This window comes from Adlercreutzia sp. ZJ176, from assembly GCF_011038975.1.
GTDB lineage: Bacteria > Actinomycetota > Coriobacteriia > Coriobacteriales > Eggerthellaceae > CAAEEV01.
The window spans coordinates 1-56,444 of the sequence record NZ_JAAKEC010000004.1; the positions used below are offsets into that span (position 1 = coordinate 1).

At 66.0% G+C, this 56,444-nt stretch carries 52 protein-coding genes (1 of these 52 running past the window's edge); 11 read left to right on the forward strand and 41 right to left on the reverse strand.

Translation table 11 applies throughout. From position 1 onward, the window contains the following. Positions 1–5 precede the first annotated feature (5 nt). Positions 6–608 (reverse strand): hypothetical protein, encoded by a 603-nt coding sequence (locus G7Y50_RS02725; protein WP_165053983.1) that lies wholly within the window; start codon positions 606–608, stop codon positions 6–8. Positions 609–950: 342 nt separating this feature from the next. Here G7Y50_RS02725 and G7Y50_RS02730 point away from each other — a divergent pair, with 342 nt between their 5' ends. Beyond that, a complete protein-coding gene (locus G7Y50_RS02730) occupies positions 951–1,226 on the forward strand; it encodes a hypothetical protein (protein ID WP_165053980.1) in 276 nt (91 codons plus the stop codon). Positions 1,227–1,267: 41 nt separating this feature from the next. Here the strand turns inward: G7Y50_RS02730 and G7Y50_RS02735 are convergent, their stop codons facing one another. From G7Y50_RS02735 to G7Y50_RS02765, 7 genes are all read right to left on the reverse strand, one after another. Then, positions 1,268–2,734, reverse strand: a complete 1,467-nt coding sequence (locus G7Y50_RS02735; RefSeq protein ID WP_255464099.1) for an NAD(P)(+) transhydrogenase (Re/Si-specific) subunit beta — start codon at positions 2,732–2,734, stop codon at positions 1,268–1,270. After that, complete coding sequence (locus G7Y50_RS02740; RefSeq protein ID WP_165053977.1) at positions 2,734–4,284, reverse strand: Re/Si-specific NAD(P)(+) transhydrogenase subunit alpha; 1,551 nt, start codon at positions 4,282–4,284, stop codon at positions 2,734–2,736. Before G7Y50_RS02740 ends, G7Y50_RS02735 begins: the two co-directional genes overlap by 1 nt. A 121-nt stretch (positions 4,285–4,405) precedes the next feature. Further along, on the reverse strand, positions 4,406–5,119 hold the full coding sequence (locus tag G7Y50_RS02745; RefSeq protein ID WP_165053974.1) for an ABC-2 transporter permease: 714 nt from the start codon (positions 5,117–5,119) through the stop codon (positions 4,406–4,408). Then, positions 5,116–6,141, reverse strand: a complete 1,026-nt coding sequence (locus G7Y50_RS02750) for an ABC transporter ATP-binding protein (protein ID WP_165053970.1) — start codon at positions 6,139–6,141, stop codon at positions 5,116–5,118. The genes G7Y50_RS02745 and G7Y50_RS02750 overlap by 4 nt, the downstream gene beginning before the upstream one ends. A gap of 86 nt (positions 6,142–6,227) precedes the next feature. Then, on the reverse strand, positions 6,228–6,611 hold the full coding sequence (locus G7Y50_RS02755) for a GntR family transcriptional regulator (RefSeq protein ID WP_165053967.1): 384 nt from the start codon (positions 6,609–6,611) through the stop codon (positions 6,228–6,230). A 239-nt stretch (positions 6,612–6,850) separates the two neighbouring features. Then, positions 6,851–8,038, reverse strand: a complete 1,188-nt coding sequence (locus G7Y50_RS02760) for an FprA family A-type flavoprotein (RefSeq protein WP_165053965.1) — start codon at positions 8,036–8,038, stop codon at positions 6,851–6,853. Between the two features lie 138 nt (positions 8,039–8,176). Then, on the reverse strand, positions 8,177–8,368 hold the full coding sequence (locus G7Y50_RS02765; RefSeq protein WP_165053961.1) for a hypothetical protein: 192 nt from the start codon (positions 8,366–8,368) through the stop codon (positions 8,177–8,179). A 331-nt stretch (positions 8,369–8,699) separates the two neighbouring features. On the opposite strand from G7Y50_RS02765, the gene G7Y50_RS02770 reads away from it, so the two are divergent. Further along, positions 8,700–9,710 carry an RNA methyltransferase gene (locus G7Y50_RS02770; RefSeq protein WP_241156484.1) on the forward strand — a complete coding sequence of 337 codons (1,011 nt, stop codon included), beginning with the start codon at positions 8,700–8,702 and terminating at the stop codon, positions 9,708–9,710. Between the two features lie 92 nt (positions 9,711–9,802). Here the strand turns inward: G7Y50_RS02770 and G7Y50_RS02775 are convergent, their stop codons facing one another. The 5 genes from G7Y50_RS02775 to G7Y50_RS02795 all read right to left on the reverse strand — a co-directional run bounded on the left by G7Y50_RS02775 (position 9,803) and on the right by G7Y50_RS02795 (position 15,122). Next, positions 9,803–11,158 (reverse strand): sodium-dependent transporter, encoded by a 1,356-nt coding sequence (locus tag G7Y50_RS02775; RefSeq protein WP_165053959.1) that lies wholly within the window; start codon positions 11,156–11,158, stop codon positions 9,803–9,805. 155 nt (positions 11,159–11,313) lie between these two features. Next, positions 11,314–12,303 carry a diaminopimelate dehydrogenase gene (locus G7Y50_RS02780; RefSeq protein ID WP_165053956.1) on the reverse strand — a complete coding sequence of 330 codons (990 nt, stop codon included), beginning with the start codon at positions 12,301–12,303 and terminating at the stop codon, positions 11,314–11,316. Between the two features lie 286 nt (positions 12,304–12,589). Beyond that, positions 12,590–12,838 (reverse strand): hypothetical protein, encoded by a 249-nt coding sequence (locus G7Y50_RS02785; RefSeq protein WP_165053796.1) that lies wholly within the window; start codon positions 12,836–12,838, stop codon positions 12,590–12,592. Positions 12,839–13,173: 335 nt separating this feature from the next. Then, positions 13,174–14,391 (reverse strand): sensor histidine kinase KdpD, encoded by a 1,218-nt coding sequence (locus G7Y50_RS02790; protein ID WP_165053953.1) that lies wholly within the window; start codon positions 14,389–14,391, stop codon positions 13,174–13,176. Then, positions 14,391–15,122, reverse strand: a complete 732-nt coding sequence (locus G7Y50_RS02795; protein WP_165053950.1) for a response regulator transcription factor — start codon at positions 15,120–15,122, stop codon at positions 14,391–14,393. The genes G7Y50_RS02790 and G7Y50_RS02795 overlap by 1 nt, the downstream gene beginning before the upstream one ends. Positions 15,123–15,417: 295 nt before the next feature. Between G7Y50_RS02795 and G7Y50_RS02800 the strand changes: the two genes are divergently transcribed. Continuing rightward, complete coding sequence (locus G7Y50_RS02800; RefSeq protein ID WP_241156483.1) at positions 15,418–16,221, forward strand: C39 family peptidase; 804 nt, start codon at positions 15,418–15,420, stop codon at positions 16,219–16,221. 468 nt (positions 16,222–16,689) lie between these two features. Here G7Y50_RS02800 and G7Y50_RS02805 read toward each other — a convergent pair whose 3' ends face one another. From G7Y50_RS02805 to G7Y50_RS02820, 4 genes are all read right to left on the reverse strand, one after another. Continuing rightward, positions 16,690–17,472, reverse strand: a complete 783-nt coding sequence (locus G7Y50_RS02805; RefSeq protein ID WP_165053947.1) for a DUF1016 N-terminal domain-containing protein — start codon at positions 17,470–17,472, stop codon at positions 16,690–16,692. Positions 17,473–17,564: 92 nt separating this feature from the next. Beyond that, positions 17,565–18,839, reverse strand: coding sequence for a HipA domain-containing protein (locus G7Y50_RS02810; protein ID WP_165053944.1), 1,275 nt, complete (start codon positions 18,837–18,839; stop codon positions 17,565–17,567). Positions 18,840–18,841: 2 nt separating this feature from the next. Then, a complete protein-coding gene (locus G7Y50_RS02815; RefSeq protein ID WP_206214744.1) occupies positions 18,842–19,060 on the reverse strand; it encodes a helix-turn-helix domain-containing protein in 219 nt (72 codons plus the stop codon). A 330-nt stretch (positions 19,061–19,390) separates the two neighbouring features. Continuing rightward, positions 19,391–20,311, reverse strand: coding sequence for a hypothetical protein (locus G7Y50_RS02820; RefSeq protein ID WP_165056924.1), 921 nt, complete (start codon positions 20,309–20,311; stop codon positions 19,391–19,393). Between the two features lie 216 nt (positions 20,312–20,527). Here G7Y50_RS02820 and G7Y50_RS02825 point away from each other — a divergent pair, with 216 nt between their 5' ends. Further along, positions 20,528–21,916, forward strand: a complete 1,389-nt coding sequence (locus G7Y50_RS02825; RefSeq protein WP_165053923.1) for a threonine/serine exporter ThrE family protein — start codon at positions 20,528–20,530, stop codon at positions 21,914–21,916. Beyond that, complete coding sequence (locus G7Y50_RS02830) at positions 21,913–22,836, forward strand: DMT family transporter (protein ID WP_165053918.1); 924 nt, start codon at positions 21,913–21,915, stop codon at positions 22,834–22,836. Before G7Y50_RS02825 ends, G7Y50_RS02830 begins: the two co-directional genes overlap by 4 nt. Positions 22,837–23,011: 175 nt before the next feature. Here the strand turns inward: G7Y50_RS02830 and G7Y50_RS02835 are convergent, their stop codons facing one another. Further along, positions 23,012–23,368 (reverse strand): hypothetical protein, encoded by a 357-nt coding sequence (locus tag G7Y50_RS02835; protein WP_165053915.1) that lies wholly within the window; start codon positions 23,366–23,368, stop codon positions 23,012–23,014. Positions 23,369–23,876: 508 nt separating this feature from the next. Here G7Y50_RS02835 and G7Y50_RS02840 point away from each other — a divergent pair. Beyond that, entirely contained in the window at positions 23,877–26,795 is a 2,919-nt protein-coding gene (locus G7Y50_RS02840; protein ID WP_165053912.1) for an ATP-binding domain-containing protein, read from the forward strand. 3 nt (positions 26,796–26,798) lie between these two features. Beyond that, complete coding sequence (locus G7Y50_RS02845; protein WP_165053909.1) at positions 26,799–29,081, forward strand: hypothetical protein; 2,283 nt, start codon at positions 26,799–26,801, stop codon at positions 29,079–29,081. A gap of 45 nt (positions 29,082–29,126) precedes the next feature. Here G7Y50_RS02845 and G7Y50_RS02850 read toward each other — a convergent pair whose 3' ends face one another. From G7Y50_RS02850 to G7Y50_RS02940, 19 genes are all read right to left on the reverse strand, one after another. Next, the gene (locus tag G7Y50_RS02850) at positions 29,127–29,462 is read right to left on the reverse strand and encodes a DUF4143 domain-containing protein (RefSeq protein ID WP_165053906.1); all 336 of its coding nucleotides are present in this window, start codon (positions 29,460–29,462) and stop codon (positions 29,127–29,129) included. A gap of 304 nt (positions 29,463–29,766) precedes the next feature. Further along, complete coding sequence (locus tag G7Y50_RS02855; RefSeq protein ID WP_165053903.1) at positions 29,767–30,099, reverse strand: type II toxin-antitoxin system PemK/MazF family toxin; 333 nt, start codon at positions 30,097–30,099, stop codon at positions 29,767–29,769. Then, positions 30,096–31,415 carry a hypothetical protein gene (locus tag G7Y50_RS02860; RefSeq protein ID WP_165053900.1) on the reverse strand — a complete coding sequence of 440 codons (1,320 nt, stop codon included), beginning with the start codon at positions 31,413–31,415 and terminating at the stop codon, positions 30,096–30,098. The genes G7Y50_RS02855 and G7Y50_RS02860 overlap by 4 nt, the downstream gene beginning before the upstream one ends. Positions 31,416–31,553: 138 nt before the next feature. After that, a complete protein-coding gene (locus G7Y50_RS02865) occupies positions 31,554–32,981 on the reverse strand; it encodes an L-cystine transporter (RefSeq protein WP_165053897.1) in 1,428 nt (475 codons plus the stop codon). A 446-nt stretch (positions 32,982–33,427) separates the two neighbouring features. After that, on the reverse strand, positions 33,428–34,675 hold the full coding sequence (locus tag G7Y50_RS02870) for a chloride channel protein (RefSeq protein WP_165053895.1): 1,248 nt from the start codon (positions 34,673–34,675) through the stop codon (positions 33,428–33,430). Continuing rightward, positions 34,675–35,601 carry a formate dehydrogenase accessory sulfurtransferase FdhD gene (fdhD, locus tag G7Y50_RS02875; RefSeq protein ID WP_165053892.1) on the reverse strand — a complete coding sequence of 309 codons (927 nt, stop codon included), beginning with the start codon at positions 35,599–35,601 and terminating at the stop codon, positions 34,675–34,677. The genes G7Y50_RS02870 and fdhD overlap by 1 nt, the downstream gene beginning before the upstream one ends. 20 nt (positions 35,602–35,621) lie before the next feature. Further along, complete coding sequence (locus G7Y50_RS02880) at positions 35,622–36,461, reverse strand: formate/nitrite transporter family protein (protein ID WP_206214745.1); 840 nt, start codon at positions 36,459–36,461, stop codon at positions 35,622–35,624. A 197-nt stretch (positions 36,462–36,658) separates the two neighbouring features. Next, positions 36,659–37,111 carry a hydrogenase maturation peptidase HycI gene (gene hycI, locus G7Y50_RS02885; RefSeq protein ID WP_165053871.1) on the reverse strand — a complete coding sequence of 151 codons (453 nt, stop codon included), beginning with the start codon at positions 37,109–37,111 and terminating at the stop codon, positions 36,659–36,661. Beyond that, entirely contained in the window at positions 37,108–37,755 is a 648-nt protein-coding gene (locus G7Y50_RS02890) for a formate hydrogenlyase maturation HycH family protein (RefSeq protein WP_165053868.1), read from the reverse strand. The genes hycI and G7Y50_RS02890 overlap by 4 nt, the downstream gene beginning before the upstream one ends. After that, complete coding sequence (locus G7Y50_RS02895; protein ID WP_165053865.1) at positions 37,755–38,534, reverse strand: NADH-quinone oxidoreductase subunit B family protein; 780 nt, start codon at positions 38,532–38,534, stop codon at positions 37,755–37,757. The genes G7Y50_RS02890 and G7Y50_RS02895 overlap by 1 nt, the downstream gene beginning before the upstream one ends. Then, a complete protein-coding gene (locus tag G7Y50_RS02900; RefSeq protein WP_241156482.1) occupies positions 38,528–39,142 on the reverse strand; it encodes a 4Fe-4S dicluster domain-containing protein in 615 nt (204 codons plus the stop codon). The genes G7Y50_RS02895 and G7Y50_RS02900 overlap by 7 nt, the downstream gene beginning before the upstream one ends. Then, complete coding sequence (locus G7Y50_RS02905) at positions 39,139–40,881, reverse strand: NADH-quinone oxidoreductase subunit C (protein ID WP_165053860.1); 1,743 nt, start codon at positions 40,879–40,881, stop codon at positions 39,139–39,141. Before G7Y50_RS02905 ends, G7Y50_RS02900 begins: the two co-directional genes overlap by 4 nt. Next, positions 40,878–42,449, reverse strand: a complete 1,572-nt coding sequence (locus tag G7Y50_RS02910; protein WP_165053855.1) for a hydrogenase 4 subunit F — start codon at positions 42,447–42,449, stop codon at positions 40,878–40,880. Before G7Y50_RS02910 ends, G7Y50_RS02905 begins: the two co-directional genes overlap by 4 nt. A gap of 4 nt (positions 42,450–42,453) precedes the next feature. Next, positions 42,454–43,110 carry a hydrogenase 4 membrane subunit gene (gene hyfE, locus G7Y50_RS02915; RefSeq protein ID WP_165053851.1) on the reverse strand — a complete coding sequence of 219 codons (657 nt, stop codon included), beginning with the start codon at positions 43,108–43,110 and terminating at the stop codon, positions 42,454–42,456. Positions 43,111–43,123: 13 nt separating this feature from the next. Next, on the reverse strand, positions 43,124–44,053 hold the full coding sequence (locus G7Y50_RS02920; RefSeq protein ID WP_206214746.1) for a respiratory chain complex I subunit 1 family protein: 930 nt from the start codon (positions 44,051–44,053) through the stop codon (positions 43,124–43,126). Between the two features lie 10 nt (positions 44,054–44,063). Continuing rightward, the gene (gene hyfB / locus G7Y50_RS02925) at positions 44,064–46,109 is read right to left on the reverse strand and encodes a hydrogenase 4 subunit B (RefSeq protein ID WP_165053849.1); all 2,046 of its coding nucleotides are present in this window, start codon (positions 46,107–46,109) and stop codon (positions 44,064–44,066) included. Further along, complete coding sequence (locus G7Y50_RS02930) at positions 46,102–46,698, reverse strand: 4Fe-4S dicluster domain-containing protein (protein WP_165053846.1); 597 nt, start codon at positions 46,696–46,698, stop codon at positions 46,102–46,104. The genes hyfB and G7Y50_RS02930 overlap by 8 nt, the downstream gene beginning before the upstream one ends. A gap of 44 nt (positions 46,699–46,742) precedes the next feature. Next, positions 46,743–48,917 (reverse strand): formate dehydrogenase subunit alpha, encoded by a 2,175-nt coding sequence (gene fdhF / locus G7Y50_RS02935; RefSeq protein WP_165053843.1) that lies wholly within the window; start codon positions 48,915–48,917, stop codon positions 46,743–46,745. A gap of 16 nt (positions 48,918–48,933) precedes the next feature. Next, positions 48,934–49,482 carry a 4Fe-4S dicluster domain-containing protein gene (locus G7Y50_RS02940; protein WP_165053840.1) on the reverse strand — a complete coding sequence of 183 codons (549 nt, stop codon included), beginning with the start codon at positions 49,480–49,482 and terminating at the stop codon, positions 48,934–48,936. Between the two features lie 455 nt (positions 49,483–49,937). On the opposite strand from G7Y50_RS02940, the gene G7Y50_RS02945 reads away from it, so the two are divergent. The 3 genes from G7Y50_RS02945 to thrH all read left to right on the forward strand — a co-directional run bounded on the left by G7Y50_RS02945 (position 49,938) and on the right by thrH (position 51,384). Continuing rightward, complete coding sequence (locus G7Y50_RS02945; protein ID WP_165053837.1) at positions 49,938–50,219, forward strand: type II toxin-antitoxin system RelB/DinJ family antitoxin; 282 nt, start codon at positions 49,938–49,940, stop codon at positions 50,217–50,219. Further along, positions 50,206–50,586: a PIN domain-containing protein gene (locus G7Y50_RS02950; protein WP_165053834.1), complete on the forward strand. Its 381-nt coding sequence runs from the start codon at positions 50,206–50,208 to the stop codon at positions 50,584–50,586. Before G7Y50_RS02945 ends, G7Y50_RS02950 begins: the two co-directional genes overlap by 14 nt. Positions 50,587–50,784: 198 nt before the next feature. Beyond that, a complete protein-coding gene (thrH, locus tag G7Y50_RS02955) occupies positions 50,785–51,384 on the forward strand; it encodes a bifunctional phosphoserine phosphatase/homoserine phosphotransferase ThrH (protein ID WP_165053831.1) in 600 nt (199 codons plus the stop codon). An 83-nt stretch (positions 51,385–51,467) separates the two neighbouring features. On the opposite strand, the gene G7Y50_RS02960 is transcribed toward thrH, so the two are convergent. Together G7Y50_RS02960 and G7Y50_RS02965 are read right to left on the reverse strand one after the other, a co-directional pair. Further along, positions 51,468–52,148, reverse strand: coding sequence for a dioxygenase (locus tag G7Y50_RS02960; protein WP_241156480.1), 681 nt, complete (start codon positions 52,146–52,148; stop codon positions 51,468–51,470). Between the two features lie 100 nt (positions 52,149–52,248). Next, positions 52,249–54,201: a tRNA uridine(34) 5-carboxymethylaminomethyl modification radical SAM/GNAT enzyme Elp3 gene (locus G7Y50_RS02965; RefSeq protein WP_241156479.1), complete on the reverse strand. Its 1,953-nt coding sequence runs from the start codon at positions 54,199–54,201 to the stop codon at positions 52,249–52,251. 223 nt (positions 54,202–54,424) lie between these two features. Between G7Y50_RS02965 and G7Y50_RS02970 the strand changes: the two genes are divergently transcribed. Continuing rightward, positions 54,425–55,312 (forward strand): class I SAM-dependent methyltransferase, encoded by an 888-nt coding sequence (locus G7Y50_RS02970; protein WP_165053828.1) that lies wholly within the window; start codon positions 54,425–54,427, stop codon positions 55,310–55,312. Here G7Y50_RS02970 and rsmA read toward each other — a convergent pair. Both rsmA and G7Y50_RS11995 read right to left on the reverse strand, forming a co-directional pair. Continuing rightward, a complete protein-coding gene (rsmA, locus tag G7Y50_RS02975; protein ID WP_165053825.1) occupies positions 55,288–56,235 on the reverse strand; it encodes a 16S rRNA (adenine(1518)-N(6)/adenine(1519)-N(6))-dimethyltransferase RsmA in 948 nt (315 codons plus the stop codon). The two genes, G7Y50_RS02970 and rsmA, sit on opposite strands and share 25 nt — an antisense overlap. Beyond that, positions 56,228–56,444, reverse strand: partial view of a flavodoxin family protein gene (locus tag G7Y50_RS11995; RefSeq protein WP_165053822.1) — the final stretch only. It continues 626 nt past the right edge of the window; 217 of the gene's 843 nt are visible here — the last part of the coding sequence; its start codon lies off the right edge, out of view — the gene reads right to left on this strand; it ends in the stop codon at positions 56,228–56,230. Before G7Y50_RS11995 ends, rsmA begins: the two co-directional genes overlap by 8 nt.

Below are 56,444 nucleotides of genomic sequence, written 5' to 3' on the forward strand. Positions count from 1 at the left end.
TCCCGTCAGCCCTTCTCGGGCACGTTGAGCGCGGCCTTCAGCAGGAAGCCGCCGCCCGGCTCGTCGAAGCGCACGTAGGCCATGCGCTTGCGGCGGTTCACGCTCCCGACGGAGCGCTCATGCCCCATGAGCGGGCCGCGCGTCACCGTGAGCCTCCCGCCCTCGATGACGCCCTCGCTCGCTCGCAGGACGCCCTCGGCGTCGAGCGCCGAGGCGAGCCATGCCTGGACGTCCGGGGAAAGGGCCGCGTGCGCGGCCTTTCGGCCGCCCGCCAGCGCCACGGGGAACGACAGCCCCCCGAGCGCCCGCGAGAGCGCCCGCGCGTCGCGCGCGGCGACGAAGAAGTACCCGCGGAAGACGGGGTCGACCACCAGCCGCCACGAGCCCCGCTGGCGCAGGAACTTCTCGTAGCGCGGGGCGACGCAGCCCTCGGCCACCTCCGGCGAAAGCACGCTTGCGCACTTGGCGGCCATGGCCTCCTCATGCCCCTCGCGCACGCGCACCGCGTACCACCTGAGCGCACCCGGCGATGCGGCATGCGGCTCCCCCGGCGTAACCGCCGACGGGAAGCCGATGCACTCCGCAGGCTGGGCGCTCAACTCAGACACGCTCGCATTCTCCTCGCGGCCGAGCGTCACCCCATGCCGCGCGAGGCGGCGCTGAGCCCGCATCCAAGCTGGTGAGATAAAGTAGACTTTTTGTCAGGGGAAGGCTATCCTGAACGAGTTTGAAGAAAGGGCAGGTCAAGCGTTTTCGCATGAGGTCCCTCCAAGCTGGTTCCGGGGGTAGGCAAAAAGTCTACCTTTTGACGACCCTAAATCCGCCCTTGAGCTAAGTGACGCGATTTTCGCACCCAACGCAACGTGCGAAGTGAACGCAAATTTATTCAATTGCTTAGAATGAAACTAGAGTGTTTTTGCAGAAAAGAACAACCGGGCAAGGAGGGCGCCATGGAAGCCGCGTGCGAGGTCATCACCATCGGGAGCGAGGAGAGCTACGAGGATCTCAAAGAGGCCATGCGGGCGCAGACGTACTGGGTGCGCTTCTTCATGCGCCCCTGCTGCCCGGCGCCGGGCGAGAGCACGGCCCGCAGCCTCGCCGAGCGCCTCAAGTCAGAGATAGACGCGCGCGTCGACTTCACCGAGGAGCAGCGCGCCGACCTGAGGGGCGTCGTCGACGAGCGGCTCGCCTGGTACCTCGCCCTCCCTGTGCGCCACACCGCCTAGAGGCGGGAGGCGCGGCGCACCCACGGCGCACCCGCGGCGCGCTACAGCGCGGCGATGATGGCCTCGACGGACGCCTTCGCGTCACCGAGCAGCATGTCGGTGTTGTCGTTGAAGAACAGCGGATTCTGCACGCCAGCGTAGCCCGCGTTGCCCATGGAGCGCTTGGAGACCACCACACGCTCAGCCTCCCACACGCGCAGCACCGGCATGCCCGCGATGGGCGAGTCGGGCTCGGTCTCGGCGGAGGGGTTCACCGTGTCATTGGCGCCGATGACCAGCACCACGTCCACGTCCGGGAACTCGTCGTTGATCTCGTCCATCTCGTACACGCTGTCGTAGGGCACCTTCGCCTCGGCCAGAAGGACGTTCATGTGGCCCGGCATGCGACCCGCCACCGGGTGGATGCCGAAGCGCACGTCCACGCCGCGGTCGATGAGCTTGCGCGTGAGGTCGGCCACGGGGAACTGGGCCTGCGCCACCGCCATGCCGTAGCCCGGCGCCACCACCACGCGCTTGGCCTCCTTGAGCATCTCGGCCACCTCGGCGGGCGTGACCTCGGTGTGCGTGCCCATCTCGCGCGCCTCGCCGCCGGACTTCCGCGGGGCGCCGCCGCCGAAGCCGCCCAGGATGACCGCCGCGAACGAGCGGTTCATGCCCTGGCACATGATGTAGGACAGAAACGCGCCCGAGGAGCCCACCAGAGCACCCGTGATGATGAGCAGGTCGTTGCCCAGCGTGAAGCCGGCCATGGCCGCCGCCCAGCCTGAGAACGAGTTGAGCATGGACACCACCACCGGCATGTCGCCGCCGCCGATGGCCAGCACGAAGTGCGCGCCCAGCACCAGCGACACCACCGTGATGACGGCGATGGGCACCACGCCCTCGTCGACGCCGACCGTGCTCACCAGCCAGCCGATGCAGGCGAGGCACACCACGATCATGGCCAGGTTCAGGGCGTTGCGCCCAGGCAGCGTGAGCGGCTTGCCCGAGATCTTCGCCGACAGCTTCAGGTAGGCCACGATGGAACCCGTGAACGTCACCGCGCCGATGAAGATAGCGAGGCCCACCTCCCCCATGTGGAAGGCGTTCTCGTAGGCTCCCGTGCCCGGGTTGACCAGAAACGAGTTGAACCCGACCAGAACGGCGGCCGCGCCCACGAAGGAGTGCAGCAGCGCCACCAGCTCGGGCATGCCCGTCATCTGGACGCGCACGGCCTTGAACACGCCGACGGCGGCGCCCACGGCCACCGCGGCCACGATGAGCAGCGCCGTCAGGGGCACGCCCGCATCGTCGGTCAGGATGGCGACGGCCACGGTCGCCACCAGGGCCACGGCCATGCCGGCGATGCCGGACAGGTTGCCGCGCGCGGCGGTCTTCTGCTTGGACAGGCCCGCCAGCGCCAGGATGAACAGCAGCGCCGCCAGGATGTAGGAGAGCGTCTGGAAGCGCTCCAAGACGTCAAGCATCTCAGGGGACGCCAGCGCCCCCGCATACGCAAGGTTCTCCATCAGTCGTTGCTCCTCTCGAACATCTTGAGCATGCGACGCGTGACCAGAAAGCCTCCGAACACGTTGATGGACGCTATGGCCACGGCGACGAACGAGAGGGCCGCCACGACGGGGTTGTCCGACCCCACCAGCAGAAGCGCGCCCACCACGATGATGCCCGATATGGCGTTGGTGACCGACATGAGCGGCGTGTGCAGCGAGTGGGACACGCCCGTGATGACGTAGAAGCCCACGACGACCGCCAGCTCGAACACGATGAAGTGGCTCGCCATGTCAGAGGGCGCGGCCACGATCAAAGCGACGCCCAGAAGCCCCAGGAGGACCTTCCACCAGTGCTTGGCGAAGGCCGACTTCTCCGCCTTGGGCGAGGGCGCGGCGTCGCCCGCGGCCTCGACCGCAGGCTCGGCCTTCTGCGCGGGCGCGGCCGACACCTTCACCGGAGGCGGCGGCCACATGATGGCGCCCTCGAGCGTGACCGTCATGCCGCGCACCACCTCGTCGTCCATGTCCCAGACGGGGACGCCGTCCTTCGCCTTGGTGACCAGCTTCATGAGGTTCACGACGTTCTGGCCGAACAGCTGCGAGGACTGGCCGGGCAGGCGGCTCGGCAGGTCGTCGTAGCCCACCACCTTCACGCCGTTCTGCGTGGTGACCACCTCGCCGGGGCGCGACAGCGGGCAGTTGCCGCCGAGCGACGAGGCCCCCATGTCCACGATGACCGAGCCCGGGCGCATGGCGGCCACGGCCTCCTCGGTCAGGAGCAGCGGCGCGGGGCGTCCCGGCACCTGCGCCGTGGTAATGACGATGTCGCACTTGGCGGCCTGCTCGGCGTAGGTCTTGAGCACCGCCGCCTGCTCCTCGTCGGTGAGCGCCCGCGCGTAGCCGTCGGCGCTCTCCTGCTTGACCGGGATCTCCACGAACGTGGCGCCCAGCGACGCCACCTGGTCGGCCACCTCGGCGCGCACGTCGGTCGCGTAGACCTCGGCGCCCATGGACCCCGCGGCGCCGATGGCCGCGAGCCCCGCCACGCCCACGCCGATGACGTAGACCTTCGCAGGCGCCACCTTGCCAGCCGCGGTCACCTGGCCGCAGAACAAGCGGCCGAACTGGGAAGCCGCCTCAATGACGGCGCGGTTGCCCGCCACGTTCATCATCGACGAGCGCACGTCGAGCGCCTGGGCGCGCGAGATGCGCGGCACCATGTCGAGCGCCAGGGCCGTCATGCCCCGGCGCGCCAGCTCGTCCACCAGGTCAGGGCGCTGCCCTGGCGCCATGCGGGCCACCAGCGTCGCCCCGTCGCGCATGAGCGCCAGCTCGTGGGCGGGCGGCGCGTCCAGGCACGTCACCACATCAGCGCCCCACGCCTCCTCGGCAGGCACCACCTGGGCGCCCGCCGCACGGTACTGCGCGTCGTCGTAGCTGGCCCGCGCGCCCGCGCCCTCCTCGACGCAGACGTCATAGCCCAGCTTGACGAGCTTCTTGACCGTGTCAGGCGAGGCGGCGACCAAAGTCTGCCCGTCAAGCGGCTCCTTCGGTATGCCAATGCGCATAAAATCCCCTCTTTTCTTCCCCGAAAGAAAGCAAGCATCTCATGAGAGGCGCTCTCGCGCCATAAAGAGAAAATTTTAGCACCGAATGAGCCCGCCAGCCATTCCAGCTCGCGGAAGGTCGCTACAGCTCGCGGGAGCGGTACACGCGCAGGGACACCACCAAGCTCACCGCGTAGAGCACGAGCGGCACCACCACGAGGGCGGCGAACAGGCCCGCGAATCCGCCGTTGAAGAGCGACTCCAACCCGCCCGCGGGCAGAAGCCCGGCGAGCAGGCCGTTGTCGACGGCGAGGCAGAAGCCGCCCGCACCGCACAGCATCGCGAGCGGCAGCAAGCGCGTAGCAAGCGACATGCCGAAGCGCATGATGAGCGGCAGCGTGACGGCCGACGCCACCAGCACCGCCGCCGTGCCCATCAAGCCAGCGGCTACGATCATCTCGGGCGGGTTGTTCTCCAGAAGCAGGCTCTCGAGCGGCGCGCCCTGCCCCATCGCGCCGGAAAGCAGCGCCGCTGCGCCCGTGACGGCAAACGAGCACGCCACGCTCACCCCGAGCGACAGCGCGGTCACCAGAAGCAGGCTCGCGTAGCGCCCCGCCACCACGCCACGGCGGCTCATGGGCATGGCCAGGCGAAACGACTCCCACTTGTTTATCTCGTCATAAGCTGCGACGTTGAACATGAACATGAAGGGGATCATGACCGCAGCGCACGCTGCCGTGGCGGCCAGCGTTTCCACGGTGACCGCCAAAAAGAGGGAAACCGCCGCCATGATGCCGAGCAGCTGGATCAAGATGCGGCGCATGGTGGTCAAGTCAGATAAGATCATCGCCTTCATCGGGCCTCTCCCTTCAACATCAGCCTCATGTAGTCCTCGATGCCCACGCGCTCGCACGCCACCTTCGGAAAGCGGCGGGACAGCAGCGCGCGGTCAGGCACGAGCACCTCGTGCGCGTACGCGCCAGCCATGACGCGCAGGCTGCCCGGCGCGAACGTACCGCTCTCGACGATGGCCCGCGCCTGCTCGGCGCCGCAGCGCGCCACACCCGCTATGTCGCAGATCGCATCCACCGCGCAGTCGAACATCACGCGCCCCTTGTCGATGCACACCGCGTAGTCGGCGATTTTCTCCAGGTCAGACGTGATATGGCTCGACATGAGGATGCCGCGACGCTCGTCGGCCATGAAGGCGCGCAGGATGTCGAGCACCTCGTCGCGCGCCATGGGGTCGAGCCCCGCCGTCACCTCGTCGAGGATGAGCAGCTCGGGCGCGTGCGCCAGCGCGAACGCAAGCTGCAGCTTCATGCCCATGCCGCGCGAGAGCTCCTTCACCCGCTTCTTCGCGTCGAGGTCGAACTGGCGCGCGTACCGCTCGAACACGCCGCGCTCCCACGTGGGGAACGCGAAGCGGCCGACGCGCTCCACGTCGCTCACGCACAGCTCGCTCGGGAAGGGGCAGGTGTCGAACACCACGCCGATGCGCGCCTTCGCGCGGACGAGCGCCGCATCGTGGACTTGAGGAGCGGGACCCGCGGGGCTGGCGGGCGCGGGCGCGGTTGCGGGGTTGGCGGATGACGCGCCGCCCGTTGCTGCTGCGCCGTTTTCGTTCGCCATGTTTTTCGAATCTGTTGATAAATCCTCAGCTTCGGTGAATCCGCAGACGAGCTCGCCGAAGAGCGCGACGTTGCCCGCGCTCGGGCGGATGAGCCCGAGAATAGCCTTGATGGTGGTGGTTTTGCCAGCGCCGTTCGATCCGATGAATCCGGTCACGCAGCCGGCTGGCACACTCAGGCTCACGCGATCAAGCGCGAACCCGGGGTATTCTTTTGCAAGGTTCTCAACCCTGACGAGGTCGTACATGGTCATTCCTTTTCTGGACGTTTCTCGCAATGCAAGAATGTTTCACGTGAAACATTCGTTCGTGAACCACAACGCACTTCGGCGCCCTATGCGCCGGGCGTGTCTTCGGCCAGCACGTCGAGCATGTCGTGCAGGTCGCGCACCGTCACCCCCGCCGCCAGTGCGTCGGAGAGCGCCTGCTCGAGCAGCTCCTCCACGTGGCGCAGCCGCTCCTCGCGCAGAAGCTCGAGGTTACCGCCGGCCACGAAGCTGCCCTTGCCGTGCACCGTCTCGATGAAGCCGAGCTCCTCGAGGTCGGCGTAGGCGCGCTTGGTGGTGATGACGCTCACGTGCAGGTCGTTCGCCAGCGTGCGGATGGACGGGAGGGGCGCGCCCTCGTCCAGCTCGCCTGCGAGGATGGCGTCCTTTATCTGGGTCGCTATCTGCTCGTAGATGGGCTTGCTGCTCGCATTCGAGATGATTATCTCCACGTTGCCTGCCTTCTCCGTAGTGCGTTTTTTGTAATGCGTTGCGCGAATTCGCTCGCACAGCCCCGCGCGTTGATCAGGCGCACGATAACTGTGCATATCATGATATATACACTATATACACAGTATGCACAGTTAGCAAGAGGCAACCACGAATAATTTTTGCCAAAGCCCCTTGAAGCAAAGGAGGCGCCCCGGCATATTGCCAGGGCGCCTCCGCTTGCGCTAATGTCCGATGCCCGCTACTTCCCGAGTCCGGCGAGAACGGCCTCGTGCAGCTGATTCAAGCCCTCCTCGTCTTCGGTCCACTGGCGCGTCAGCGTGCCGAAGGCCAGCTCGAAGCCGCACTTCTCCAGCGACTCGGCCACCTCGTCCGGGCCGTTCTTCCCCCAGCCGAACGAGCCGAACGGGATGCCCACGCGGCCCGGCCAGCCGCCCTTCGGCGAGAGCCCCTTCAGGTAGCACAGAAACGCCGCCACCGTGGGCATCATGCCGTTGTTGAGCGTGGGCGAGCCCACCGCCACGTACTTCGCCGGCAGGACCTCGGTCATGATGTCGGAGATGTGGTTGGCCTTCAGGTCGAACAGGCGCGTCGGCGTGCCCGCCTCGATGAACGCCTCGACGATCTGATGCGCCATGGCCTCGGTGGTGTGCCACATGGAGTCGTACACCACCACCGCGTACTCCTCGGGCTCGAGCGAGCTCCAACGCGCGTACTCCGCCATGATCTCGGGCACGTGGCTGCGCCAGATGACGCCGTGGCTCGGCGCGATCACGTCGATGTCGGCGTCGGCGAGCGCCCCGAGGGCGCGCACCACGTGGCGCGAGTACGGCATCACGATGTTGGCGTAGTACTTCTTCGCCTGCGCGAGCACCTCGGGCAGGCCCACCTCGTCGTCGAAGTGCTTGGACGAGGCGAAGTGCTGGCCGAACGCGTCGTTGGAGAACAGGATCTTGTCGTGCGGCGAGTAGGTGACCATGTTGTCGGGCCAGTGCACCATCACCGTGGCGGTGAACTCGAGCGTGCGCTTGCCGATGCAGAGGGTGTCGCCCGTCTTCACGGGCACGTACTCGTAGGCGTCGCCGTAGTGCGCGGCAAGGCCCTTGAGCCCGTGCGGGCTGCTCGTGACGATCTTCGCGTGCGGCGCGCGCTCCATGATGGCGGGGATCGCGCCCGAGTGGTCCTGCTCCACGTGGTTCGACACCACGTACTCGATGCGCGCCGGGTCGATGATGTCGCCGATGCGCTCGATGAGCTCGTCGGCGAACTCGGGCTTGCAGGTGTCGATGAGCGTCACGTGCTCGTCGAGGATCAGGTACGCGTTGTAGGTTGACCCGCGGTCGGTGGTGTAGCCGTGGAAGTTGCGCTCGTTCCAGTCGATGCCGCCCACCCAGTACACGTCGGGCTTGATCTCAAGTGCTCTGAGCATGTGGTCTCCTTCTCGAAAGGGCCGTCGTCGGTGTGCTTGCGCCGCATTGTAGCGCCCAGAAAGCGCAAAAGCCGCCTCCCTGAGGAGACGGCTCCGAATAATCAGAATGAGCAGGCTGCGATGAGCCCGCTTCGTCCCTTACGCGGCGCGGAAGAAGCTCTTGAGCAAGCTGGGACGAGACATGATCCGGGCCTTGGCCTTCAGGTCACACCCAGCGCCGCGGCCGAGCGCCTCAACCTGGTAGTCAGGCAGGTTCGCCTCGATGGCGCGCCCGACGTGCTGGTTGACTTCCCACGCGTTCGCCTTTGCGACGATCAGATTGGCATTCATGGTGAATGCTCCTTTCTGGAACGTTTGCCCGTTGCCTGCGGGCGGTTGACAGTGCCGCGCTTCCTTTGCGGTCGCGCAAGGCTACCATAGAACCGCCGTGTTTTGAAGCGGTAAGCCGAAAATTAGCGCGGAGTCAAATTCCCGTTACCTTTTCATCAGACTTCCTCCACAGGACGCACCGGCCCTCGCGGATACGTGGCCCCAGAGACTGGTTTAGAATGGGAGCTGCCGGCGCGCTTGCGGGCGCGAAACCCGCGGGGCCGCGATGCCGCAGGCGCAGCCCCGCCAGCCAACCGTCGCGCACCAGCCGGCCCGACCACGAAGGAGCACCATGCCCGTCATCCGCTTGACTACCCTAGACGACGCCCGCCTCGCGCCGTTCTCGCGCATGACCGACGCCGAGCTGCGCGACGCGCGCCAGCTGGTGGGCCTCGCACGCGCCGTCGACGCGCAGGCCCGGGCTGCGGCGGACGGAGCGGGCGGGGCGGACGCGGTTGCGGTTGCGGGCGCGGAAGCGGACGGAACGGACGCGGTTGCGGTTGCGGGCGCGGGCCGCGCAACGCACGCGGCGCGGGCCGCCGACCCCAACCGCCTCGCGGACGGCCTGTTCATCGGCGAGTCGAGAAACGTGATCGAGCGCGCGCTCGCGGCCGGCATCGAGCCCTTCGCGCTGCTTGTGGAGGACTGCTGGCTCGACGCCACGCGCCCGCTCATCGAGCGCCTGCTCGCGCGCGACCCCTCGCTGCCCGCGTTCGTCGCCACGCGCGAGCAGATGCGCGCGCTCACCGGGTTCACGCGCACCCGCGGCGCGCTCGCGGCCTTTCTGCGCCCGCCTCTGCCCCGCGCACAGGACCTGCTCGCCGGCGCGCGACGCGTCGCCGTGCTCGAGGACGTCACGAACTACACCAACGTCGGCGCCATCTTCCGCTCGGCAGCCGCGCTCGGCGTGGACGCGGTGCTCGTCACGCCTGCCTGCCACGACCCCTTCTACCGCCGCGCGGCGCGCGTGTCGATGGGCACCGTGTTCCAGGTGCCGTGGACGCGCATCGGGAGCGGCCGCGACTGGACGCGCGAGGGCCTGCCGCTCCTGCGCGCGGCGGGCTTCACCACCTGCGCGCTCGCGCTGTCGGACGACTCCGTCCCGCTGCAGGACCGCCGCCTGCACGCCTGCGACAAGCTGGCCCTCGTGCTGGGGACCGAGGGCGACGGCCTCGCCCCCGCCACCATCGCCGCGTGCGACTACACGGTGCGCATCCCCATGGACCACGCCGTGGACTCGCTCAACGTGGCCGCCGCCTCAGCCGTGGCGTTCTGGGAGCTCCGCGTGAGCCACCGCGACTGAGCGGGCCAAGCACGCTGCCGGGGCCGGACGCAGACCGAACGCAGGCCGGACGCCCGCGTAAGGCCGCGCGCCGCCAAGCGATCCCGACAGCCCTACCCGATGCCTCCGTAGAAGATCCCGAGCACGATCACGAGCGCAGTGATCCCCACGAACACGTACTTCGGCAGATAGTCGAACCAGGCGCCCAGCGGCTTGTCATGCCCGAGCTGCGCCTGCTCGCGCGCGAACCCCTTCGGGCACACCCAGAAGAACATGATGGCGGCCAGAAGCGCGCCGGTGGGCATCACGTAGATCGACACCACGTCCATCCACGTCGACACCACGTCTCCGCTCTCCAAGAACAGGCCCACGCCCACGGCGACGACGGCGATGATGCCCACCGCCACGCCGCGCGAGAGGCCGAACTGCGCCTGCAGCGCCTCCACCGGCGCCTCGAACAGGTTCATGAGGCTCGTGACCGCGGCGAACGTCACTGCGATGAAGAAGATGACCACGAAGATGCTCCCGAACGGCATCTCCTGGAACACGCTCGGCAGCGTGATGAACATGAGCGGCGGGCCGCTCGCCACGTCCAAGCCGAACACGAACACGGCCGGCACCACCGCGCACGCCGCCACCATGGCCGCCAGCGTGTCGAAGATGGCCACGTTGCGCGCCGACGTGACCACGTCGACGTCGCGCTTCAGGTAGCTGCCGTACACGAGCGTGCCGTTGCCGGCGATCGACAGGCTGAAGAACGCCTGGCCGAGCGCATACACCCAGGTGGTGGGGTTGGAAAGCGCCTCCCAGCGCGGCACGAGCAGGTACTCGTAGCCCGCGCTCGCGCCCGGCAGCGTGGCCACGCGCACCACCACGATCACGAACAGCACGAAGAACGCCGGCATGAGCACCTTGTTGATGCGCTCGATGCCGCGCGAGACGCCCAGGATCATGACGGCGAACGTCACCGCGAGGCCGAGCACGTGGAAGCCCACGTTGCCGAACTCCGACGCGATGCCGCCGAAGAACGCGCCCATGCTCTCCTGGGCCATGAGCTGGCCGTCGAACGACGCCACCAGGTAGTTGAACGCCCAGCCGAGCACCACGGCGTAGCCGATGGCGATGGCGAGCGAGCCGAGCGTGGGGATGAGGCCGATGGCCTTGCCGATGCCGCGCGCATGCGCCACGCCGCGCTTCTCCAGGGCGAACGCGAACGCGCCCATGGGGCCCGTACCCGCCGCGCGGCCGAACGCCATCTCGCCGATGACGCCCGTGAACCCGATCAAGACCACGAACAGCAGGTACGGGATCAGAAACGCCGCGCCGCCGAGCTCGGCCACGCGATACGGGAACAGCCAGATGTTGGCCATGCCCACCGCGCTTCCCACGCACGCCAGGATGAAGCCCGTGCGCGTGGCGAAGCTGTCGCGGCTCCCCTTCCGCTTAGTCTCACTTATTTCCTCAGCCATTGCTCACTCCTTCGAAAACGCAAGTCGTTCCATGATACGACAACTGAGGAAAAACGCACCCCGCGACCTTCGCCTATTTAGCAGGCGCGCCAGGGCGCAAGAGCACCCAGGCGCGTCTTGGCGCAACCCCTCCGCGGAAAAACCGCGAGACGCGCTCAGAGCATGTGTGCGCGCAGCTCCTCGGGGGTCTGGGCGCTCAGGTACGCCGGCGCGATGTCGAAGATGGTCTTGCAGCCGCGCGCGCCCTCCTGGCTCAGGCGGTGCGCCGCGCGCGCGAAGGCCACGAGCACGCTGCCCGTGAACTCGGGGTTCGAGTCGAGCTTGAGCGAGAACTCGATGACGTGGGTGTTCTCGCCATCTGCGCCCGTGGCGCCCGTGCGGATGACCGAGCCGCCGTGCGGGATGCCCGCGTGGTCGCGGTCGAGCTCCTCCTTGCTGATGAACGTCACCGTGGTGTCGTAGTCGGCGAAGTAGTTGGGCATCTCCACGATGGCGCGCTCGATGGCCTTCTCGTCGGCGCCCGGCTCGGCCACCACGAAGCACTCGCGCGTGTGCTTCTGGCGCGTGGTGAGCTCAGGGTTCTCGCCGGCGCGCACCGCGGCGAGCGCCTCCGGCACCGGCACCGTGTACTGGCGCGCGTCCACCACGCCGGGGATGCGGCGGATGGCGTCGGAGTGCCCCTGGCTCACGCCGCGGCCCCAGAACGTGTAGTCGGCGCCCGCGGGCATGATGGCGTTGGCGTACAGGCGCGACACCGAGAACATGCCCGGGTCCCAGCCCACCGAGATCACGGCCACGTGCCCGCTCTCGCGCGCCGCCTCGTCCACCGCGGCGAAGTGCGCGGGGATGTTGGCGTGCGTGTCGAACGAGTCCACCACGTTGAACAGGCGCGCGGCGGCCGGCGTCTGCTCGGGCAGGTCGGTGGCGCTGCCGCCCGCGAGCACGAGCACGTCGATGTCGTCCGCATGCGCCTCCAGGTCGGCCGCCGGCCAGACCGCCACGCCCGCGGTGCGGACCTTCACGCTCTCCGGGTCGCGGCGCGTGAACACCGCCACCAGCTCGGTGTCGGGGTTCGCCGCACACGCCAGCTCCACGCCGCGGCCGAGGTTTCCGTATCCCAAGATGCCAATGCAAATGTTGCCCATGAGGTTCTCCTTGTCCATCGCTCAAACTCAAAGGGGAGGCGCCGGCAGCCCGCAAGGGGCGCGCCGCCGAAGCGCTCTGCGCGAAGAGGGCCCCGGCGAGCTTCGCCGCCCGAGGCTCCCTTCTCGGATTTCCAGATGCAGGAGGCGGGGCGTGCGCCCCGCCGCGAGCAGTATACGCTGCCGCGAGCGCGCCGCAGCGAGCGGCGCGGGCAGGCGCACGAAAAAAGCCCCTCGCGAGCGAGGGGCTTTCAGGCTTGCCAAACGCGGGCTTACTGGCTGCGCGGGCTTACTGGCCGGGAGCCTTCGGGGCCGCAGGGGCGCCGGGAGCCGCAGGAGCACCGGGGGCGCCAGGCGCGCCGGGCGCCGCGGGGGCGCCGGGGACGGCCTTCTCGCCGTTGAGATAGGGGGTGAAGTCGCACTTGCAGAAGGGGCAGGACTTCAGGACGAGGCCGCCCATGGCCTGGATCTTCTTGCCGCACTCGGGGCACTCGTTCGGGCCGCCGCCCGCGGATGCATCTGCCGGTCTAAAACACATAATCCGTTCTCCTTTCGGAACCAACCTCAGCGCGGCACCGCTTCCGTTTGAGCCGTGCCTCGCCCGCCAACGCAGGCCGCCGTGGCGCGCATGACGCCGGCGTGACGCCGAAGGCGCATGCCGATCATGCCAGCCTGCCGATATAGGCAAAGCTTATGCCCTCGCGCGCGCGAACGCCTCCCGAAGCGCCCTGAATTCCGCGAACGGTCATCCCCGAAGGGCATGAGCGGACGCGAACGCCACCGCGCGCCAGAGGCGCCCGCCCCACGCGACCGCCACCGCACGCCAGAGGCGCCCGCCCCATGCGAACGGGGCACCCCACCACCCGCGCTCCCTTAGAGCAGCGCGATGGTGAACGTGGTGACGCCGCCCGCACTCTCGGCGCGAATGCCGCCGCCGTGCGCGATGACGATCTCCTTCGCGATGGCGAGCCCGAGGCCCGCGCCCCCGCCGCCGGAAGCGCGCGAGGCGTCCTCGCGGTAGAACTTGTCGAACACGCTCTGCAGGTGCGCCTCGGAGATCTCGCGACCTTCGTTGGAGACGGTGAGCAGCCACGCGTCCGTCACCGCGCTGCGCCGTGCGCGCAGCTCCACGACCGTGCCTTCGCTCGCGTAGGCCACCGCGTTGCGCAGCATGTTGCCCACGGCGCGCGCGAGTTTGTCCGGGTCGACGAAGAACGTCTCGTCAGCGGGCGCCTCCACCCTGATCTCAAGCCCGCGGGCCTGCGCGTCGGGGTAGAACGCCTCGGCGACCTGCTCGCAGAACAGCTGCACGTCGACGGTGGCGCGCTCGATGGGGATGGCCTGCAGGTTGTAGCGCGTGATCTCGAAGAACTCGTCGATCAGGCCCTCGAGGCGCTCGGCCTTCCCCAGCGCCACCGCGGCGTACCGCGCGCGCGTCTCGCTTGGGAGGTCGGGTGCGTCGGCGAGCAGCGACAGGTAGCCCACCACCGAGGTGAGCGGGGTCCTCACGTCATGCGCGAGGTAGGCCACCAGCTCGTTCTTGCGGCGCTCAGCCGCCGCGGCGGCGCGCTCGTCGGCAAGCGACGCCTCGCGGACGGCGTTGAGCTCGCCTTGCACGATGCTCAAGCTCGGCGAGAGCGCCACGGGCCTCTCGCGGTCGGCGATGAGGCCCGCCACCGCGCCCGCGAGCTCGTCGAAGTAGCGCAGCGAGCGGTTGACGCTCAGAAGCGCCGCCACGATCACGCCGCCCAGGTACACGGCGAGGGCAACGGGGACCTTGAGCGCCTTGAACGCGTTGTAGACCCCCAGCTGGCGCACGTAGTAGAGCTGGTCGTCATCAGACCAGATGACCTGGTAGTCCGAAGGGGTGGTGCCCTCGCTCTCGAGGTACGCGTTCATCTTCTCAACGGACACCTTGGTCCACGTGGAGGTGTGGTCGGCGATCCAGTTGCCCGCCGCGTCGAGCACGAAGGCGTCAAGCATAAGCGCGATCAGGGCGAACGCGAGCGTGAAGGCGCCCACGTGGATGAGGATGCGCCTGAAGAGGTGGCGGCGTAGCGCGCGCGTCTGGGCGCTTTGCGCGGCGGCCATCACGCGCCCCCGCCCGCGCCGGCCGCCAGCTTGTACCCCACGCCCCACGCCGTCTCGATGAACGGAGTCGAGGCGTCCACGGCGGCCAGCTTCTTGCGCACGTGGCGGATGTGAACCATCACGGTGTTGGCAGCCGAGGCGTCGTAGCGCTCGCCCCACACCTCCTCGAAGATGTCGCGCGTGGACACCGGCGCGCCCGCGCGGCGCGCGAGGAGCGCCAGGATGGCGAACTCCTTCGGCGTGAGGGGAAGCGCCTCGCCGTGCAGCGCGGCCTTGTGCGCCCGCAGGTCGACCTCGATGCCGCCCGCGACCACCACGTCGGGGCTTTCGCGCGCAGCCTGGTCGCGGCGCGCGCGGCGCAGACGCGCCTTCACGCGCGCCACCAGCTCGCGCGGCTTGAACGGCTTGGTCACGTAGTCGTCGGCGCCAAGCGTGAAGCCCACCACCTGGTCGGCTTCCTCGTCGCGCGCCGTGAGGAACATGATGGGGACCTCGGAGGCGGCCCGCATGCGGCAGCACAGCTCGAACCCGTCCATCCCGGGCATCATGACGTCGAGGATCACCAGGTCGAACGGCTGCTCTTCGAAAAGCTCGAGCGCCTGGCGCGCGCCGTAGCACGCCTGCACGCGCATGCCCGCGTCGGCGAGCAGGCTGGCCACCAGCTCGGCGATGGCCGCCTCATCGTCGCACACGAGCACGCGCGGCGTGTCTTTGTCCACCTGCGTTTCCATGGGTGCATCTTAGCGCGGAATCCGCCGCAGGTCCCCGCCCGCGCGCAAGCCCCATGCGAAGTTAAGGAAATATCAACAAGCGCTTAAGCAATGCTCAGCTTTCGCTATGGGAACGTTAAGGGGCGCTTCGTCCATCATGGAGCCGACGCGCAGGGCATGCGCCGGCGTAACCTATCCCTACCCCGCATTCCTCCTCCTCGTGAGCAGCGGAGCCGAGGGCCCCGCCTCCCGCAAGCGCCGCGCATGCCGCGCGTTGCCCAAGAGCAGCGAAGATGCGGGTCGGAAAGGACGAGGCATGGACGAGACCAAGATCACGCATGCGCGCCGTCAGGCGGGACGCGTCGTCTACACGGCGGAGGACCCCTTCCCCGCCCCGCGTCCCTTCGAGCGCGCCGCCTTGCGCGCCCGCCGCGCGCCGCGGCGCATCTTCTCGCGCCGCCCTTCGCGCCGTCGCCTCACCGCCCGTGCGCTGTGCATGGTAGCCGCCGTCGCGCTCGTGGTGGTGGCGATCACAGGCGTGCTCATCGTGGCGAGCACGCTGCAAGCCGACCTCGCCGCAAGCGCCAACGCCCCGGCGACGGCGAGGAGCACGCCGCGAAGCGCATGGAGGGAGGGCGAGGTCCCCTTCCTCTACCAAACCGACGCGGAGTGGGCGAACGCCGCATACGCAGGCGGCACCGTAGCCGAGAACGGGTGCGGGCCGACCTGCCTGTCCATGGTTTACGTGGCGCTCACGGGCAAGACCGACCGCGACCCCGCCGCGATGTGCTCGTTCTCGCAGAACGGCGGCTACGTCGTAGAAGGCGAGACGAGCTGGGAGCTCATGACCGACGGCGCACGCCAGATCGGCCTGCGCTCGCACGAGGTGCCGGCCGACGCGACCGCAATCACCGCCGAGCTCGAGGCCGGGCACCCCCTGATAGCGAGCGTCCGCCCCGGCGACTTCACCGCCACCGGGCACTTCATCGTGATAGCCGGGACCGACGGCGCCGGCAACCTCACGATCCACGACCCCAACAGCCCCGAGCGCAGCGCCCAGTCCTGGCCCGTCGCCCGGGTGATCCCCCAATGCGCCAACCTCTGGGCCTTCGAAGCATAACCGCGCACAAGGGCAACAAAGATCGGGGTCGCTTCTTCCCCTGTTGAAGGGCTTATAGCAACTTTAGCAACTGTAGTAACTGTAGTAACTGTAGCAACTGTAGCAAGAATAGCAGCGCTAGATGATGGCGTGATGCGCCTTTTCCCTGCAAACTGGCGAGAAGTGATTATTCGTGCTAATGGCGCTCACTGATTTCACGATTGCGCGCACCCGTTTGCGCCGATATGCGCACCTAGGCCGATAAGCCGTTTTTACCAATGTGCTCGCTTCCTAGAAACAGCACAGAGACGGGGGCTAATACAACAAACACAGGGGTATTGACCCTGTGTTTCGGCATAAAGCACTGTGTGCCATTTGGCGCCGTGGCCCTTCGTCACATGCCGGTGGCGCACGCAGCGGCGCTCGTCGCCGTCTACCGGCTGCTTGGCTACCACGTCGTCCGCGAGAGCGAGGATGGATAGGACTCTCCTACAACGCGGAATTCTCCCGATCGTTCGCACTGTCCCCGGGCGACCCTAATGCCCTGCGTTCGTTTGCCTCTATCGTCCGGCGCACCTGATCCTCCAGCTGCTCCTCGTCGGGCAGATCCAAGAACTCCAGCACATAGGGGTTGCGGACGGCGTCCTTGGGCTCCTGGTAGACCACGCCCTTGTTGGCGAGCGCCAGGATGTCGCCGCGCCGCGCGTCGTCGCGTGCGTTGAGCGTCCGCTCGAACAGCATGCTGTTCATCTGGCGACGAAGCTCCCGCACGCTCCATCCGGAGTTTGCCGCCTCGCGCTCGTAGAAGGAGCGCTTGATGTCGTCGTCCAGATCCAATAGCTCGCAGTAATGCGACCATGTCAATTTAACAGACAGCGTCTGTTGTTTCTGATGAGTGAGATAGAAGCGACGCATGTACTGGAGGTTCGTCACCGAAAAGCCCTTACCAAGTCGATCGGCGAGCAGCTTGGAGAGCCGTCGAAGCGTGCCTTCTCCGTACTCCGCCCTGTCACGCCCTCCCTGCTCGTAGACGACAATCATCCTGCCATTGTTCCAGTACGAAAGCAGCTGGTCTACGTTGACGTGGCGCGCCGCCGCATTGCGAGCGCTGTCGATGGATCGTTCGATCGCGTCCGCGAGCTCCTCAAACGATGGGTGCTCTCCGATGTTGCCGGCATCCTCCTGGATATTCCAGACGCTGTCTGGAATATCCACCATCAGCTCGTTGTTCTTGCTGGTATGCGACATTCGCCCTCCGACTTTCAGATTCACGTTAAACGCCAGCACCCCAGCTTGTCAAATCGTATCGACGCTGGGCCCTGACGAAGCCCTGTGTCTCGCGCGGACGCAGGCGCACTGTCCCGCTATATCCTCGAGAGCACCTCCAAACGGGGATAGACCTCCTCTTGAAGGTCATCCGCTATATGGGGCGCCGCCGCAAACCCTTGCTCCCCCAGGACATCGCCTTCGGTGCCGAGAGCGGCTGTGGCGCGCTCCTGAAAGTCTTTCACCACAGTTCGCATCAGACGAACGTTGACGCCCATCTGCTCAGCCAGGAGGCGGAAGTCGGCGGTTTCCACCTCGGTTATCTCCATATGGCTTCCTATGGCCATGCCCATGGTCGAGGAGAACCGAGCGAAGTAGGTGGTGCTCACCAAATCATAGGCAGGCGCCAGCTGGAACGACTGCCAGTTGGGCGCATAGAGGATCGAGATGTTCTTCAGATGGTTATCGCAGTTGCCGATAAGGTAGTTGAACAGCACGAGGCGCACGAGATTCGCGATGTCTTGGGCCGGCCCGGCCGAGTTCTGTCGGAGGAAGGCGGCAAGGGCAGCGGCGGTGCTCGGCTCGAGCTGGCGGTACTTCGCGGCGGGCACGATGGCGAACGCCTGGGCGATGTCCTCCTGGTGACGCCGCAAGGGGACACCCATGCCGTCAACGGTCTCGTCGGTGCTGAGCAGCCGATCATAGCGCTCCACGCAGATAATGGGCTGCGGAGGGTTGATGAGCGAGGTTTTAGCCGCCGGCACGCCGCATGCCCGGGCACAGGCTGAAGACAGGTGCTCGACCGTCATCAGGTCACGCACGTCCTCTCGAGCGAACTTGACGATGTAGTTCGAAGGGGCGCCGCCCAAAGGCTGATACCAACCTTCGTCAAGCGGAGCGGTAGAATCATGGAAGAGCCCGCACTTGCTCTGGGTGCCAGCCAGCGAAAGGCGTGCCAACTCAACAGAGGCGTCGATCTTTCCCGGCTTTCCCGCCATAGACGTGACGTCTTGCAGAGTGAGAGCCTCGTAGGCGCGCTTGCGCTGGTAGGCATCTGGGTTGATGACGATGTCACCCAAGCAGTCCAATCCGCAGCTTCCCAGCATGGTGAAGTAGTCGGTGGTGAGCATTCCCATAGCACGACAGAGGTTCTCGAGCGCCTCGCCTTCGGGCAGGAGGCCCTTGAAGTAGGGCAGCAGCTCCTCTTCCGTGAAAGGTTCGGGGCGAAGGGGGAGCGACAGTGACACAGCGGCGGCATCGCTGCGGCTCAGGTAATTCACGTCGTAGAGAAAGCTCGTGACGCCGTTTTCACGCACAAGCCTCCCCAAGGGCACAGGGCCTTCGGGACAGTCGCGGTAGACGATGAGCTCCAAGTTCACTCACCTCGCTTTGCGAGAACCACATCGAACCCAAGGGTGTTGATGACGTTCAGGGCCTTCGCCAGCTCGGTGGTAGGCTTCCCGTTTTCCAGGTTCGAGACGAACGAAAGACTTACGGCACAAAGATCAGCCAGCTCAGTTTGGGTCAGATTCTGTCTCTTGCGCTCTGCGCGGATAGCGGCTCCAATGTCGCTCGCGGTGCTGACGAGGATCATGACAGGCTCCTTCATTTCTGCGTACGCCGTAATTATGCCACGGATGATGGAAATTTCTGCGAACGCAGCAATAGAACAAAAGAACCGAACTCAAAAACCAGGGAGGCAGCCGCCATGGACAACCCCTTCACCCCGAAAACGGCACGCGCGCGACGGTGCTTGCGCGCCGCCGCAAGGCGCAACTGGCTCGAGTAGGTCAATCCGCCGAAGAGCACCTTAACGGCAGATGCGGCGAATGAGCCGGTCATCATGCGTGGGAGCGCAGACGCGGCTGCCTCAAGCCGCTGACGGCGGCCTTTCCCGTCGTCAGCACCAACTGTTGCGGATTTGCTAGCGGGTGAGCAGGAACACCAGCACTATCACGAGCACCACGATCACGGGGACGGCGATCTTCACGACCAGCGGGAGGCCCGCCCACAAGCCCATAAGGCCGCTTCGAGGAGCGGCGTACTGGGCGCGGCCGCTCATGACGCCGCCGGAGAACCCGACGCCGCCCTGGCGCGGCGCGCGCTGGGAGCCGCGATGGGCCGAGCCGCTGTCGGGCACGTCAGAGAAGCCCTGACCGGCACGCGAGTGCCAGCGCGTGCTGGTGAAGCTGTCGTCAACCGCAGCGCGCGGGCGGTCGCGGTCGTCGGCGGAGTAGCCCACCAGTTCGCCCTGCTCGTTGAAGGCGCGCGAGTCGATGCTGCCGCGCGCGTCGATCACCTCGCGATTGCCCGCGCGGGCACGCCGCGACTCCGACAGCGCGTCACGCTGGGCGCGGGCGCGCTCATAGCCCTCCATGGACGAGCGCGTGCGATCATAGCTTTCCTGCGTGGACAGCGGCGGCACCACGCGCGTGCGCGGGCGCGCCACGCGGCCGGCCTGGGTCTGCATGCCCTGGCGCTGCGCCTCGGCCTCGCGCTCGGCTGCACGGCTGGCCTCGCGCGCGGCGCGCTGGGCGGCCAGCTCCACCTCGCGCTCACGGCGGTGCGCCTCGAGCTCGGCGCGCTGGGCGGCGCGGACCTGCGCGCGCGACGCGCTCTCCTGGTACACCTGGGATACCGCCTGCGAGTACATGCGCGCGTTGCGCGCGCGCTCGGCGTCCTGGGCGGCGTATGACTGCAAGATGCTGTCGCGCGAGGGACGTGAGGTCACCTTGCCGCGCGAACCGGTGGGTCGCTGCTGCGCGCCCACCTCGGCGCCGTCTGCCCGACGCGCGCCCTGGGGGTTCCCGCCCTGAGTGTAGTGTTCTTCGGAATACATGCCCACGAAAGCCAACCTCTTGTTCGTATGATGTGCGTTTACCTGCTGTTGTCTTTGATGAGATTGAAGGTGACTCCATTATAAGCACTCCCGCGCACCCGCGGGAGACGCGTTATCAGATTCGCATATTATGCAGGCGCGCGGCGTAGCGCGGCGCAGATTGGGAGCGCAAGCACCGCATGCGCGGGCAATGCGCGCGGCGCACACGGTATAATGCACGCCATGAAGCCAACGACGCATACCACGAGCAACGTCGCCAACTCACCCGCGCCGGCGGGAGAGGCCAGCCGCGCCTCCGCGCCCGGCCACGCTCCTGCTGACGCCAGCTCCGCGCCCGCATCTGCCCCCGCATCCGCACCTGCGTCCGCACCCGCATCCGCCCCCGCGAGCGCGGTGCTCCCCTGCCTGCTCGATATCGGCGAGCTCATGCTGATCGCCGGCGCCGACGTGAGCCTCGTCGAGCGCACGCTCGACCGCATGGGGCATGCCTACGGAGCGCGCAAGATGCACGCGTTCGTGATCACCGCCGTCATCATGGTCACCATGACCAACCCCGACGGCACCGAGGTCACGCTCACGCGCCGCATCGACACCAAGGGCGACACCAACTTCGGCAAGCTCGAGAAGCTCAACCGCCTCGCCGAGGAGTGCTGCGCGCACCCCGTGCCCAAAGACGAGCTCAGCCGCCGCACCAGCGCGATCGCGCGCGAGCCCTTCCCGCGGCGCGCCCTGTACGCAGGCGGCGTGCTCGCGGCGGGGAGCTTCGCCATGTTCTTCGGCGGAACGCTGCTCGACGGCGTGGTCTCGGCCGCGTTCGCCGTGCTCATCTGCTGGCTCATGGAGCACTTGAAGCCGCTCTCCCCCAACAACATCGTGTTCAACTTCGCCGCCGCGCTCGTGGCGGGCCTCGGGATCGGCATGACCGCGCGCGTGGTGCCCGGCGTGTCGGTCGACATGGTCATGATCGGCGACATCATGCTGCTCATCCCCGGCATCGCCATGACCAACGCCGCGCGCGACATGCTCGCCGGCGACACCGTCACCGGCGTGATGCGCCTGGTAGAGAGCTTGCTGTGGGCCATGGCGCTGGCGCTGGGGTTCATGGCGGCGCTCTGGCTCACCGACGTGAGCGCGCTCTCGGCCGCAGTGCGCGACACGGGCCCGCTCGCAGACGCGATCATCCAGCTCGTCGTGTCGCTGCCCGCCTCAGCCGGGTTCGCGCTGCTGTTCAACCTGCGCGGGCCGCTCGTGATCCCCGCGTCAATCGGCGGCGTGCTCAGCTGGGGCATCTACCTCGCGTGCGGCCAGGTCATCGAGGGGATCTTCTTCCCCTGCCTCGTCGCGTCGGCGTTCTCGGCCGTCTTCGCCGAGCTGCTCGCGCGCCACTACCGCGCGCCGGGCGCCCTGTTCTTCATCATCGCCGTGATCCCGCTCGTCCCCGGGCGCGGGCTGTTCTACACCATGGACGCCGCCATGCGCGCCGACTGGGCGGCCTTCTCCGACTTCGCCCTGCTCACGCTGCAGTTCGCGCTCGCCATCGCCGTGGGCATCTCGGTGGTGTGGGCCGTGCGCGAGGTCATGCGCCGACTTGAGGAGGCGCGCCGCGCATGAGGCCGAGCCCGCTCGCCAGCGCGCTGCTCGTGTTCGCGGGCGGCGCGTGCTACGGCGCGATGGCGCCCGTCATACGCGTCGAGTACGCCGCCGGCTTCACCTGGCAGCAGACCACCGCCGGACAGGCCACCTTCGGCCTGCTTCTGTTCGCGGCGCTGCTCGCCGTGCAGCTCGCACGCGGGAGAAGGCTCGCGCCCGTGAGCGCGTCCGGCGCGCTCAAGCTGGTCGGTACGGGCATGACCACGTGCTGCACCTGCATCTTCTACTCGATATCGCTTTCGTACCTGCCGGTGGCGGTGGCCATCACGCTTCTGTTCCAGTTCACCTGGATCGGCCTCGTCATCCAGATGCTGGTCACGCGCACGCCGCCGCGCGCCACCGAGCTGGCCGCCGCGGCGCTGGTGGTCGCGGGCACGCTCCTGGCGAGCGGGCTGCTCTCCTCCGAACTCGAGGTGGACTACCACCCCGTCGGCGTGGCGTGCGGCCTCGTCTCGGCCGTGAGCTGCGCGCTGTTCATGTTCTTCTCGGGCCGCGTCGAGACCGAGATGCCGCCCGTCCAGCGCGGGCTCATCGTGTGCGCGGGCGCGGCGCTTCTGGCCAACGCCGTGTGCCCGACGTTCATACCGGGCGACACCATGGCGGCGATCGCGCCGTACGGCCTGGTGCAGGGCCTCTTCGCGCTCTTTCTGCCCGTTATCCTGTTCGGGCTGGGCACGCCGCAGCTGCCCTGCGGCATCTCCACCATCCTGGCGTCGGCCGAGCTGCCCTGCTCCATCATCCTGACGTTCCTCGTCGTCGGCGAAGGCGTCGACGCGCTGCAGGCCGCCGGCGTGGCGACCATCCTCGCCGGCGTGACGGTCTCGCAGCTCCCCGCGCTGCGCCCGCTGCTCGCAAGGGCGCAAAAGGCGCGGGGCCGCTAACTGCGGATTGCGAAGCCCCGCAAGAAAAGCAAGAGCTCACTAGCAGATGGCAGAAACAATCACGCGCGGGCAACGGAGCGTCGCCCGCGTCACCGCGCTCGCCTTCGCACCATTCAGTCGCGACAACTGCCATCAGTTACAGACAGAACGCCTATTCAGCAAGGAAAACATGCGGCTACCCCACCTTAAGCGGTTTCAGGTACGACAAGTACTGGGTGCCCACACGCTTGCTGAGCCCCACTTTGTACTTATCGAGTAAGCCCGTCGCGCAACACCCTTCGCCCGACTTCACTTCAACAGGGCAGATGCGCAGACGTATGACAGCGTTCTCGTACGCACCACCAACAAAGAGGCTGATCTCCATGTGCTCTATTCCACTCCCATTCCGCCAGAAGAAGAGCATCTGGTATCTTAAGACGCAAAACTGCTGAATCACAACGCCCTCCGCAAGCCTCCCCTCGTTGACCTCGAACCTCCCGAATAAAATGCCCTCGTACGCCTCGCTCGGCGTAGTCGCCCCGTCGGCGAACACATGGGAACAAGTAGGTCCGTATCCGCTATGTGGCATTTCAGGGACAAACTCTCCTGGCTCATGACGAGCCCAATGGACGGGTCGGTGGAGTCGAGACGCAAGTTTGCAGTGCGCGCCCGCAAGACAGAAGAAAGCCCCCGTACGTCCGACTACGCGCGTTCTTGTCGAGCGCAACCAAGGTGAGCCTCTTCTCATGCTTGGCAAGCCACTCGGTTATCGCGTCGAAGGCTGTCGGGGGCGCTCCTCTCCCCTCGACAAATTTGACCATATCGTCGCGGCAGAACCGCAGGGCGCGACGCTTCACGCGGTCGACGTGCCCCTACCAGCAGACGTTTGCGCCAAAGTGCCAAGCACCTATGGTGCAGCGCGTCGGGAATCACCTCGCCCTCATGGAGCATGAGAAGCATCCGGACGAGGGAGCGCTCTCTCGGGGTCAGAACACTTTTCTTCGTTGCGATATAATCGAAGCACGTCATTGAGCGTATCGAGGTTTAAATTAGGAGCTGCCATGTTTGAAAATGGCGTTGTGGTTAGATACGGAGTTGCAGACCGGGCTCATGAGAATGAATTCTTCCGCTATTTCGCACGTTCCGTAAAGGCATATTTCGATAAAAAGAGCATTCCTGCGCTGTTGATTGGGATGCCGGAATGCAGAGTCGACAGCAGGCTTCAAATTGACGCTCTTTTGATTACAGCGAAGACTTTAACTATCATTGATTTCAAGGACTACGGCGGAACGCTAGTGCTTCCAGACGAGCCTTCTTTCAAGAAGGGGCAATGGAAGACCGTCGAAGGATTAATCGTAAAGGGAGGATGCAGCCCAAATCCTTTCTACCAAACCGGCCTTCAGCGCGAACGCCTAATAAAGATCCTCGAAACGTTTTGCAGAAATCTCACATCGTTCAACGCACGGCATATCTCGACCATGATCTGCTTCTCTAAAAAAATGCAGATCAGGGGACACATACCTGGAAGTTACAGAAGTTATTTCCATATTGCAGATGAAGAATCGTTTTTGGAGAAGCTCTTCGATACCGTATGCGCTGGTCGCGAGAACAACGACCTGCTGAGTAAATTGTTCCTCGATTGTTTCAATAAAAAGATATTCAGTTCCACGGAATATGATCTTGTAGTTAATCCCAAATCGTTGGGTATCGAATGTGCCCAAATTCCTCCTGCGCAATTTGCCAAGCACCAACAGCAGCATAAAAGACCCGCAACGTTCATTGATAAAATCAGATCATTTTTAAAAGGTAATTCTCCGGTCCTTATCGTCACAGGAACTGTTGGATCTGACAAAGCCCAGCTGGCACCAATCATTCGAGAGGAAGCTTTCCGAGTTGGGTTCTCCTCAGCTCGAGTCTTCGCTTTGTCTAACAGAGTCAAACGAAACCTTACGAGTGCCATCGACGAGGTAGAGAGCCTATATTCAACGCTTTTCGATTTTTCTGCTGCAAAGATCGATGAAAACGGTAAGCGGTTCATCCCAAGAGCATCCTTGGAGGAATGCAGCCCGTTTAGTGATTGCATGAGTTCCGACGAAGAGAATCACCGTCATGTTTTCGTCGTGTATGAAAGCCAGTTGATTACCAATTCTGATCGCACCGAAGAAATGGTTCAATTCGGCACGGGACATCTTCTTTCTGATCTGCTGAGCCATCTTGGCATCGGCAACGAAAAGTGCGTAAACAAGATTGTCTTCGTTGGCGACAGATTCCAGCTTGGGTTTGGCTCTTGGAGCGAATCCTGCCTCAATGAGAATTGGTACAAAGATAGTATTTCGGTTGAAACAATCGAGCTTCCTGATGTGCAGAACCCGACGGGAATCCAGGAAACATGCCTTCAGATCGCGAATGCAATCCGTCAGGGTAGAACCACAAATCTTGTGCTCGAGGAGAATGATCAAGTAAAGATCTGCGATGGGAGACTCGAGCGAGAGCTACTTGAGAATGCAGGTGAAAACAGCTTTCATCACAAAGTGCTTGCCTATACCAATAAGCAAGCAAGCGATCTCAACAACTACACGAAAACAAGTATCATCGGTAATGGCAAGCAACCCACAACCGGGGATGTCGTGGTTTTCGAAAACCAAGCTTTTGCATACCCTTCTGCTCATCACAACCAGCCTCTTGGTTCAGTTCCGCAGTTCGACGACACGGAACCAAAACGAGTCGAGAACGGAAAGACTGGCACCATCGTCAATGTGGATAAGAACGAAGAAAACTGGCTTGTATTGGAGGAGCAGGTTGCAAAAGACGAAGCACCTGTTCGTCTGACACTCGTTAATGCCGACATTCGTCTAGACTCATCAAGGGCATCGGAAACATATCGGATTCCATTTATCCTCGAGCTCCTTCAGTCTGATAGTGCAAAACTCAGCCCGATGCAGGAAATGGCTCTCAAGATCCATCTCTCGAGACTTTTAGAAAGCCACATGAAGACTCGTCCTTTTGAGAAAAGCCATTATTTTAACGAAATGATGATTTCAGGAGATTATTTTATTAATGAAGCCGGCCAGTATAGGGATAAAAAAGACCACCGATTCTTGACCGTTTACGAAAGACGCTATCGCAATGAGATGCAGCGGGAAATCCTAGAGGGAAACAGCGAATATTCAAGGTGGCTTAACGCCGCACAGATCAAATACGGCTGGTGCATGACCGTCCACAAAGCCATGTCAAATGAGTACGACGAGATCACTTTCTCGACAAATTACGAGGGGGGCAGACGTAATGAGATGTATTTCAAGTTCTTGTACACCGGAATCAGCAGGGCTCGCAACCGCGTTAACCTAGTCCGATGGAAACCCGTCTCTCCATTTGAGAAAACCGAATTCGGCTTTCTCGATCAGCCTACTAAAAACTCCTCAAGAAAGCTGACTATCCTCGTATCAACAATGGATGCAGTGACTTCCGATATTAGAAGTCTAGTCGAAAGATCGCTTGCCGATGGCATGACGATAACGACAGCAAAGTCAGTTCGCTATCAGGAAATCTACGAAATCGCTCAAGGCGATAAAAGCTTCAAGATGATCTTTGACTATGACAGCAACGGAAAGGTTAGATCTCCTCGTTACGCAAAGGGAGACAAAGGGCTATTCAACGCCTTCAGAGAAGGTGTCTCGGGCTCACCTTTATCTTCAGGTGCCGCAGAGAAGGGGCAGATGACCTGGCTTTACGATATTGTCTCCATGGATATTCTTAAGGATTGCGAGGTGTCTGTCGAATCGTCTTCAAACTATAGAGACATTCTGGCAATAAAGAAAAACGCGTCCACGGTAAACGTGTGTGTTGACTACAAAAAGGACAACTCAGTAAGCAGGTTCAGAGCTCAATCGGGAGATAAGGGGTTGTTCTCCTGCATAGTGCAAGCAATCTGCTCCTATTATGCGATTCCATATCCCGAAACAGCCTTGTGGAGGGAATAGGGAATGGCATACCAACCTAGCGCTGAAGCAGCCCATGTTACGGAACTAAGGAAGTCAGGAAAGCTAAAGGAGTCATACGACTACGCGAAAGCGGAATTCATAGCTGGCAATCGTGAGGATACGTTCATGAGCGCCTATACATGGGTACTTCACGATTGCCTAAAGAGGTACTTTGACAGCAGCTCGAGATTCTATCAAGACACAACCGCCTTTGTTCGCACCTTGGCCCAAATTCGCTCCTTCCCAATTGACGAAGCTAGAGACGGTCTTTTCATCGACAATCTTACCAACAAGGTTCGCACCGTAATCTGGGAGCAGGTTAAGCAAAACAATATCGAGAATACTCAACGGCTAGCATTCGAGGTGTGTCAATGGAGACGCGGCGAGGCTCTGTATTCGACCGATATCGCCAGGCCCTTGCTCGTCGGCCTAAAAGCCGATTGTGAGAGAAGCGGCCTTGTTCTCAACTGGCTGGGCATCCAGGCAAGATCCTGGGCGGATTTTCTTACATTGCCTCCAGAAGCAATCAAATCCCAGGTCAGTCAAGACAAAGTGGCAAGCGTCGCAGCTCTATGGGCGCTTTACGATGATCTGAAACGCTACTCGGGAGACGATCAAGGACGTGGCGTCTCGATGGATCGTTTCGTGAATACGTTGGCGCTGTTTCGTTGCTTCGACAGCAATGCACACGAAATACGTGAGGTGCTTGCACACGCCGTGAACAAGCTTGTTCACGTTGGCTGGAATTGCAGAAAGGCTAAGAATCAACAATGTTTATCCATTTTGCTTCAAGAGGCAACCCAATGGCATCATAACTCTCCTATGCACGATTCGAATGTGCTGCTGATGTTCTCAAAGGGTCTCCAAGGCAACGGTTTGGATTTGATTAAGCTGGTCGAGTGGTATGGGATCGATAGTCTCAGTAGCCAGGATTTCTCAGAAAGAAGAGACGGAGATAAGGTCTACCCCTCACTCGCCCAATCACTCATATCGCAATACATGGAGTCACTCATGTCGTACGACAGAGACGGACGGGCATTCACGACTGACGAGCAAAAGAAAACCGCCGCGAGTGATCTGGAGAAACTCCTTGGTTCTGATCTCTGCAAGACGTGGAAATGGGAATCTTATAAACTTGGTCTCCTGCTGATCGATGTCGGTCGCTATAAATCAGCAAGAGCTCGTCTTGCAAACATCGTTTCCACCGAAGCTAGGCAAGCTTGGTCTTGGGCTGCCTATGGGCGAGCATGGAAAGATGATTCAGAAGAGAGGTACGAACAGTGTCTGTTTAAGGGCCTCTCAGTTTCAAATGACATACGAACCTCTCTCAGCGTTCATGAAGAAGCGTTGCAGATTTTTGCGAAGAAAGGTATGTTCAGCGACGCAAAAGCTGAAGCTGAACTGATAGAAAATTTCAGGTCAGAACGCGAATGGAAGCCATCAGCTATCGTTGAGCAGGTAAAAACCCAAGATTGGTTTGAGTCAAGCGAAGCAAACAACAATTGCAGGGAAACATACGAGGCGCTCTCCCAAAATGCAGAGGACATTCTTGCCGAAGATCTTCCCTGGACCGAGTTTTATGTTGAATGGGAAAATCGCGAAAAAGGCCTTGTGGGCATCGTAATTCCTACCGGCTACAGCAGGACTAACTCATTGAACGTCAGCAGGGAAATTGCACGTGGCGCCCTCGCCGAACAACTGAAAATCGGCTTATGCTACAGAGGGCATTGCGGTCCCGAAAAGAAGATGATTCTGGGTAAGGTAGAGGAATATCCCCAAGCTAAAATACGCAGCTACTTCTTGAATAACTACTCTGGTTTGATCGACCTTGTGAAGGATTTTGGTTTTGTTCGAGGCAAACCAGATAGCGTATGGGTGCCCCCAGCTCTCCTTTCTGGCTTGGACGTCAAGCAATACCAAAAAGCGTCTGGCGAATGCCGGAGCGTATTTCGGAAGGACAAGGGCTGGGTTTGGGAGGCTTCAAGCATTAACCTCGGAGAAGAATCTCCAGCTGATTCCTTTGAAAAAGTGTTTGAAGGCTACCTTGACGTAACGAGCAGGGGCTTTGGCTTCGTTAGTGACTGCTTTGTCCCTGCGCCTTTAGTTGCGAAAGTCGGAGAATGCGGCCGCATAAAGGTTAAGGCAAAAAAGAGCTGGGATAGCAAGAAGAATCGATGGAGCTGGTCTGCATACGAGCTTTTAGGCACCGATATGAATAACAATGGCGAATGCGATTATGCCAAATCAAATGGCAGTGTGCCCATTGCTGGTGCAGATGCGCCCTAGCGCTCCATAAGGAGTCTAATGTAGGCGATCAGATGACAGCTTCCTCTACAAGCAGAACGCCATGTACAGCGGGAGGAAGATGCGACTGCCCTCCACCTTCAGCTGCTTAGGGTGGAACACGACCTCCGCGCCGACGCGCTTGTCGAATCGGGCCTTGAAGTCGTCGAGGGAGACCGTTCTGTACGCCTTGGTCGACTTGACCTCGATGGGGCATACCCGGAGCCTCCCCGCCGCATCGGAGAACCCCCTGGTCGTGAGGAAGTCGATTTCCCGAGCAAGCGGCTTGCCGCCGTCCCTCTTCGGCTCCTCGTTCCACGAGTAGTAGTAGAGCTTGCAGCCCAGCGCGACCAGCTGCTGGGCGATGGCGTTCTCGACGAACATCCCCTTGTTGATCGATGTCTTGCCGAACTGCAGGTCGCGGTAGATTATAATCCTAATGCCCTGACCTGCCAGTTGTCAGCTTTCCGCGATATTACATAACTCCAAATCGTCAGCTTTCCACGATATTATAGCAGCTTATATCGTCAGCTTTCTGCGATAAGGTAATGATTGGTTAGCAGCAGGCTGTACCAGATGACGCGCTTGGGAGAGATGGGCTGCAATCCCGCCATCCCTCCCAGGCAATACGCTGCGTCATCGCCGACAAGATCGCGGTGCGCTCGCACACATCGAGCCGGAAAATGCGCTAACGTAAGCCGAACATGCCGCGGATGTAGCTGAGGATGGTCTTCATGGACGCGTCGTCGGCGTAGCCGATGACGCGGTAACCACGATGGGCGACGTCGATGTTGCGAAGCGCCTCCACGCAAGCCCAGCCGGCTGCGGCGTCCGTCTCGATGGGCACGTGGAGGGGGTAGTCGTGTCGCTTGGTCGTTATGGGCACGACGCTGACCAGGCTCGACCGCGCATTGAAGCCGAACACGCTGACCACGACGGCCGGGCGCAGCTTCGCGGGCTCATGGCCGACCGAGGGGTTGAAGTCGACCTCGATGATGTCTCCCTGCTCAAGCGCGGTCATTCGACGACCTCCGCCCCGACGTCTCGCCCCCAATCGAATTCCGCCGGCTGGAAAGGACCTACGTGCTCGGAGAACAGCTCATCCATGGAGACGTACGGCGCGTCGCCGTAGGAGCGGTGCTCGCCTGAGGGGCGGATGACGATGAAGCCCCCCCTGCTGTCGCTGCCCGCATGCATTTCCAGGGCCGAGCCCACGCCGATGCCCACGCTCTCGCACATCCGCTTCGGGATGCGCACCGCATGGGAAGATCCCCACTTGCACAACCGCGTGCTCACCTCAAGCTCGCGAGGCTTCTCTTCCGCCAGGGGCATGACGGCCTCCCTGAGCTGCGCGACGGCGTCCGCGAGGCGGACGTCATCCTCTCCCGCGTCTTTCATCTCCGCGTACAGCCCAAGCGCGTCGAGCGTCGCGAGGCCCGTCGCGGGCACTGAGGTGTTATTGGAGCCGTCGAGTTCATAGGCCCACTCCTCCACGATGACATCAGGGGCCTCGAACCACTCCGCCTCCACCCAGTCGTCTCCAGCCTCCTCCTGCGCCCCCGTCAGGCTCTTCCGGTAGAGCGCGACCCGGACGACGCCCACATCGTGCGCCAAGTCGGAGTAGTACGGCAGCGCGCTCTCGCCGGAGAGCAGCGCACCGAAGCGCCTCAGCGCCGCGAGCGCGCCGCGTCCCTTCAGCAGCTTCCTGCCCTTCACCGGCGATACGAGGTACGGCTCGAACGCTTCGAGCATCCCGTCCTTCGACATGCCGGGGTTCCTCAGCACGCGCCTCTTCCACTCGGTGGAGAGAGCCGACGGGAGGATGGCCTCGATCTCGGCAAGGCAGTTCGTCACGGTCGACCTGCTCACGCTCGCAGCCTTCGCAAGCTCGCCCGCCGCCAGGCCGTTCCACCTTCCCGCTATCAGGTTGAGGGCCATCCTCTGGGCATGGGGTGAAAGCGGACGGGCGGCCCTCCCCTCGGGCACCGGGGAGGCTGCCATCCCCAAGAAGGGCAGAAAGACGTTGCCCTCGTCCTTGATGTAGGCGATTCCCTCGGAGGCGAGCGCCCTCATCATCCCGTGATCCAGATAAGGCGAGCAGATGGCGACGCGTCGGGGATCGGCCTTCGCAACCGCCCGCACGAGCGACTTCGAGGACAGCACCGTCGGACGGCCGACGGCGACCGCGGCCAAAAACTCCCGTCCCTCGCCCAGCTCGGCCGCCCTCAAGTTGAACTCATCGGAGTAATGCCTCGGGATTTTCGCCGACACATCGTCCAGCGCATCCGGCGAGAGCACCAGCGGCATCGAGAACAGGTACCTCGGAACGTTCTCCATCTCCAACCTCCAATCATTTCGCTGTCATTTTAGTACTTCTTGTAATGACCGTAAAATGATGCTTTGAGGAAAAGCGTGTGCGCCAGCAGCTCTCTTTGCCGAAAAGGACCCGGGGATAGCAGCCCGCTCCGCTCGCGCTTACGCGGCCTTCTTGCCGTCGAGGAAGTCAGAGCTCACCACGGCGGTCTTGTCCTCGAGCACCTTGCGGTCGAGCTGGCCGGTGACGTTGGAGGCGGTGACGCCGGCCACCATGGCGTCGCTCACGTTGACGGCGGTGCGGCCCATGTCGATCAGGGGCTCCACCGACGCCAGGATCGCGGAGATCTCGATGGGCAGCCCCATGGTCCCGAGCACGATGAGCGACGCGAAGGTGGCGCCGCCGCCGACGCCCGCCACGCCGAACGAGCTGATGACCACCACAGCCACGAGCATGATCACGAACGACGGGTCGAGCACGTTGATGCCCACCGTCGGCGCGATGATGGTGGCGAGCATGGCCGGGTAGATGCCCGCGCAGCCGTTCTGGCCGATGGACAGGCCGAACGAGCCGGACAGGTTGGCGCTCGCCGCGTCAACGCCGAGCGCGCGCTGCTGGGTCTCGATGTTGAGCGGCAGCGCGCCCGCGCTCGTGCGCGACACGAACGCGAAGCCGAGCACGCCGGCCACCTTGCGGAAGTACGTGAGCGGGTTCACGCGGTTGCCCAGGAGCACGAGCGCGTGCACCACGAGCACCAGAAGCAGCGCCACGTAGGAGGCGATCACGAACTTCGACAAATCGAGGATCGCCACGTAGTCGCTCGTGGCCAGCACCTTCGCGATGAGGGCGAGCACGCCGTAGGGCGTGAGCCCGATCACGATGCGCACCACGCGCATGACGATGCCGTAGAGCGCGTCGATGAAGTTGGCGAAGAAGTCAGCCTGGCGGTTGGAGTCCTCGGTGTCGAGCCCGCGCAGCTTGAGGTAGGCCACGCCGAGGAAGGCCGCGAAGATGACCACCGCGATGGTGGAGGTGTCGCGCGTGCCGGCCAGGTCGGCGAAGAAGTTGGTGGGGATGAACGACAGAATCTCCTGCGGGATGGTGAGCGCCTCTGTCTTGGCCGCGCCCGCCTCGAGCGAGGCCATCTTGCCCGCGTCGGCCGCCTGCGTGAAGCTCGCGCCCGCCAAGTCGAACGCCACCACCGAGCCCCAGCCGATGAGTCCCGCGATGGCGACCGTCACCATCAGAACCGCGAGCACGATGCCGCTGATCTTGCCGAACTGGTTGGTGACGCCCGAGCGCGTGAACGCGCCCACGATGGACACGAACACGAGCGGCATCACGAGCATCTTCAAGAGCGACACGTAGCCCGTGCCCACGATGGCCATCCAGTCAAGCGCGATCTTGGCCGCCTCGGTGCCGCGCCCGAGCACCATCTGCATCCCAATGCCGAGCACGATGCCCGCGCCGAGCGCCGTGAACACGCGGAACGTGAACGACTTCCCCTTCATGTTCAAGAACTTGAGGCCCAGAAGCAGGGCCACGAAGATCGCCAGCGTCACAATCGCCGGCAAAACCGCTTCCGACATTTCCCAATCCTCTCTTCTTGCCTGACGAGAAGGCCCTCGCCATCCTGCGCCGCGCCTGCGCCTGCGCCTGTGCCTCGCCGGCGCCGCCTGCCGCGGCCCGCACGCTGGCGAACGCCTTCCCTCCTCGTGAATTAGTATGACCCTTAAAGTCTAGTAATTCAATGGGTTTATTCGACTAAAGCGAAGCGAACCCGAAGGCATTTTCCTACAATCAGCTGCCACGAGCGCGTCCGCGCCCCGCAAACGGCGCGCATGGCGCCTGAACGTGCACGTCCGGCTTTTGAGGATGGGCAGCAGGAGGAAGGCAGTGCGAACGGCGGCGCGTACCGCGCGTCCGCGGCATGCGGGCATGCGGGCATGCGGGCTGCGGCTCACGAACGCACGCCGCAGCCGCGCCGCGAGAGCCCGGACCGCCTCACAGCAGCGCCGCAAACGCGCGAGCCGCCTCACAGCAGCGCGGGCAGCACCAGAAGCTCGACCCCCAGCGCGCACGCCGACAGCGGGCAGGAGCGCGCGGCCGCGAGAAACGCCAGCATGCCCGCGGCGGCGGCCTGGGGTGCGAAGGAGGCGGGGGCGCCGGCGGCGGACGCGAGCGCGCTTCCGAGGAGCGCGCCGATGACCAGGGCGGGCATGATCTCGCCGCCCTTGAGCCCGCAAGCCAAGGCCCCCATCGTGAGCAGCATCTTCGCCGCCACGAGCGCAGGCGTAGCAGCGCCCGCAAACGCCGCGGGCAGGAGATCGAACCCCGAACCGCCGCACGCCTGCAGGCCGAGCCCGTCGGCTGCGCACGCAAGGGCGAGCCCGCCGACGGCCACAATGGCGAACGGCATGACGTCCCTCCCGCCGACCAGGCAGTTCATGCGCGCGAGCGCCGCATGCACGCCGCGCAGGGCAACGCGGTAGAGCGCGCCCGACGCCGCGCACACGAGCACCACCCCGAAAAGCAGCGCCCACCCCGCAACAGGCACCCCCTGCGCGAACACGAGCGAGGAGATCGTCCCGGGCAGAAGCGCTCGCCCCTCGATCACGACGGCCACCGCCGCCGCGCACGCCGACGCCAGAAGCACGCACCCCGCGCGAGCCGCCGATGAACGCCCGCCGCGCAGGACGCTCCACCCCGTGGCCTCGAACGCCATGAGGGCGCCGGTGACCGGCGCGTGGAACAGCGCGCCGATGCCCGCCGCCATGCCGCATTGCATCACCAGGCCCCCGTCGGCGCACGCGGCGCCTGCGAACGCCGCGCCACCCGAGGCGCTTGCGTCACCCGAGTCACGCGCGCCACCGGGCGCAACGGCGCCGCACGCGCGCCCCGACACCCGCCTCGCGGCAAGGGCGATCCCGGCAGCTGCCGCAGCGCACAGCTGGACCGCCGCGGCCTCCTTGCCCACCGAGGCTCCGCACGCCACGCTCAGGCACGTGGCCGCGAATATCGCCGGAGCGAGCGCAAGCGGAACGAGCTCGCCCGCGCGCGCGGCGCGTGCGACGTCCTCGCCGCCGAAGCCCGCGGGCAGGCCGAGCGCGCGGTACAGCACGAGCTCGGCCACGCCGGCTGCCGGCAGCGCCCAGAGCGCCCCGGGGTTGGCGCAGAACCACCCCCACGCCGCGTCGAACGCCGCGCTAAGAGCGATCGCCAAGATCCCTCCGACGATGCCTATGATGATGACGAGGAGAACGCGGCCTGACGCCGCGCGCATCACGCGCCTTCGTGTTCGAGAGCTTGCGAGCCCGCAGCCTTCTCAACGCCCGCGCCCGCGGGCCGTCCCGTCCCCGCGACGTCCGCAGCCGCAAGCTGTCCCGCGTCCGCGACGCCGCGGCGCCGCTCCCCCAGCGGGTCGTGGCACACGCGCATGCTGTCAGGGCGCGCTGAGCAGATGAGCGTGAGGTCATACGCGCGCGCGAGCTCGATGGTGGCGTCAGTGGGCACGGCCTTCGTGGCGAGCACCGGCACGCCCGCGCGGATGGCCTTCATCACCATGTCAACCGGGATGCGCCCGCTCGAGAACACCATCGCCTGCCGAAGGTCGACCCCGCCGCGCAGCGCGGCGCCGAGCGCCTTGTCGAACGCGTTGTGGCGCCCCAAATCCTCGCGGCAGCACACGATGTCGCCGCCGGTCAGCAGGTAGCAGCTGTGCGTGCCGAACGTACGCCGATGCAGCGGCGAGTCCTGCGCGAACGCGTGCGCCGCGGCGAACACCCACGCGCGCTCCCACGTGATGGGCGTCACCTTCGCCGGCGCCTCGTCGGCGTCGAAGTAGTGGTTGAAGGATCGGTTGCCCGTGCAGCAGCTGGGCACCACGTCGACGCCGGTCTTGGAGAAGTCAGCCGCGTGCCCGCTCAGGATCACGCGCGCCCGCGTCCCGTGCTCGCACAGGTACACCGAGGCCACGTCGTCGATCCCCGCGATGATCCCCTCGGAGAAGAGCCGCCCAACCACCAGGTCGACCAGGTGGTTGGGCGTGCACACGATGCGCATGGTCAGGATCTCGTTCACATACACGTCCATGTTGTGCTCGACGAGCACCGCCACGTCCTCGGACGCCTCGACGCCGTCCGCGCTCACGCAGCACGCCACGTACGGCGCGACGACCTCGCCTTCCGCATGTCGGTCAATGACGTCCATGGAACCTTCCCTGCCCCTTCCTACTTCTCGGACTTCACATGGTACACGAACCAGTACGCAAGCCCCACGAAGACGAAGCCGCCGACGATATTGCCCAGCGTAGCGGCGGAGAGGTTGTAGAGGATGCCCGTGACGTCAAGCGCCTCCGCGCTGACCGTCGCGTAGCCCGTCATCTTGCACAGAAGGCCCATGGGCAGAAAGAACATGTTGGCGACGCAGTGCTCGAACCCACAGGCCACGAACGCCGAGATGGGGAGCAGGATGCCCACCACCTTGTCGACCACGCTACGCGCGGAGAAGCCGATCCACACGGCCAGGCACACGAGGATGTTGCACATGATGCCCTTGAAGAACAGCGTCATCCACTCAGGCGTCACCTTGCCGAGGGCCACGGACACGAACGTCGCGCCCACATTGCCCCCGTTCATGTCGGGCACGGCAGCCATGAACACCAGAAACACCGCCAGAAGCGCGCCGGCGAGGTTGCCGAACCACACGATGGCCCAGTTCTTCAACATGCCGCCCCAGGTGATCTTCTTCGACGCCAGGCCGCAGACCATGAGCGAGTTTCCCGTGAACAGCTCGGCGCCGCAGCACAGCACCAAGATGAGGCCCAGGCAGAAGCACAAGCCGCCGACCAGGCGCTGCACGCCGAACGGCATCGTCGAGTCACCTAGGAACGTGCAGAAGAACATGGCGCCGAACCCGATGAAGGCGCCGGCGAACATGGCGAGCACGAAGCACTTCGCGGGCGCCATGCTCGCCTTGCCCACGGCGAGCGTCTCGGCCTTCGCCTCGACGGCGGCAGGTGCGAGCGCGTCGGGCTTCAACGCGTCGAGATCAGACTTGTCGATAGTCATTTTGAACGTACCTCCTTGAGGGCATGGCGCGCATGCCCCGTTGCGAACGGTTGGTTGGGTGGGGATGAGGCCGGCCCGCCCAGGTCAGAGACGGAGAGACACCCTGGGCAGGCCGCCCGCAGGACGAGGCCGAAGGCGCGCGGGAGAGAGAAGGACGAGAGGCGCGCCTCGGCGGGGATGGCTTTAGGGAACTGAGCTCACGCTGGGTCGAAGCATGTGAAGTCGCCTCCTCGCTCCAAACAGGCGTACAGGACGTCAACCGCGCGGCGCACCGGCGCGCTCAGCGGGTCGAAGAACTCCGTCGTGGCAGGCTGGATGCCCAGAAACGTCACGTCGTCGCACAGCTGCTCGAGCTCGCCTAAGAGGAACGCGATGGGCAGCGTGTGCGTGGTTATGAGGAATTGGGTGGCCACGTCATCGGCGGTCACCACGCGTATCTCCCCCGGCTCGTGCCCCATGGCCGCCGCGTCGACGAGCAGCAGCCGCTCGGGCGCCAGGCGGCGCAGGTACCCCAGGTCGTCCTCGGGCGTCTGCCCGCCGTCGACCACCGTCCAGCCCGCGACGGGCGCGTCGGCGAGGCGCTTGGCCAGGGCGGGGCCCGCCGCGTCGTCGCCGCGCAGCACGCTTCCCACCGTGAACACCACGTTCATGGGGTCACCCTCCTTCCCATCACGTACACCTGAGGCTCGCGCTCCACTTCGCCTAAGAGCACGTCGAGCTCCTCGAGCCACGAGGGCGCGTCGACAGCATGCACGTAGGGCCGCCGGGCGTCCCCAGCAGACGAGGAGTCCTCGGCGGAAGGCCCGCCCGCCGGCAGATCATGTGCGGAAGGCCCGCCCGCCGGCAGCTCACCCGTTGGCAGCTCGCCCGCCGGCGCCGCCATGCCCGCGCGCGCAAGCGTCACGCGCACGGCCGCGCGCAGCTCGCCCACATGCTCCTTGCCCAGCTCTATCTCGCCGAAGCGCTCCACGCCGGCGAGCTTGTCGCGCGCCGGACCGGCGGGAAACGCGTCGAGCACCTCGGCGAACACCGCCCGCGAGGCGCCGATGCGCGGCTCCAGGCAGTCGATGACACCCGTGTGGTGCCCGATGGCCAGCGTGTAGTACAAAACCGAGCGCACGTCCTCGGGAATGGACCGCTCGTGGTCCACGAACTTCCGCCCCAGCCGGTAGAACACCACCTCGCGAGCCGTGCGCGCGTCGGTGGTGTGCCCGCCGGCCGCACGGCCGGCCAGGCGCGCCGGGCCGCCTTCCGCGCGCGCCGCCGAGCGGGGGATGCTGGGAACAGCGTCCATCAGGCGACGACCTTCGCCATCAGCACGCCGCGAAGCGCGGCGAGCACCTCGGCGCGGCGCGGGTCGGGCTCGCGCTCGATGAGCGCGTCGACCTCGCCGAGCACGTCGGCGCCGCCCGCGTCCAAGACGCCCAAAAACTCGTCGGCGATCTCCTTGCCCCAGCGGTAGCCCGACAGGGAGCGAGCCTCGCGCTCGATCGCCACACGCACCTTGTACGGCACTTCGGGAAACGCCAGCGGCGCGGCGACGCCCGGCTCCTCCACGTGGTGGCTCGCGTGCAGCTTCTGCTCGAGCAGCCCGAGCGCCACGGCAAACCCGTAGATGGTCTGCGCCGGCGTGGGCGGGCAGCCCGGGATGAAGACGTCCACCGGCAGGATCTTGTCGGTGCCGCCCCACACGCAGTAGTTGTCGTGGAAGATGCCGCCCGTGCAGCCGCACGCACCGTAGGACACCACGATCTTCGGATCGGGCGCGGCGTGGTAGGCGCGCAGGGCCGGCATGCGCATGGCGCGCGTCACCGCGCCGGTGTATATCAGCACGTCGGCGTGGCGGGGACTCGGCACCACCTTGATGCCGAAGCGCTCCGCGTCGAAGGCCGCCGTGATGGTGCCGAATATCTCGATCTCGCACCCGTTGCAGCCGCCGCAGTCGACGCGGTACACGCACACCGAGCGCTTGATGCTCTCGAGCAGCTTGGCCTTCGCCTCGGCCACCTTCGCGTCGAGCACCACCGGATCGGGCTGGTGCTGCAGCGCCGCGGGGAAACTTGCCTCTAACATAGCGCACCTCCTTGCGCCGGCGCGTGCCGGACGGCCGCCACGCCGTCGTCGCGACGGCGGCACTCCAGGCACAGGTCGATCTTGCTCAGGCTCGCCGCCACGTCCGCCGCCACATCCGCTGACGCCGCCGTCGAAGCGGCAGACGCGCCAGACGCTGCGGCGGGCGCGTCCGCCGACGCCCCGCCCGCCCGCGCGAGCACGCGGCGCGCGTAGTCGATCTCCTTGGCCGAGGCGTAGGGCTTGCCGCAGCACGCGCACGTGGCGACCGGGTACGCGCAGCTCTCCTCCAGATCCTCCTTGCTCATGACCGCCAGCTCGAACTCATCCGAGAGCTTGATGGCGAACGTGGGGCACACCTCCTCGCAGCGGCCGCAGAAGACGCAGCGCCCGTAGTTGATGGCCCAGGTGATCTGGTCTTGGCTGGACGTAAGCTCCATCGAGATGGCGTTCGGCGGGCAGGCCACCGCGCAGGCGCCGCAGGCGATGCACGCCTCCTCGAGGTGGCTCGGCTTGCCGCGGTAGCCCTTCGGCAGATCGAGCGGCGCGTACGGGTAGCCCACTGTGCCGCAGCCTGTCTTGCGTATCTCCTTGAACAGCTTCAACATCATGCATCACCCCTGCCCTGAAGCGGCGAGTGGGTGCGACGCCGGCAGTAGCCCTCGAGCTGGCTCTTCGTGAGGACCGTCTCGGTGCGCTTATTCACGTCGACCACCGTCACGCGGTCGGTGCACGAGTAGCACGGGTCGAGGCTACCCACGATGATGGCCGCGTCGGCCACCGTGTTGCCGCGGAACATATGGCGCAGGATCGGCCAGTTCGAGTACGTGGCCGCCTTCGCGCGCCAGCGGTAGCACTTCTGGTTGTCGCCCACCATCGCCCAGTGCATGTCCTCGCCGCGCGGCGCCTCGGTGTAGCCGAGCGCGAACTTGTGCGGCGTGTAAGCCCAGTCCTCGGTGAGCACGGGGCCGGCCGGCGCGCCGTCGAGCAGCTGCTCGATCATCGCGAGCGAGTCCGTGAACTCCTCGATGCGCACGAGCGTGCGGCTCTGCACGTCGCAGCCGGAACGGGTGCGCACGCCGAAGCCCTCGAGGTGAGCGTACCCGTCGAAGGGGTGGTTGAAGCGCACGTCGCGGGCGAAGCCGCTCCCGCGCACCACGGGCCCCACCGGGCTGTAGTCGCGCGCCACCTTCGGGTCGAGCCGCCCGATGCCGGCCGTGCGCGACTCGAAGTTCGCCGTGGACACGAGCATGTCCACGAGCGCCTCCACGTCATCGCGCAGCTCGCGCACGAGACGCACCGTGGCCATCTTCTGGTCCTCCAGGATGTCAAAGCGCACGCCGCCGATCAGGTTCAGCCCGTAGGTCTTGCGGGCGCCCGTGATCAGCTCGGCGAGGTCCATCGCCTTCTCGCGCACGCGGAAGAAGTGCTGGAAGCCCGTGTCGAAGCCGCAGTAGTGACACACGAGGCCCAGGTTCAGCAGATGCGAGTGCAGCCGCTCCACCTCGAGCAGGATGGTGCGGATGTACTGGGCGCGCAGCGGCACCTCGATGCCCTGCGCGCGCTCGACCGACTCGACGTAGGCCACCGAGTGCGCGCACCCGCAGATGCCGCAGATGCGGTCGGCCAGAAACGTCACGGCGTCGTAGTTCAGGCGACTCTCGGCCACCTTCTCCATGCCGCGGTGCACGTAGAACAGCCGGTAGTCGGCGTCGATGATCTCCTCGCCTTCGACGAACAGGCGGAAGTGCCCCGGCTCGTCGGAGGTAATGTGCAGAGGACCCATGGGCACCTCGGTGGTCTCCTCGACGTCGCCCTCGTAGAGGAACGAGTAGTTCTCCACGTCGGTGGCAGGCGCGGGGCGCCGGCGGTAGTCCATCGAGTCCTTGCGCAGCGGGTAGAGATCGTCCGGCCAGTCGTCCGGCAGCACGAGCCGGCGCTCGTCGGGCAGGCCCACGGGCACCAGGCCAAACATGTCGCGCACCTCGCGCTCGCTCCACACGCAGGCGGGCACGCGCGGCGTGACGCTCGGGAACTCGCGCGTAGCCGGGTCGACCTCGGCGCGCACGGTCACGAAGCTCGGGTCGGCGCCCTCCATCGACAGCAGGTAGTACAGCGCGTAGCGCCCGTTCAGGGGCCGCTCGTCGTTGCCCACCATGTTGGGCAGCCACCCGTCGCGCCCGTAGTAGAGAAACTCCACCACGTCGGGCAGCATGTCGGCCGGGATGGTGATGGTCACCTGGTCGGCGGCCTGCCACGCGGCGTCGAGCACGGCGCCCGGGAAGGTGTCGCGCACCGCCTCGACGTGCGTCTGCCCCGGACGCACCTTCGCAGCTTCTTTCCTCGTCATGAGCGCACCCCTTCCGCTCCTCCAGCGAACACGCCGCTGATCTCTACGAACCAACCGTCATGGGCGAAGTCCTGCATGTCCTGCTGCAGCACGATGCCCGTGGCGTCGCCAATGCTCGCGGCGAGCGGCCCCGGCATCGCCACGCCCATCCACACGATGAGCGCAAGCAGGACCACCTCGGGGGCGAGCGCGAGCGGGCTCACGTCCCCACGCTCGACGCCGGCGGGCGCCTCGCCCAAGACCGAGCCGGTGATCACGTGGGCGAACGCCATGATGACCACCACGAGCGCCGCCACCACGATCACCACGACGGCCACCTGGCCTGCGGCCACGCCGCCGAGCACAAAGCCCATCTCGCTCACGAACAGGGCGAACGGCGGGAAGCCCGCGATGGCCAGACACCCGGCGGCCAGAAGCGCGCCCGTGACCGGGGCCACGCGCACGACGCCTCTGATCACGCCGAGGTCACGCGTGCCGTACTTCATCATCACGTTGCCCGACAGGCAGAACATGAGGGACTTGACCAGGCCGTGGCCGATGCAGTGGATGAGGCCCGCGGCGATGCCGATCGGCCCGCCGATGCCGAAGCACACGGCGATGAGGCCCACGTTCTCGCACGAGCTGTAGGCCAGCTTGCGCTTGACGTCGCTCTGGCGGTACACCATGAGCGCCGCGTAGCACACGGACAGCACGCCGAGGATCATCATGACCACCTGCGGGAACGCAGGCCCCACGCACAGCGAGGCCAGGATGAAGAAGCGCAGGACCACGAGGATCGCGCACTTCAAAAGCACGCCCGAGAGCAGGCCCGACACCGGACTCGGCGCCTCGGAGTGCGCGTCGGGCAGCCACGTGTGCATGGGGAACAACCCCGCCTTCGTGCCGAAGCCGATGGCTGCGAACACGAACGCGATCATCATGAGGCCGTGGTCCATCTGCCCCGCGTAGGGCAGGATGGCCGTCCAGAACACCGCCTGGTGCGCGTCAGCCATGATGTCGGCTGCGTTCGCGTACACGAGCAGCGTGCCGAACAGGCCAAACGCCACGCCCGCAGTGCACACGATGATGTACTTCCACGCCGCCTCGAGCGCGAGCTTCGTGCCGTACACGCCCACCAGAAACACGGTCGACAGCGTGGTGAGCTCCACCGACACCCACATCATGATGATGTTGTTGGAGGCGACGGTCAAAAGCATCGAGAAGAGGAACAGGCTGAAGAAGGCGTAGTACTGCTTGACCTGCGAAGGGTCGAGCCTGCCCTCCTCGACGTCGTGGCGCACGTACGGGATGGAGTACACGCCCGTGCACGTCCCGATCACCGCGATGAGCGCCACGAACAGCGCCGCCAGGCGGTCCACGTGGAACCACTCGCCGAGCGCGTACACCTCAAGCCCCGTGAACACCGAGACGACGAGCATCGTGCCGGCTGCGCACACGGCGGCGAGGCTTGCCACGTGCAGCGCCACGAAGGCCGTGCGCGGCACGCTTTTCGAAGGCAGCGCCGCCATGGCGAGCGCCGCCGCCAGGGGCGCTGCCAGGAGGGCTACCAGAATCTGAGACATATCCATGGCGCTATCCCTTCAACTCGGCTAGGTCGTCGGCGTCAAGCGTGTGGGTGGTGCGCGCAATGCGGCACACCATGACCGCGAGGATGATCACCGCGAAGATGGCGTCGGTTGCGATGCCGACCTCGACCAGCTCGGGGGCCTGCGGCGCCAGCAGCGCGAGCGCCACGTGGGATCCGTTCTCCATCAGGCAGTACCCGAAGATCTGCTTGAAGATGGAACGCTGGATCACGATGCACGTGAGCCCGATGAAGAAGTGGGCAAGCGCCACCGCGAGCGTGGGCTTGACCGCGGCCGCCGTGGGCAGGTCGATGCCCGAGACGGCCACGAAGCACACGAACACCTCGACGGCCACGAGCCCCACGCACTTCATGGGAGAGAGCTTCGGGGCAAGGTCCACCTCGGCGCTGTCGCCGACCTTCCGCAGCGTGAACAGCAGGATGCCCGGCACGAGCAGGACCTTGGTCACGAACGCCGAGACCGACCACATGTACAGCTCGGTCGAGCCCGTCACCGCGCCCAGCGCGACGAGCAGGGCCACGAGCACCGCTGACTGCAGCGCGTAGAGCTGCGCGGAGACGCGCCCCGTGCGCGCGAGTACCACTGCCATCGACGTGATGATGAGGCAAGCACCCAGTACGTTTACCAGGGAGAAGTCAAGCATGACATCACCACCCCTAAATCCCTATGACGAGGAACACGAACGACAGCGCCGCCAGGCCGAACACGAACCACGTGTAGCGGCCCAGGAACTGGTAGCGCACGCGCATGACGGCGTTTTCGATGACGGCGGCCACGAGCAGCACCGCGGCGAGTTTCGCCACGAAGAGAGCAAGCCCCACGGCCAGCCCGAGCGGCGTGGCAACACTCGCGGCGCCGAAGGGCAAAAACACCGCCACGAACAGCGACGCCACCACGAGCTGCTTGACCGACATGCCGAGCTTCAGCATGGCGAGCGAGGGGCCGGAGAACTCCGCGAGCGGGCCCTCCTGGAGCTCCTGCTCGGCCTCGGCCACGTCGAAGGGCAGCTTGCCCATCTCCACGTAGCACGCGCACGCGAACGCCACGCCCGCCACCACCACGGCAACCGGCGGGTAGGCCACCAGCGAGGCCACCGAGTCCGCCATGACGCCGAGGTTGGTGGACCCGCACGCGAGCGCGAGCACCATGAGCGTCAGGATGAGCGCGGGCTCCACCAGCACGCCGAGCAGAAGCTCGCGCACGCCGCCGACGGCGGTGTAGGAGCCCGCCGAGTCGAGGGCCGCCAGGCTGAACATGAAGCGCGGCAGCGCCATCAGGTAGAGCACGGTGATGACGTCGCCCAGAAGCGGCACCGGGCACGCGCGTGCGATGAGCGGCAGGCCCGCCGCGACGATGACCATGGTGCCCAGGAAGACCGGCGGCATGGCGCGCGAGACGAGTCCCGCGCCGCCCGGCTGCACCTCGCAGCGCCGCCACAGCTTGGCCAGGTCGTAGTAGTCCTGGAAGATGCTCGTGCCCTGGCGGGTGTGCATCTTGGCGCGTATCTTGCGCGCCACGCCCGACGCCAGCGGCGCCAGGAGCACCAGGAGGAGGACCTGGATCACGGCAACGGTGAATTCAATCATTCCAGCCTCCTTACCGAACCAGGATGATGAGCGCCAGGAAGAACACGAGCGCGCCCACGATGTACACGATGTAAGTGCGGAAGTCGCCGCCCTCGAGGCGCGAGAACCACGCGCCGACCGACCGCAGGACCGACATGACGGACTCGGACAGCGGCACGCGGACGCGCTGCTCGCGCGACGGCGGCGCAGGAGCGGCCCCCTGCCCGCACGCCCCCGCCTCGAACGCGCGGCCGAACACGCCGGCCACCGCGGCGCCGGCGCTGTTCACGCCCTCGCGGATGCCGTAGAGCGGTCCCATGAAGCCGCGCACGCCGGCGGCCACCGTGGAGGCGAGCGTCTCCATGTGCACGTCGGGCGCGTAGCCGCAGGCCCACGGCTCGGGGTCGACCTTCAGCCCGTGCGCGCGGTTGGCCGCGTTGCGCGCAAGCGCGCACGCGCCCACCACGACCGCCAGCAGGACGGCAATGAGCAGCGGGGAGGTGACGCTTATGGTGTCGAGCGACACGAGCGCCGTGCCCGCCGCCACCGGCATGGCCGGCGCCGCCAGAACCGACGCGGCGATGCCGCTCATGACCGGCGCGAACCACGCGGCGCCGAGGCCCAAGGCCGCGCAGAGCGCCGTGAGGGCCACCATGCCGAGCCTCATGCTCGCAGGGACCTCATGCGCGGCCTTCGCCGCGTCGGAGCGCGGCTTGCCGAGGAACGTCACGCCGAACGCCTTCACGAAGCAGGTCACGGCCAGAGCGCCCGTGATGGCGAGTGCCACCACCGCGAACGCGAACACCACGCGCAGCCCGATGCCGCCGGCCATGGCCGCGCCGATGAGCGCCTGGTAGGTGAACCACTCGGACACGAAGCCGTTCAGAGGCGGGATGGCCGATATGGCGAGCGAGCCGGCCAGGAAGCACACGGCCGTCACCGGCATGAGGCGCGCCAGGCCGCCGAGCGCCTCCATGTTGCGCGTGCCCGTGGCGTGCAGCACGCTGCCGGCGCCGAGGAACAGCAGCCCCTTGAACATGGCGTGGTTCACCAAATGGTAGAGCCCCGCCGCAAGGCCGACGCCCGCGAGCCACAGGTTTCCGCAGGCCCAGCCCACGATGCCCGTGCCCACGCCCAGAAGGATGATGCCGATGTTCTCGACCGAGTGGTACGCGAGCAGACTCTTGAGGTCATGCTCGCCAAGCGCGTACACCACGCCGAGCACCGACGAGACGGCCCCGATGACGACCACGAGCACGCCCCAGCCGAGCTGGCCGCCCGACAGGGCGAGGAGGTCGAAGCACACCTTCATGATGCCGAAGACGCCGATCTTGATCATGCCGCCCGACATGAGCGCACTCACGTTGGACGGGGCGGCGGGATGCGCCTGGGGCAGCCACGAGTGGAACGGCACGATGCCCGCCTTTGCGCCGAAGCCGAAGAAGGCCAGCGCGAAGGCCGCCGTCGCCAGCGCCGGGTCGAACGCCGTGGCGCGGAAGGCCGCAAACTCGAGGCTCCCGCACGCGCTCGCCATGAGGAAGAACGACACGGCGATCATCAGAAAGCCGATGTGCGCCATGACCAGGTACAGAAAGCCGCCCTTGAACGACTTCTCGTCCCCCTCGACGATGACGAGCATGTACGACGTGAGCGACATGAGCTCGAAGAACACCAGGAACCAGAACGCGTTGTCACACAGTATGACCATCATCATGGACGCCACGAACAGGTTCATGAAGCACCCCAAGGTGCCGATGCCCTTGTCGTAGTACTCGTTGAAGTAGGAGAGTCCGAACAGCCACGCCACGAGCGCCAGGACCGATATCACGGCGACGAGCAGGCCGGAAAGCGGGTTAAACAGTACCGTGAGGTCGGCGAAGGGCACCGGCCCGCCCAAGTTCGCCAGGAGCGCCGGCGAGCCGATGGCCGCGACGCCCGAGGCAAGCGAGGCGGCCGCCGCGCCCATGCCGAGCGTGCACGCCGCCGTCTTAGCGGCTGCAGGCGCGCGCATGAGCAGCAGCGAGAGCACCGCGCCTGTCGCCGAAAGCCCCAAGGAGAGCAGCATAAGCTCAAGCATCCCAAGGCCTCCTTATCGTCGATGAGCCGCGCATGGCCAGCTCGTTGGCCTTCGCCGCAGCTACCAGCTTCTCCTTGCGCGCAGCCGCCGCGCACGGCGCGTCCTGCACGCTCAGCGCGCCGGTGAGGCACGCCGTGACGCAATGGGGTCCCGCAGGGTCGAACGCGCACATGTCGCACTTGACCGCGCGGGTGTACACGCCGATCTCCCATGACAGGAGCGCAGAGGTTCCGCGCGGGAACGTCGGCGTGTCGAACTTGACGCCAGCAACGCCGGCAATGGATGTGCCCGAGGGATGGATGGCCCCGAACGGGCAGACGCACGCGCACAGCTTGCAGCCCACGCACGTCTGCTCGTTCACCAGCACCGCCCCGTCGGCGCGCGTGATGGCGCCGACGGGGCACACGGCCATGCAGGGCGCCCCCTCACAGTGATGGCACGTGACCGCGGCGGTCACGTCGAGCGTGCTCGCCAGGGCGAGGCGAGGCTGGGCTTGAAGCCCGGCCTCGCGATGCCCCGAGCTGCAGGCGGCGAGGCAGGTTCCGCATCCAATGCACACGTCCGGCTCTATTGCGATGAACTTGTTCATGGGTAAGTCCTTAAAGCCGAATGGTTTTGAGACCGGAATCGGGCTTACGCCAGCGCCGGCTCCTTGTCCTGGGCGGCAGCCTCCCCCGCCAGCCAGTCCTTCATCTGGGCGTAAAGCGTCTGCGCGTGGCGCTCGGCCCACACCTGGTCGGCGATGGCCTCAACCTGGCAGGCGGAGTGCTTGTCCTCCGGCGTGCCCGACAGCGGGTCGGTCGCGTGCATGGTCAGGTCGTTGCACTTGCCGATCCACCACTGGTAGGTCATGTAGACCGCGCCCTTGTTGATGCGCTCGTCGACGGCGGCGCGCGAGATCACCTTGCCGCGGCGCGAGCTCACCCAGACGAGCTGCTGGTCGCGGATGCCGCGCGCGGCGGCGTCGGCGGGGTTGATGCTCACGTAGCCCGGCTCGTCGGCCAGAAGCGTGAGCGCACGGCAGTTGCCCGTCATCGAGCGGCAGGAGTAGTGCCCCACCTCGCGCACGGTGCACAGCACGAGCGGGTAGCCCTCGTCGGGCATCTCGGTCGGCTCGACGAAGTCGTGGGCCAGAAGGCGCGCCTTCTTGTCAGGCGTGTTGAACTGGCCGTTGCGGTAGAGCGTGGGGGTGCCGGGGCACTCGATGGTGGGAATGGGCCACTGGGCATGCCCGGTGCCGGCCATCTTCTCGTAGGTCGCGCCGTAGAAGTTCGGGCACAGCTCGCGGACCTCGTTCCAGATCTCCTCGGTGTCGTGGTAGTGCATCGGGTAGCCCATGCGGGTGGAGAGCTCGCTGAAGATCTGCCAGTCGTGCTTGCACTCGCCCTTCGGCGGCACGGCGGCCGTGAAACGCTGGAAGGTGCGGTCGGAGGCGGAGAACACGCCGTCGTGCTCGCCCCAGGAGGTGCCGGGCAGCACCACGTCGGCGAGCGCCGTAGTCTGGGTCATGAAGATGTCCTGGCTGATGAGCAGGTCCAGGTTCTGGAGCGTCTCGCGCATGTCGGCGGAGTCGGGCTCGGTCTGCAGCGGGTCCTCGCCGAAGTTGTAGAACGCGCGGATCGTGCCCTCCTTCACGCCATGCGGCAGGTCGGTGAGCTTGAAGCCCTCGCGCGCCGAGAGCTTGCCCGCGGGCAGCCCCCACGCCTTCTCGAACTTGGCGCGCACCTCGGGGTCGGTGACCTTCTGGTAGCCCGGGAACAGGCTCGGCCACATGCCCATGTCACACGAGCCCTGCACGTTGTTCTGGCCGCGCACGGGGGCCAGGCCGGCGTTGTCGCGGCCGATCTGGCCGGAGATGCAGGCGATGGCGGCGATTTGGTGGACGCTCTTCACGCCCTGGCGCTGCTGGGTGACGCCCATGCCCCAGCCGATGACGGAGTTCGGGGCGGTGGCGTACAGGCGCGCGGCGCGGCGGATGTCCTCGGGCGAGCAGCCGCAGATGTCAGCGACCGACTCGGGCGTGTAGTTCTTGACGACCTCCCACCACGCGTCGAAGCCCGTGGTGTGCGCCTCGACGAACGCGCGGTCATGCAGGTTCTCGGTCACGATCGCGTTGGCGAACGCGTTCAGGAAGGCCAGGTTGCAGCCGTTCTTGATCTGGATGTACAAATCGGCGATGCGCGCGGTCTCGATGGAGCGCGGGTCGATGACGATGATCTTGGCGCCCTTCTCCTTCGCTTTCACGATGCGGCGCGCCACGATGGGGTGGCTGGCGGAGGGGTTGTAGCCGAACAGCATGATGAGGTCGGCGTTCTCGAGGTTCGGGATTGACACGCTCATGGCGCCGGAGCCCACCGTGTCCATGAGGCCGATCACACTCGGTCCGTGGCAGGTGCGGGCGCAGTTGTCGATGTTGTTGGTGCCCACGCAGGCGCGCGTGAACTTCTGCATCACGAAGTTGGCCTCGTTCCCCGGGCCGCGCGAGCTGCCGGTGAGCATGATGGCGTCCGCGCCGTACTTCTCCTTGATCTCGGTGAGCTTGCGCGCCGTGAAGTCGAGCGCCTCGTCCCAGGTGACGCGCTCGAGCTCGGCGCCCTTGGTGCGGCGGATCATCGGATGCAGGATGCGCGGGGTGAGGATCTTCGTGTCGTTGATGAAGTCGAAGCCCGACAGGCCCTTCAGGCAGAGCTCGCCTTCGTTGGTGATGCCGTCAAGCCCCTCGGCGCCGACGACCATGCCGTCCTCCACGAGCAGGTTGAGCTTGCAGCCGGCGCCGCAGTAAGGACAAACCGCCATGTGCTTTTCCATTGAGTGTACCCCCTCTTTAAGCCAGTGCCGTATTCAGCTGAACGCTTGAGATCGCCGCGCTTGCAGCCGCCGCGGCCAGGCGCTTCTTGCGCGAGCGCTCCTGAAGCTCCTCCTCGTCGACCACCTGCAGGCCGCCGGTGGGGCATGCCGCCACGCAGGCCGGGCCGCCGGGGCGGTCGTAGCACAGGTCGCACTTCACGAGCATCGCGCGCCCCGGGTCGCCCACGCTCAAGTTGCCGATCTTGGTGACGCGGTTCTCGCTCACCACGTCGCAGGCGCCGTATGGGCACGCCATGACGCAGCTGCGGCAGCCGATGCAGCGCTCCTGCGCGATGGCCACGCGGTCGCCGTCGAAGTACAACGCGTTCTGCGGGCACGACGCCACACACGGCGCGTCAGCGCAGTGATGGCACACGATCGGCGCCGAGATGGTGAGCGTGGTCACCAGGTTCAGGCGCGGCACCGCCACGTCCCCTGGCACGCTGTGCTTGAGCAGGCACCCGGCCAGACAGGTTTGGCAGCCGATGCACAAACCCGGGTCTGCGATTACGAATTTTGAACCCATGTGTCCCCCTAAGCTTGGTGGCGAACTGTTCTCTCTTCCGGCTACCGCCGACCACGCGCCGCAGGCCCTCCTCAGCCGACTCCCGGCGCCGCAAGCCTGAGGCCCAGCGTCACCCTCCCTGGTCGCCTGGCGCGGGCTCTGCGGGGAGCCGCATGCCCTGCGCCCTGCGGGAGGCCCCGCCCCCCTCGCGAAAGAGGGCAGAGCTCGCCTCGGAGATGCGCGCGCCACGTGGACGCGATAGACAGTTGATTGATGGAAAATCGGTGAACGGAAGCTGTTTTTCGGCTTTCGGAAGAATCTGACGCATTGCCTTATACGCTGATTCACCCAGCCTTGCAAGCCCCTTTTCAGGTGATTTGGAAAATAATTTCCGTCCCCTGATCTTGCCCCCAAGGTGAAAGGTATACTGTATCGTAGTACGTTCGTAATACAAGTTGAGCAAGTGAGCAGGTGCCATGCCGAAGCAATCAACCATCCAGGTGCGCATCGAGAGCGATCTCAAGGAGAGCGCCGAGGAGCTGTTCGCCACGCTGGGGACGTCGCTCTCCGAGGCGGTGCGCCTCTTCGTGGCCCAGAGCGTGCACGACCGGGCCCTTCCCTTCACGCCGAGCGTGCGGCGCCTCTCCGGCGACGACCGCGCGTTCGGCGCGCTCGCGCACTACGCGAACCCCACGCTCGTGCCCTCGGAGCGCGGCGCGTGGATCAAGGCCCAGGGAGAACGCCATGCCCGCCGCTAAGCGCCGCCGCGACGCCGTCACCATCATCGACGAGACGGTGCTCCTGCGCTACCTCCTCGACGACGACGCCGCCAAGTCCGCGCGCGCCCGCAGCCTCGTCCTCGGCGGCAACGTGCGCGTCTACCCCGAGACCATCGTGCGCACGGTGTGCGTGCTCACCGAGGTGTACGGGGTGCCGCGCTCGCTCGTCGGCAACGTGGTGGAGCTCCTGCTCGACGACGTGAGCGTGGAGGACGAGGCGAGCGTCCGTTTGGCCGCGCGCCTCTTCGGCTCCGGCAAGCTCGACTTCGACGCCTGCCTCGCGTCCGCCCGCAGCACCCTCCACGGCTACCAGACCTACTCCTTCGCCCGCCCGTCCCGGAGGTAGGGCGCGCCGGGCCGGGCCGCCTGGAGGCAGGTGGGCCAGGCAAGCCCAACCCACCTCACCCGGAGGAAGGACGCACCGCGCCCAACTTGCCCCGCCTACCGCCCGGGTTTGGCCTTTTCCGCTTGCGTCACGAACTTGAAACGTTTTTCACGCATAATCGACCCGATAACAGCCGATGACCCGAAAAGGAGCTTTCCCATGAACGTTGTATGCCTCGACCTCGAAGGCGTTCTCGTACCGGAGATCTGGATCGCGTTCTCCGAGGCGACCGGCATCCCCGAGCTCAAGCGCACCACGCGCGACGAGCCCGACTATGACAAGCTCATGGAGTTCCGCCTGGGCATCCTGGAGGAGCACGGGCTGGGCCTGCGCGAGATCCAGGAGGTCATCGCGGGCATCGACCCCATGCCCGGCGCGCGCGAGTTCCTCGACGAGCTGCGCCCGCTCGCGCAGGTCATCATCATCTCCGACACGTTCTCCCAGTTCGCCAAGCCCCTCATGGAGAAGCTCGGCTGGCCCACCATCTTCTGCAACGAGCTTCTGGTCGGCGAGGACGGCCGCATCACCGGCTACAAGATGCGCTGCCCGCAGACCAAGCTCACCACGGTGAACGCCCTGCACGACGCGGGCCTGACCACCTTGGCCGCAGGCGACTCGCACAACGACCTCGGCATGATCCGCGCGTCGAAGGCCGGCTGGCTGTTCAAGAGCACCGAGGCCATCCGCGCCGAGAACCCCGACATCCCCTCCTGCGAGGAGTACGCCGAGCTTCTGGCCGGCATCAAGGCCGCGCTGTAGGGCGCGGGGACGCGCGAAGCGCAGCCGGGTGCGGAACGGAAGCAGCCCGAACCCGCCCCTCCCTGAAAGCCCTCAGGCCCGCGCTAGGCGCGGGCCTTCTCGCGCGTGCGGCTCATCAGCTCATGCTCGAGGTCCTGGATGCTCGGCGGGGTCCACGTGAGCGCATCGGCTCCGGCGTCGACGGTCGCCGCAGCCGTCTGCTCGGTGGGCCCGCTGCTCGCCATGATGGGCATGTCGGGGTACGCGGCGCGCACCGCCGCCACCACGCGCGCCGTGTCGCGCCCCGCCGCCACGTTCACGATCGACGCGCTCGTCTCGATGATCGCGCGCGTCACCTCGTCGAAGCGGCACACCGTGGTCACCACCGGCACGTCGACGTGCGCCGCCACCGCGCGCACCGTCTCAGCCGACGCCGTCACGTTGAGCACCACCGCCGAGACGCCCTGCATCTCAGCATGCGACGCCAGGTCCACCGAGCGCTCGCCCGTGGTCACGCCGCCGCCGACGCCCACGAACACCGGGCGCTCCGACGCCATGATGAGCGCGTTGTTCACGATGGGGTGGCTGGGGAACGGGTAGACCGCCAGCACCGCGTCAGCGTCGCAGTGGCAGATCACGGCCACGTCGGTGGAGAACACGAGCGAGCGGATGTGGTGCCCCGCGATCTCGAATCCGGGGCAGGTGCGCATGACCTCGGGCACCTTGAGGGCGATGTGGCGGTAGGTCTGCTCGACGTGCTTGGGGTCTGCCTGCTGCATGCTCATGTTCGCATCTCCTGGAGTGTGGGGGGGAACGGCGGGGCGGGAACGGGGCGGCCGGCGGCGACGAGATGCCGCGGATCCTTTTCGTCAAGATTACCGTATTCTACGCAAGCGGCCTTCGTTGGTAAAGACCGCAATCCAAGAAACCTAAGGCCCTGTAGTAACGGCGCGTGCCCACCGAGCTGATGACGTTCACGGCGACGTACCCCGCCGCCTGAGCCTGCGCGCACGCCTCCTCCACCAGGCGGCGCCCGAGCCCCGCATGCTGCGCGCCCTCGCCCGCTGCGTGCAGCCGCGCCACGCGCCCGTACACGTGGACCTCGCGGATCATGGCCTCGCGCACGGGCACGGGGAACTGCGCGCGCTCCTCCGGTGTGAGGCACGGGGCGTCGAAGCGCGGGAGCGACAGCCGCAAGAACCCCGCGATCCTGCCCTCGGGCGTCACCCACTGCAGGAAGCGCTCCTGCGCCACCGACGTGGCGTACGTCACGCAATCGAGGCGCAGCGCGTCGAGCTCCACCGCGCCCGTCGCTATCTCGCGTTGGCGGATCTCGCGCACGGGGCGGCCCTCCGCGCGCGAGCGCTCATCCACGCGCGCCTCCACCAACTGGCGCAGGTTGGTCTTCTTGTTGCCCGCCACGATGTCGCCCGAGGAGATGTCGCGGATCATGCGCGAGATGCGCGTGTAGGCGGGCGTGGCGAGCACGTCTCTCACGAGCACGTCCACGAGCGCGTCCTCGGGATAGGGCGCCCACGCGCCCGCTGCGTAGCGCTCCGTCAGCTGCGCGCTCTCCACCAGGCAGCACGGGTAGAGCTTCACCTCGTCGGGGAGGAAGCGCTCGTCGGTGACGAGCCGGCGGTAGTCGGCCACGTCGCCCACGGGCGAGGCCCCGAGGAGGTTCACCATGAAGTGCACGTGGATCTTGAAGCCGAACAGGCGCAGCAGCGAGAACGCCTGCGCGATGCGCGCGGGCGTCACGTTTCGCCGGTTCGCGCGCAGGATGGACTCGTCGAGGCTCTGGATGCCCATCTGCACCTTCGTGCACCCGAGGCGGCGCATGACGGTGAGGCTCTCGGGCGTGATGAGGTCGGGGCGCGTCTCGATCACGAGGCCCACCACGCGATGCGCGGCGCCTTCGTTGCGCGCGTGCTCGCGCTCGAGCTCGGCGAGGGAGGCGTGCTGGATGCGTGCGGCGCGCTCCCAGGCATCAGCGGCGTAGAGCGCGCGGACGGCCTGGTTGTACGTGCGCTCGCCCGCGGTGACGCGCTTCTGCTCGGCGCGCGTGAGGCGCGCGAGCTCGTCGGCGTCGCAGGCGAGGCCGCAGGACGCGTAGAAGGCCGCGCGGGCCGCGGCGTCATGGCGGGCGGAATCGCAGGTGGCGGCCGACGCAGGGCCGTCTGCCGCGTGGGCCGCGGCGCGAGGCGCAGCTCCTTCGCGAGGCGCGGGCGCGTCGCCCGCCTGGTCGCCTGCGTCGTTGAGCGCGCGGAAGAGCTCCGCCACGAACCACACCTGGTAGTCCTGCGGGTAGTCGCTCCACGTGCCGCCGAGCACGATGAGCTCCACCTTGTCGGTCACGTGCCCCATGTCGGTGAGCGCGCGCAGGCGCGAGGTCACCTGCAGGTACGGGTCGAAGTAGTTGCGCTCGGCGCGCTGGCAGGCGGGCTCGTCGGCGAGGTAGCTCTTCGGCATGCGCACGTCGTTCGGGCAGTAGAGACAGTCGCTCGAGCAGGGGTGCGGCTTGGTGATCACCGTGATGGTGGCCACGCCCGACGCGGTGCGCCGCGGCTTGGCCTTCAGGAGGCGCACGAGCTGCTCCTCGCATGCCGCGTCGACGCCCCAGCTCTCCCAACGCGTTGGATCCTCGGCCTTGCACCGCAGGTAGTACGGCAAAAGCCGCTTCTTCGCCACGCTCCGCGCGCCGTCGTGCATGGCGCGGTTGCGCCGCCGCACGAGCTTGTCGAGCCACGCCGCGTCAAGCGGCTTGCCGTCCTCGCCACAGCCTCGGCACCTCCCTGCCTTGATGGCTGCGATTATCTCCAAGAGCGCCACTTCCACGCGATCCGGCTTCCTCCTGCTCCTTGGCAACGTCAGAACGGCATGTTAAAATGCCCAATGAACGATGCCCCGCCGATCCGGGCAGCTTCGTTCTTTTGGGTCGAGCCCCGCGAGCCTGCAAGCATTAGCGGGGCTTTTCCTTTGGGATACTCAGTATCGTTCGAGCATCATAGCACAGCCCCGCCCTCGCCTTCGAGGGCCATTGCGTATTACAATGCCGCCCATGGATCCCATCACCGCACAGAGGCTCAGCGACCTCACCCGCGACTTCTACCAGCGCGTAAGTGCGTCGTTCTCCGAGACGCGCTCACGCGCCTGGGAGGGTTGGGAGCGCATGCTCGAAGAGTGCGAAATCACGGGAGATGCGGGCGAGCGCGAACAGGCGAGCAGGTGCGAAGGCGCAGGCGAGGGCATGCGCGCAGGCGGGCAAGCGGACCTATTCGCAGCCGCCCACGCAGCCATGACCGCGCCCGAGCCGACCCTGCGCGTGCTCGACCTGGGGTGCGGCAACCTGCGCTTCGAGCGCTTCCTGGCCGCGCGTGCCGGCAGGCCCGTCGAGGCGTTCGCCGTGGACAACTGCGCGCCGCTCGTCGCGCAGGGCGCGCGCGACGAGTTCCCCGAAGACGTACGCATCCGCTTCCAGCTCCTCGACGTCACGGGCGCGCTGCATGCGGGAGCAGACCTCGTCCGCGCCCTCGACGCGCCCGCATGCGACCTCGCGGTGGCGTTCGGCCTCATGCACCACGTGCCGACCTTCGACCAGCGCGTGCGCGTGCTCGAGGCGCTCGCCGACCACGTGCGCCCCGGCGGCCACGTGGCCGTAGCGCTCTGGCAGTTCGCCCGCAGCGACAAGCTGCGCGCCAAGGCCGAGGCGGCCACCGCGCGCGGATGCGCCGCCTGCGGGATTGACCCCGAAAAGCTCGAAGAGGGCGACTACCTCATGGGCTGGCAGGACGAGCAGGATGTCTTCCGCTACTGCCACCACTTCGACGAGGCCGAGGCGGACGCCCTCGCCCGCGCGATGGGGCCGCGCGCCCGGGAGGTCGCGCGCTTCTCGGCGGACGGGAAGGACGCGCCCCTCAACCGCTACCTCGTCTTCAAGGTCAGATAGGCCTCGCCGAGCGCCACGAACTCCTGCACGTCGAGGGTCTCCCCGCGGCGCTTGGGGCTGATGCCGGCGCTCTCGAGCAGGTCCTCGACGCGCGCCGCAACCGCGCAGCCCTGCGCGCCCCGGCCCGCGAAGTACGTCTTGCACGAGTTCGCGATGGTCTTGCGACGGCTGGCGAAGGCCGCGTCGGCCATAGTGCACGTCGCCCGCACCACCTCAGGAGCAAGCGGCGCGCCGTCGGCGCCCGCGGGCGTGCGGCGGTTCAACCTCAGCACCGCGCTGTCGACGTGCGGCGGCGGGAAGAAGTTGCCCGGGCTCACCGCGAAGCGCCCCGCAGGCTCGGCGTACATCGAGAGCTTCACCGTGTACGCGCCGTAGTTCTTGCTGCCCGGCGCGGCGGCCATGCGGTCGGCCACCTCCTTCTGCACCATCACCGTGGCGCTCTCGATCCCACCGAAGCGCTCGAAGAACCCCAGCACTACCGTGGCCGCCACCGCGTAGGGCAGGTTCGCCACCAGCTTGTTGGGGAAGGTTCGCGCTGCCCCCTCGACGGGGCAGCGCGCGAGGGCGGCCTCGACGTCGCCCTCCGTCAGGTCGAGGGCGTCCTTGCTGATGAGCGCGAAGCGGTCGGGCCATGCCGCGAGGGTCTCCGCGAGCACGGCGGGGAGGTCGGCGTCGCGCTCGACCGACACCACGCGCCGCGCGCGCTTGAGCAGCGCGACGGTGAGCGTGCCGATGCCCGGCCCCACTTCGAGCACGTCGTCGCCGGCGTCCAGCTCGGCGAGCGCGACGATCTTGCGCAGGACGTCGTCGTTGACGAGGAAGTTCTGGCCGAGCGCATGCTTGGTCGCAAGCCCGTGGCGCTCGAGCACCGCGCGCGTGGCCGCCACGCTGGCCAGCGGCGACAGCCGCTCGGCGCTACCCACGGCGCGCGCCGCCCTTGTGCTTCTTGCTCCTGCCGCCCTGAGAGGAGCCGCCCCGGGGCTTGCCGCCCTGCGGGGAAGTCCCCTGCTTGCGCGGCTTGGATGACCGGGGCTGCTGGGACTGCTGGGATCGTTGGGGCTGCGGGGGCTGCTGGGGCTGCGCGTCGCCCCCGGCCTTGGCCGCCTCACCCTCGCCAGCCGCGCCGAGGGCG

What these genes read in the sequence shown, in the direction of transcription:
- G7Y50_RS02730 (WP_165053980.1), top strand. Translation starts at nt 951, where the DNA reads ATGGAAGCCGCGTGCGAGGTCATCACCATCGGGAGCGAGGAGAGCTAC.
- G7Y50_RS02735 (WP_255464099.1), bottom strand. Translation starts at nt 2,734, where the DNA reads ATGGAGAACCTTGCGTATGCGGGGGCGCTGGCGTCCCCTGAGATGCTT.
- G7Y50_RS02740 (WP_165053977.1), bottom strand. Translation starts at nt 4,284, where the DNA reads ATGCGCATTGGCATACCGAAGGAGCCGCTTGACGGGCAGACTTTGGTC.
- G7Y50_RS02745 (WP_165053974.1), bottom strand. Translation starts at nt 5,119, where the DNA reads ATGAAGGCGATGATCTTATCTGACTTGACCACCATGCGCCGCATCTTG.
- G7Y50_RS02750 (WP_165053970.1), bottom strand. Translation starts at nt 6,141, where the DNA reads ATGTACGACCTCGTCAGGGTTGAGAACCTTGCAAAAGAATACCCCGGG.
- G7Y50_RS02760 (WP_165053965.1), bottom strand. Translation starts at nt 8,038, where the DNA reads ATGCTCAGAGCACTTGAGATCAAGCCCGACGTGTACTGGGTGGGCGGC.
- G7Y50_RS02765 (WP_165053961.1), bottom strand. Translation starts at nt 8,368, where the DNA reads ATGAATGCCAATCTGATCGTCGCAAAGGCGAACGCGTGGGAAGTCAAC.
- G7Y50_RS02770 (WP_241156484.1), top strand. Translation starts at nt 8,700, where the DNA reads ATGCCCGTCATCCGCTTGACTACCCTAGACGACGCCCGCCTCGCGCCG.
- G7Y50_RS02775 (WP_165053959.1), bottom strand. Translation starts at nt 11,158, where the DNA reads ATGGCTGAGGAAATAAGTGAGACTAAGCGGAAGGGGAGCCGCGACAGC.
- G7Y50_RS02780 (WP_165053956.1), bottom strand. Translation starts at nt 12,303, where the DNA reads ATGGGCAACATTTGCATTGGCATCTTGGGATACGGAAACCTCGGCCGC.
- G7Y50_RS02785 (WP_165053796.1), bottom strand. Translation starts at nt 12,838, where the DNA reads ATGTGTTTTAGACCGGCAGATGCATCCGCGGGCGGCGGCCCGAACGAG.
- G7Y50_RS02790 (WP_165053953.1), bottom strand. Translation starts at nt 14,391, where the DNA reads ATGGCCGCCGCGCAAAGCGCCCAGACGCGCGCGCTACGCCGCCACCTC.
- G7Y50_RS02795 (WP_165053950.1), bottom strand. Translation starts at nt 15,122, where the DNA reads ATGGAAACGCAGGTGGACAAAGACACGCCGCGCGTGCTCGTGTGCGAC.
- G7Y50_RS02800 (WP_241156483.1), top strand. Translation starts at nt 15,418, where the DNA reads ATGGACGAGACCAAGATCACGCATGCGCGCCGTCAGGCGGGACGCGTC.
- G7Y50_RS02815 (WP_206214744.1), bottom strand. Translation starts at nt 19,060, where the DNA reads ATGATCCTCGTCAGCACCGCGAGCGACATTGGAGCCGCTATCCGCGCA.
- G7Y50_RS02825 (WP_165053923.1), top strand. Translation starts at nt 20,528, where the DNA reads ATGAAGCCAACGACGCATACCACGAGCAACGTCGCCAACTCACCCGCG.
- G7Y50_RS02830 (WP_165053918.1), top strand. Translation starts at nt 21,913, where the DNA reads ATGAGGCCGAGCCCGCTCGCCAGCGCGCTGCTCGTGTTCGCGGGCGGC.
- G7Y50_RS02840 (WP_165053912.1), top strand. Translation starts at nt 23,877, where the DNA reads ATGTTTGAAAATGGCGTTGTGGTTAGATACGGAGTTGCAGACCGGGCT.
- G7Y50_RS02845 (WP_165053909.1), top strand. Translation starts at nt 26,799, where the DNA reads ATGGCATACCAACCTAGCGCTGAAGCAGCCCATGTTACGGAACTAAGG.
- G7Y50_RS02850 (WP_165053906.1), bottom strand. Translation starts at nt 29,462, where the DNA reads ATGTTCGTCGAGAACGCCATCGCCCAGCAGCTGGTCGCGCTGGGCTGC.
- G7Y50_RS02855 (WP_165053903.1), bottom strand. Translation starts at nt 30,099, where the DNA reads ATGACCGCGCTTGAGCAGGGAGACATCATCGAGGTCGACTTCAACCCC.
- G7Y50_RS02860 (WP_165053900.1), bottom strand. Translation starts at nt 31,415, where the DNA reads ATGGAGAACGTTCCGAGGTACCTGTTCTCGATGCCGCTGGTGCTCTCG.
- G7Y50_RS02865 (WP_165053897.1), bottom strand. Translation starts at nt 32,981, where the DNA reads ATGTCGGAAGCGGTTTTGCCGGCGATTGTGACGCTGGCGATCTTCGTG.
- G7Y50_RS02870 (WP_165053895.1), bottom strand. Translation starts at nt 34,675, where the DNA reads ATGCGCGCGGCGTCAGGCCGCGTTCTCCTCGTCATCATCATAGGCATC.
- fdhD (WP_165053892.1), bottom strand. Translation starts at nt 35,601, where the DNA reads ATGGACGTCATTGACCGACATGCGGAAGGCGAGGTCGTCGCGCCGTAC.
- G7Y50_RS02880 (WP_206214745.1), bottom strand. Translation starts at nt 36,461, where the DNA reads ATGACTATCGACAAGTCTGATCTCGACGCGTTGAAGCCCGACGCGCTC.
- hycI (WP_165053871.1), bottom strand. Translation starts at nt 37,111, where the DNA reads ATGAACGTGGTGTTCACGGTGGGAAGCGTGCTGCGCGGCGACGACGCG.
- G7Y50_RS02890 (WP_165053868.1), bottom strand. Translation starts at nt 37,755, where the DNA reads ATGGACGCTGTTCCCAGCATCCCCCGCTCGGCGGCGCGCGCGGAAGGC.
- G7Y50_RS02895 (WP_165053865.1), bottom strand. Translation starts at nt 38,534, where the DNA reads ATGTTAGAGGCAAGTTTCCCCGCGGCGCTGCAGCACCAGCCCGATCCG.
- G7Y50_RS02900 (WP_241156482.1), bottom strand. Translation starts at nt 39,142, where the DNA reads ATGATGTTGAAGCTGTTCAAGGAGATACGCAAGACAGGCTGCGGCACA.
- G7Y50_RS02905 (WP_165053860.1), bottom strand. Translation starts at nt 40,881, where the DNA reads ATGACGAGGAAAGAAGCTGCGAAGGTGCGTCCGGGGCAGACGCACGTC.
- G7Y50_RS02910 (WP_165053855.1), bottom strand. Translation starts at nt 42,449, where the DNA reads ATGGATATGTCTCAGATTCTGGTAGCCCTCCTGGCAGCGCCCCTGGCG.
- hyfE (WP_165053851.1), bottom strand. Translation starts at nt 43,110, where the DNA reads ATGCTTGACTTCTCCCTGGTAAACGTACTGGGTGCTTGCCTCATCATC.
- G7Y50_RS02920 (WP_206214746.1), bottom strand. Translation starts at nt 44,053, where the DNA reads ATGATTGAATTCACCGTTGCCGTGATCCAGGTCCTCCTCCTGGTGCTC.
- hyfB (WP_165053849.1), bottom strand. Translation starts at nt 46,109, where the DNA reads ATGCTTGAGCTTATGCTGCTCTCCTTGGGGCTTTCGGCGACAGGCGCG.
- G7Y50_RS02930 (WP_165053846.1), bottom strand. Translation starts at nt 46,698, where the DNA reads ATGAACAAGTTCATCGCAATAGAGCCGGACGTGTGCATTGGATGCGGA.
- fdhF (WP_165053843.1), bottom strand. Translation starts at nt 48,917, where the DNA reads ATGGAAAAGCACATGGCGGTTTGTCCTTACTGCGGCGCCGGCTGCAAG.
- G7Y50_RS02940 (WP_165053840.1), bottom strand. Translation starts at nt 49,482, where the DNA reads ATGGGTTCAAAATTCGTAATCGCAGACCCGGGTTTGTGCATCGGCTGC.
- G7Y50_RS02945 (WP_165053837.1), top strand. Translation starts at nt 49,938, where the DNA reads ATGCCGAAGCAATCAACCATCCAGGTGCGCATCGAGAGCGATCTCAAG.
- G7Y50_RS02950 (WP_165053834.1), top strand. Translation starts at nt 50,206, where the DNA reads ATGCCCGCCGCTAAGCGCCGCCGCGACGCCGTCACCATCATCGACGAG.
- thrH (WP_165053831.1), top strand. Translation starts at nt 50,785, where the DNA reads ATGAACGTTGTATGCCTCGACCTCGAAGGCGTTCTCGTACCGGAGATC.
- G7Y50_RS02960 (WP_241156480.1), bottom strand. Translation starts at nt 52,148, where the DNA reads ATGAGCATGCAGCAGGCAGACCCCAAGCACGTCGAGCAGACCTACCGC.
- G7Y50_RS02970 (WP_165053828.1), top strand. Translation starts at nt 54,425, where the DNA reads ATGGATCCCATCACCGCACAGAGGCTCAGCGACCTCACCCGCGACTTC.